Here is a 56,046-nt window from a genome sequence, read left to right on the forward strand (position 1 = left end):
CCGGGCGAAGCCCGGGAGGCCGCCTGCGGCCGAGCGGTGCGAGCCCGGCGTCCAGGAGGAGCCATGACGGGCGTCGTGTCGAGTGCCGTACTTCGTTGTACGGACCGTATGAGGGGTCTCCCGGAGGGAGGGTGACGGGGTTACACCACCAGGGAGCGGTCCGTCGGCTTGACCGGGTACGGGAGGGTGCTCGTGCCCGTCAGGTAGCGGTCCACGCCGCGGGCGGCCGAGCGGCCCTCCGCGATGGCCCACACGATCAGGGACTGGCCGCGGCCGGCGTCGCCGGCGACGAAGACGCCGTCGGCGTTCGTCGCGTACGAGGCGTCGCGGGCGATGTTGCCCCGCTCGTCCAGGTCCACGCCGAACTGCTCGACCAGCCCGTTGGCCTGGTCGGTGCCGGTGAAGCCCATCGCCAGGGTGACCAGCTGGGCCGGGATGACCCGCTCGGTGCCGGGCTTCTGGGTGAGCTTGCCGTCGACGAACTCGACCTCGACCAGGTGCAGGGACTGGACGTTGCCGTCCTCGTCGCCCTCGAAGTGGGTGGTGGAGACGGAGTAGATCCGCTCGCCGCCCTCCTCGTGGGCCGAGGTGACCTTGTACAGCATCGGGAACGTCGGCCACGGCATGGCCGCCGGGCGGTCCTCCGACGGGCGGGGCATGATCTCCAGCTGGGTGACCGAGAGGGCGCCCTGGCGGTGGGCGGTGCCGACGCAGTCGGCGCCGGTGTCGCCGCCGCCGATGACGACCACGTGCTTGCCCTCGGCCGTGATGGGGGGCGCCATGAAGTCGCCCTCCTGGACCTTGTTCGCGAGGGGGAGGTACTCCATCGCGAAGTGGATGCCCTTGAGGTCGCGGCCCGGGACCGGGAGGTCGCGGGAGACGGTGGCGCCGGCGGCGACGACCACCGCGTCGAAGCGCTTGCGCAGGTCCGTCGCCGTGATGTCGCGGCCGACCTCGATGCCGGTGCGGAACTTGGTGCCCTCCGCGCGCATCTGCTCGATGCGGCGGTTGATGTGCACCTTCTCCATCTTGAACTCGGGGATGCCGTAGCGCAGCAGGCCGCCGATGCGGTCGGCGCGCTCGTACACGACCACCGTGTGGCCGGCCCGGGTCAGCTGCTGGGCGGCGGCCAGGCCGGCCGGGCCGGAGCCGATGACGGCCACGGTCTTGCCGGAGAGGCGGTCCGGGGCCTGCGGGGTGACGTCGCCGTTGTCCCAGGCCTGGTCGATGATCGAGACTTCGACGTTCTTGATCGTGACGGCCGGCTGGTTGATGCCGAGCACGCACGCCGACTCACAGGGAGCGGGGCACAGGCGGCCGGTGAACTCCGGGAAGTTGTTCGTCGCGTGGAGCCGCTCCGACGCCGCCGCCCAGTCCTCGCGGTAGGCGTAGTCGTTCCACTCGGGGATCAGGTTCCCGAGCGGGCAGCCGTTGTGACAGAACGGGATGCCGCAGTCCATGCAGCGGCCGGCCTGCTTGCTGATGATCGGCAGCAGGGAGCCCGGGACGTAGACCTCGTTCCAGTCCTTGACGCGCTCGGCGACGGGACGGGTGCAGGCGGTTTCGCGCGGGGTGGTGAGGAAGCCCTTCGGGTCAGCCATGGGTCGCCGCCTCCATCATCTTCTCGGTGGTCTCGGACTCGGAGAGTCCGGCCAGCTCAGCGGCGTCCTTGGCGGCGAGCACTGCCTTGTACGTGGTCGGGATGATCTTGCTGAAGCGGGCCGCGGCGGCGTCCCAGTCAGCCAGGAGCTTCGCGGCCACGGTCGAGCCGGTCTCCTCCTCGTGGCGGCGCACCACATCGTGCAGCCACAGCTTGTCCGCATCCGACGGGGCCTCGACGGCCTCCGCGTTGCCGGAGTTGACCTGACGCGGGTCGAGGTCGATGACGTACGCGACGCCGCCGGACATGCCCGCCGCGAAGTTGCGGCCGGTCTCGCCGAGGACGACGGCCGTGCCGCCGGTCATGTACTCGCAGCCGTGGTCGCCCACGCCCTCCGAGACGACCAGCGCGCCGGAGTTGCGGACGCAGAAGCGTTCGCCGGTGCGGCCGCGCAGGAACATCTCGCCACCGGTGGCCCCGTAGCCGATGGTGTTGCCGGCGATGGTGGAGTACTCGGCGAGGTGGTCGGCGCCGCGGTCCGGGCGGACCACGATCCGGCCGCCGGAGAGGCCCTTGCCGACGTAGTCGTTGGCGTCGCCTTCCAGGCGCAGGGTGACGCCCTTGGGGAGGAAGGCGCCGAAGGACTGACCGGCCGAACCCGTGAAGGTCAGGTCGATGGTGTTCTCGGGCAGGCCCGCGCCGCCGAACTTCTTGGTGACGTGGTGGCCGAGCATGGTGCCGACGGTCCGGTTGATGTTGCGGATCGCGACCCGGGCGCGGACCGGCTGGGCCGCCTCGGCGGTCTCGGCGTTCAGCGCGTCGGCGGCGAGCTCGATCAGCTCGTTGTCGAGGGCCTTCTCCAGACCGTGGTCCTGCTCGATCAGGGCGTGGCGGACGGCGCCCTCGGGCAGGGCCGGCACGTGGAAGAGGGGTTCGAGGTCGAGGCCCTGGGCCTTCCAGTGGGTGACGGCCTTGCTGGTGTCGAGGAGCTCGGCGTGGCCGACGGCCTCCTCGATGGTGCGGAAGCCCAGCTCGGCGAGGATCTCGCGGACCTCCTCGGCGATGAACTCGAAGAAGTTCACGACGAACTCGGGCTTGCCCGAGAAGCGGTCGCGGAGCACCGGGTTCTGGGTGGCGATGCCGACCGGGCAGGTGTCCAGGTGGCAGACGCGCATCATGACGCAGCCGGAGACGACGAGCGGCGCGGTCGCGAAACCGAACTCCTCGGCGCCGAGCAGCGCGGCGATGACCACGTCGCGGCCGGTCTTGAGCTGGCCGTCGGTCTGGACGACGATGCGGTCGCGCAGGCCGTTGAGCAGCAGGGTCTGCTGGGTCTCGGCGAGGCCGAGCTCCCAGGGGCCGCCCGCGTGCTTCAGGGACGTCAGGGGGGACGCGCCCGTTCCGCCGTCGTGGCCGGAGATCAGGACGACGTCGGCGTGGGCCTTGGAGACGCCGGCCGCGACCGTTCCGACGCCGACCTCGGACACGAGCTTCACGTGGATGCGCGCGGCCGGGTTGGCGTTCTTGAGGTCGTGGATCAGCTGGGCCAGGTCCTCGATGGAGTAGATGTCGTGGTGCGGCGGCGGGGAGATCAGGCCGACGCCGGGCGTCGAGTGACGGGTCTTGGCGACCCACGGGTAGACCTTGTGGCCGGGCAGCTGGCCGCCCTCGCCGGGCTTGGCGCCCTGGGCCATCTTGATCTGGATGTCGTCCGCGTTGACCAGGTACTCGGAGGTGACGCCGAAGCGGCCGGAGGCGACCTGCTTGATCGACGAACGCCGCGCCGGGTCGTACAGGCGGTCCGGGTCCTCGCCGCCCTCACCGGTGTTGGACTTGGCGCCCAGCTGGTTCATGGCGATGGCGAGGGTCTCGTGCGCCTCCTTGGAGATGGAGCCGTACGACATGGCGCCGGTGGAGAAGCGCTTGACGATCTCGGAGACCGGCTCGACCTCGTCGATGGAGATCGAGGGGCGCTCGGACTTGAAGCCGAACAGGCCGCGGAGCGTCATGAGGCGCTCGGACTGCTCGTTCACCCGGTCCGTGTACTTGCGGAAGATGTCGTACCGGCGGTTGCGGGTGGCGTGCTGGAGGCGGAAGACCGTCTCCGGGTCGAACAGGTGCGGCTCGCCCTCGCGGCGCCACTGGTACTCGCCGCCGATCTCCAGCGCGCGGTGCGTGGCCGCGATGCCGGAGACGGGGTACGCCTTGGCGTGGCGGGCGGCCACCTCCTTGGCGATGACGTCCAGGCCGGCGCCGCCGATCTTGGTGGCGGTGCCGCTGAAGTACGTGCCGACGAACTCCTCGTTCAGGCCGACGGCCTCGAAGACCTGGGCGCCGCGGTAGGAGGCGACGGTGGAGATGCCCATCTTGGACATGACCTTCAGGACGCCCTTGCCGAGGGCGTAGATCAGGTTCTTGATGGCCTTCTCGGGCTCGATGCCCTCGATGAACGTGCCGGCGCGCAGGAGGTCCTCGACGGACTCCATGGCCAGGTACGGGTTGACGGCCGCGGCGCCGTAGCCGATGAGCAGGGCGACGTGGTGGACCTCGCGGACGTCGCCGGCCTCGACCAGCAGGCCCACCTGGGTGCGCTGCTTGGTGGCGATGAGGTGGTGGTGCACGGCGGAGGTGAGCAGCAGCGACGGGATCGGCGCGTGCTCGGCGTCCGAGTGGCGGTCCGACAGGACGATCAGGCGGGCGCCGGCCGCGATGGCGGCGTCGGCCTCGGCGCGGATCTCCTCGATCCGGGCGGCGAGGGCCTCGCCGCCGCCGGAGACCCGGTAGAGGCCGGAGAGCGTGGCGGCCTTCATGCCGGGCATGTCGCCGTCGGCGTTGATGTGGATGAGCTTGGCCAGCTCGTCGTTGTCGATCACCGGGAAGGGCAGGGTGACGCTGCGGCAGGACGCGGCGGTCGGCTCCAGCAGGTTGGACTGCGGGCCGATCGAGGAGAGCAGCGAGGTGACGAGCTCCTCGCGGATGGCGTCCAGCGGCGGGTTGGTGACCTGCGCGAACAGCTGGGTGAAGTAGTCGAAGAGCAGCCGGGGCCGCTCGGAGAGGGCCGCGATCGGGGAGTCGGTGCCCATGGAGCCGAGCGGCTCGCCGCCGGTGCGGGCCATGGGCGCGAGGATGACGCGCAGCTCTTCCTCGGTGTAGCCGAAGGTCTGCTGGCGGCGGGTGACCGAGGCGTGGGTGTGGACGATGTGCTCGCGCTCGGGCAGGTCCGTCAGCTCGATCTCGCCGGTCTCCAGCCATTCCGCGTACGGGGCGGCGGAGGCGAGCCCGTCCTTGATCTCTTCGTCCTCGATGATCCGCTTCTGGGCGGTGTCGACGAGGAACATCTTCCCGGGCTGGAGGCGGCCCTTGCGGACGACCTTGGACGGGTCGATGTCGAGGACGCCGACCTCGGAGCCGAGGACGACGAGGCCGTCGTCGGTGACCCAGTAGCGGCCGGGGCGCAGGCCGTTGCGGTCGAGGACCGCGCCGACCTGGGTGCCGTCGGTGAAGGTGACGCAGGCGGGGCCGTCCCAGGGCTCCATCAGCGTGGAGTGGTACTGGTAGAACGCGCGGCGGGCCGGGTCCATGGAGGTGTGGTTCTCCCACGCCTCCGGGATCATCATCAGCACGCTGTGCGGCAGCGAGCGGCCGCCGAGGTGGAGCAGCTCCAGGACCTCGTCGAAGGAGGCGGAGTCGGAGGCGTCCGGGGTGCAGATCGGGAAGATGCGGTCCAGGGCGGCCTCGCCGAAGGCGGAGGTGGCCAGCTGGGACTCGCGGGCCTTCATCCAGTTCCGGTTGCCCTTGACCGTGTTGATCTCGCCGTTGTGCGCGACGAAGCGGTACGGGTGGGCGAGCGGCCAGGACGGGAAGGTGTTCGTCGAGAACCGGGAGTGGACCAGGGCGAGCGCCGAGGCGAAGCGGCGGTCGGAGAGGTCCGGGAAGAAGGGCTCCAGCTGGCCGGTGGTCAGCATGCCCTTGTAGACGATGGTGCGGGCGGAGAGCGACGGGAAGTAGACCCCGGCCTCGCGCTCGGCGCGCTTGCGCAGGACGAACGCCTTGCGGTCCAGCTCGATGCCGGTGCTGCCGTTGCTCACGAACAGCTGGGAGAAGGCGGGCATGGTGGTGCGGGCGCCGTTGCCGAGCAGGTCGGGGGTGACCGGCACCTCGCGCCAGCCGAGGACCGTCAGGTTCTCCTCGGCGGCGATGGCCTCGATGCGCTCCACGGCGACGGCCTGTGCGGAGCCGTCGGCGGGGAGGAAGGCGATGCCGACGGCGTAGGCGCCGGCCTCGGGGAGCTCGAATCCCGCGACCTCGCGCAGGAAGGCGTCCGGCACCTGGGACAGGATGCCGGCGCCGTCGCCGGAGTCCGGTTCGGAGCCGGTGGCGCCGCGGTGCTCGAGGTTCCGCAGGACGGTCAGGGCCTGCTCGACGAGGGTGTGGGTGGCCTCGCCGGTGAGGTTCGCCACGAATCCGACGCCACAGGCGTCCTTCTCGTTGCGCGGGTCGTACATGCCCTGCTGGGCGGGGCGACCGTCCATGGGCGACCAGGCGGTGGTGCTGGGGCCGGTCGCGGAGTGCGTGGATGCGGAACGCATCGGCTCTCCCGTCGTCGTCGTGGCAAATGTGCTGGCCGAGGGACGACGTTGGCCCTCTGCGAAATTTCGTGCAGGTTACATGATGACGGTTATCCCGAGAACCGGATATCCGCGTCCCAGCATGCGGACACGCACGAGGGCGGGGGAGGGGGAACCTTCGGGGTGATCCCGGGTGATCTGCGGTGATCGGCGAGGCTCCGTGTGACACAGGCGTATACGAGCATCGTTGCCCGGCGCCCTGGTCTTGATGCCCGGCGGCCGCGGAAGCGAAACCACCGATTTGGTTATGCCATCTCCTGCATAGTCTCTCACTCCCGGCCCGCTCAGCCTATGGCGCCGCCGATCCAGGTTCCCAGGACGTACGTCACACCGGCGGCGGCGCCACCCAGGACAAGCTGGCGCATACCGCTGTACCACCACGACCGGGCCGTCACCCGCGCCACCACCGCGCCGCAGGCGAAGAGCCCGACGAGCGCCAGCAGCACGGCCGGCCACAGGGCGGTCGCACCGAGCAGGTAGGGCAGTACGGGCAGCAGCGCGCCCAGCGCGAAGGAGCCGAAGGAGGACACCGCGGCGACCAGCGGCGAGGGCAGGTCGTCGGGGTCGATGCCGAGCTCCTCGCGGGCGTGGATCTCCAGCGCCTGCTCCGGGTCGCGGGACAGCTGCATGGCGACCTCGCGGGCGAGGGCGGGCTCGACCCCGCGCGAGACGTAGAGCTCGGCGAGCTCCTCCATCTCGTCGACCGGGTGCTTGCGCAGCTGCTGGCGCTCCACGTCGAGCTCGGCGAGGACCAGCTCGCGCTGCGAGGCCACGGAGGTGTACTCGCCGGCCGCCATCGAGAAGGCGCCGGCGGCGAGCCCCGCGAGACCGGTGATGACGATGGTCTGCGGGGCCACCGCACCGCCCGCCACACCGGTCATCAGGGCGAGGTTGGAGACGAGCCCGTCCATGGCACCGAAGACGGCCGGGCGCAGCCATCCGCCGTTGACGTCGCGGTGGGTGTGGTTGTCGCGGTGGGCGGTGTGCAGCGGCGCTTCGGTGTCGATGATGGACATGCGGCGTATCTCCCCTTTTCGCATGAGACGGGTACGCGAAAGCGACGCGCAGACGTGCCCTCCCCGGGCACTCCCCTGAACACCTCGAAACTACGCACGATTTCCGGCTCCCGCCAGCAAGGAAGGCCGTACTTACCTGGGCTTTCGCGGATCGGCGACCGGGTGACGGGCGTGTTCGGGGGGTGTTTCGCGGCGACCGACAAACCACATGGCGTGGCACAAATCCCCCAGGGGCTCATGATGGGTCCCATCACGTGGGAGAGGCGCGCCATGGAGCTGGTCGCATGCAATCCGCAGGTCCTCCTCGAACGGGCCAGGGGCGCGCTGCTCGGCCTCGCGGTGGGTGACGCGCTGGGCGCTCCGGCGGAGAACATGAAGCCGTCGGAGATCCGGGCGCGGTGGGGCCGGATCGAGGGGTTCGTGTCGGAGGACCCGGCGGGGACGGACGACACGGAGTACGCCATCTTCTCCGGCCTGCTGCTCGCCCGCCACGGTTCGGCGCTGACCGTCGCCCACGTCGAGCGGGCCTGGCACCACTGGATCGCGGACCTCGACGAGGGCCCCTTCCGCGGGGCCGGCTTCTCGGAGCGGGGCACCCTGGAGAACCTGCGGCGGGGCCTGGCCGCGCCCATCTCGGCGCAGCACCGGCACGCGTGGTCGGACGGGCTGGCGATGCGGGCGGCCCCGTTCGGGGTGTTCGCGGCGGGCCGCCCAGCGGAGGCGGCCCGGCTGGTGGCGATCGACGGCACGGTCAGCCACGACGGGGAGGGCATCTACGGGGGCCAGGCCGTCGCCGCCGGGGTCGCGGCCGCGATGGCCGGGGGCTCCCCCGCCTCCGTCGTCTCGGCGGCCCTCTCCGTCATCCCGTCCGACTCCTGGACGGCCCGCTCGCTGCGCCGCGCGGTCACCGCCGCCCCGCGCGGGGAGCGGGCGGTGCGGTCGGCGGTGGTCATCGGCGGCTACCCCTGGACGGACCTGGCGCCGGAGGCGGTGGGCCTGGCGTTCGGGGCGTTCGCCGCCTGCGGGGGCGACTTCCCGTCCTCGGTCCTCACGGCGGTGAACATGGGCCGCGACGCCGACACCACGGCGGCGGTGGCGGGCGCCCTCTCCGGTGCCCTGTCGGGTGCCGCCGCCATCCCCACCGCCTGGTCCTCGGCGATCGGGCCGGTCCGCGGCAGCTGCCTGCCGTCGATGCGCGGCTACCACGTCCTGGACATCGCGGACCTCCTCACTCCGGAGCCCGCCGCATGACCCCACCGCCCTCGCCACCCTCGCCACCTCCGCCCCCGCCGTCCTCCTCGCCGCCTCCGGCCCGGCCGGCCGACCCGCCCGGCCCGCCGACGCCACAGTCCGAGCCCGCCGGCCCGTCAACCCCGCCGGCCGCTCCGGTGCGGGTCGACGGAGCGGGGGGACGCCCGGCGCCTGTCCTGGCGCCGGGACAGGCGCCGGGAGCGGGGCCGACCCGGCGTGGGCCGGCGGCGGGGTACTGGGCGTCGGCCCCCACCCCGTACGGCGGCGGCCTGCTCCCGGAGTCGTGGCAGGCCGGGCTGGGGGAAGGTTTCGCCCAGCCCGGAGCGGCCGCCGGAACACGCCTCGCCCCGGGAGGGCTACCGGGACCGACCCGCACGGAACCCACCCACCCGGAACCCCCGGAGCCGGCCCGAACCGAAACCCCCGAGGCGCCCCCCACAGCCCGGGGCCGGGTCGTGGGACCCGAGGCGGTCGCGCCCGGCGGTCGGGGCCGGGGCGCGGAGGCGGCCGGGGCGCCCCGCCGGATCGAGGGCCTGCTGCTCGGGCTCGCCGCGGGCGACGCCGCCGGGTGGCCCGCCGCGCGGCACCGGGCCAGCCGGATGCCGCAGTGGACCCGCCGCCTGACCCGCGAGCTCGACACCTTCGCCGAGCAGAACGCCACCACCACCCTCCCCGTCCCCATCGCCCTCAACCAGCCCCCGGAACCGCTGCGCCTCGGCCCCTCCGACGACGCCGAATGGGCCGCCTTCGCCGCCGAGTCCGTCCTCACCGCCGCCGGCGCCCTGCTCAGCGACCTCTCCCGGTCCCGCCGCATGCGGGCCGCCATCGACCTCGCCTGGAACGCCCTGGCCAGCGAGGTCGCCGCGGCGGCGGAACGGGCCCCCGAGGTCGAGTCCGCCGTGCTGCCGATGCGCGCCCGGATCTCCGTACGGGCCGGCCTCGGCAACCTCGCCGCCGGCCTGCGACCGCCCGCCACCGGCCATGACAACCCGCACTACTTCGACGACGCCGCCTGCGTCCGCGCCTGCGTGCTCGCCGTCGTCCACCCCGGCGACCCCCGCGCGGCCGCCGACCTCGCCGAGTTCGACGCCCGCTACACCCAGGACGGCGACGGCGTGCACGGCGCCCGCGCCATGGCCGCCGCCGTCGCCGCCGCCCTGGCCGGGGCCGGCACGGACGCCGCCGTCGAGGCCGCGCTCGGACAGCTGCCCGCCGCCACCGAGATCGGCCGCAACGCCCGGCACGCGGTCGAGCTCGCCCGCGCCGACGGGGACGGCGCCTTCGCCCTCGTCCCGCTCCTGGAGCACCAGATCGTGGACCACGTCTACAGCTACGGCATCGCCGCCGCCGAGACCGTCCCCGTCGCCCTCGCTCTGGCCACCGCCGCCTGCGGCAGGGTCGCCGAGGCCGTCCCGGCCGCCGCCTGCCTCTCCCGCGTCGCCGACTCCGCGCCCGCCCTCGCGGGCGCCCTGACCGGCGCCCTCGGCGGCGGCGACTCCCTGCCCGCCCCCTGGCGCGAGGCCTGCCGCGTCCTGTCCGGCTGCGCGCTGCCCCGCCTGGCCGGAACCGACCTGGTCGAGCTCGCCGCGCTCCTCACCCGTACGGAACTCACCGCACCCAAGGGATGATTCGGACATGACGTTCACACTGGAGGACCGGATCACCGGCTCCCTCGTCGGCGCCGCCGTCGGCGACGCCCTCGGCGGCCCGGTGGAGGGCTGGTCCCCCGACCAGATCGCCGAACGGCACGGCGGCCGGGTGCACGGGATCGTCGGCCCCTGGCACGAGGACTGGCGCACCGCCCGCCCCATCGCGCCGTACCACAAGGGCGACGGGCACGTCACCGACGACACCCTCATGACGCACGCGCTGGTACGGGTCTACGCGACCGTACGGGACCACCTGGACGCGTACGCGGTCGCCGAGCACCTCGTCCCCGACCTGATGTCCGTGCCCCGCTGGATCCCCGAGCTGGAGGCCGAAGCGCTGCCGCTCCAGCGGGTGTTCCTCGCCGAGAAGTGGATCGTGGCCCGGCTGCACTACGCGCACGCCGACCCGCGCGAGGCCGGCAGCGGCAACATCGTCAACTGCGGTGCGGCGATGTACATGGCGCCGGTCGGCCTGGTCAACGCGGGCAATCCGCACGGGGCCTACGCCGAGGCGCTGGACATCGCCGGGGCGCACCAGTCCTCGTACGGGCGGGAGGCGGCCGGGGTCTTCGCGGCGGCCGTCGCGGCGGCGTGCCTGCCGGGGGCCACGGCGGCGTCGGTGGTGGACACCGCGCTGGAGCTGGCCAAGGACGGCACCCGGGAGGCCATCGCGGCGGTACGGGAAGCGGCCCTGCGCCACCGGGACGTCGAGTCCGCGCTCGGGCCGCTGCGGGAGGCGGTGGCCCCGTACGACTCGGTCGGACCGGACTACCGGGCGCCCTCGCTCGGCGCGCGGCGGCCGTCCCGGCTGCACTCCATCGAGGAGCTGCCGGTCGCGCTCGGGATGCTGCTGGTCGCGGACGGCGGGTACGAGACGGCGGTGCTCGGAGCGGTCAACTACGGGCGGGACTGCGACTCGACGGCCGGCATGGCCGGGGCGATCGCGGGGGCGCTGGGCGGGGCGGCGGCGGTGCCGGCCGGCTGGGCCAAGCGGGTGGCCGAGGCCAGCCGGCTGGACCTGCACGCCCCGGCGGCGGAGCTGGCCGCCGTCGCCCGGGAGGTCTTCGCCCACGACCGCACCCGCCGCCGCGCCCACGAAACGGCGTTCACGGCCCTGGCGTCCCCCCGATGACGGGACGCCCCGCCCCGGGGGCGGAACTCGTACGGCTGACCTGGGCACAGCCCGAGGACCTGGTCGGGCACGAGCTGCGGCAGGCCGCCGAGGACGGGCGGGACGCCGGGCCGCTGCTGCGGGCCTGGCTGGCGGCGGGCGGCCGGCCGGCGCCCACCCGGGCCGGCGCCTCGCCCGCCCCCGCCGGGCCCGAGCTGCGGGCCCTCGCCCTCCGCCTCCTGGACGAACTCGCCGCCCTCCCGGTCCCCTCGGCCCCCGACGAGCCCACGGCATGGCCGGCCCTCCGCGCGACCTGGCCCGCCGCCGCCCTCCCCGGCCCCGCGCAGGCCGTCCCGGCGGAGCCGGGCGAGGTCGCGGCCGGCCTCCCGCCCCCCGCGCGGGCCGCGGTGGCGGAGCCGGCCCGCCGGCCCGGCCCCGCCGGGGGCGGGGACGCTGGGCTGTGTGCGCGGCTGGAGGCCGCCTGGGTGGGGCGGGCGGTGGGGTGCGTGCTCGGGAAGCCCGTGGAGAAGCTGCCGCTGCACGGGATCCGGGCCCTGGCCCGGGCCGCCGGGAACTGGCCGCTCGACGACTGGTTCACCGCCCGCGGCGTCCCGCCGGAGGTGCTCGCCGCGCACCCCTGGAACCGCCGCTCCGCCGCCACCTCCCTCGCCGAGAACATCGATGGCGCCCCGGAGGACGACGACCTGAACCACCCCCTCCTCGGCCTGCTCCTCCTCCAGCGGCACGGCAAGGGCTTCGCCACCGCCGACCTCGCCCGGCTCTGGCTCGACGAGCTCCCGGCCGGCCGGGTCTTCACCGCCGAGCGGATCGCGTACCGCAACCTGCTGCTCGGCCTGGAGCCCCCGCTCACCGCCACCCACCACAACCCCTTCCGCGAGTGGATCGGCGCCCTCATCCGCGCCGACGTCCACGGCTGGACCCACCCCGGCGACCCGGCCGCCGCAGCCGAGCAGGCCTGGCGGGACGCCTCCCTCAGCCATACCGCAGGCGGCGTCCACGCCGCCCTGTTCGCCGCCGCCACCGTCGCCGAGGCCGCCTCCGGCCGGGCCGACGTGCACGGCGCGCTCCGGGCCGGGCTGGCCGTCGTACCGCCCCGCTCACGCCTCGCCGAAGCCGTCCGCTTCGGGATCCGCACCGCCCGCGCGGAACCCGGCTTCGAGCGGGTCGTGGACCGGCTGCACGCCCGTTACGGCGGCTACCACTGGGTACACGCCGTACCGAACACCGCCCTGATCGCGGCCGCCCTCACCCACGCCGACGGGGACTTCACCCGTTCCGTGTGCGGCGCGGTGTCCGGCGGCTGGGACACCGATTCCAACGGGGCCACCGCCGGCTCGGTCGCCGGGCTGCTGGCCGGCTCCGCCGACCGGATCCCGGAACGCTGGACCGCACCGCTCAAGAACCGCCTCTCCACCACCGTCGCCGGTTTCGACGGCGCCGGCTTCGACACCCTCGCCCGTCTCACCGCCCAGGAGGCAGCCCGACCATGACGGCCATCGCCGTGCTCGGCAGTACCAACATGGACCTCGTCGCCTACGTCCCCAAGGCCCCGCACCCCGGGGAGACCGTCACCGGCCGGGAGTTCCGCACCGTCCCCGGCGGCAAGGGCGCCAACCAGGCGGTGGCCGCCGCCCGGCTGGGCGGGGAGGTGGTGATGATCGGCGCGGTCGGCGCGGACGAGTTCGGCGTACGGCTGCGGGCGGCGCTCGCCGCCTCGGGGGTGGAGACCGCCGCCCTGCGCACGGTCGAGGGGGCCAGCGGCACCGCCCACATCACCGTCGACGACGAGGGCGCGAACAGCATCATCGTCATCCCCGGCGCCAACGGCCGCGTCACCGGCCTGGAGCCGGGCGACGACTCCCGCATCGGCGCCGCCGACTGCCTGCTCCTGCAGCTCGAACTGCCGCTGGAGGCCGTTCTCGCGGGCGCCCGCGCCGCCCGCGCCCACGGGGTGCGCACGGTCCTCACCCCGGCCCCGGCCCAGCCGCTGCCGCCCGAACTCCTCGCCGCCACCGACCTGCTGGTCCCCAACGAGCACGAGGCCGCCGCCCTCACCGGGCTCACCGACCCGCACCGGGCCGCGGAGGCGCTGCTGCGGGAGGTGCCGGAGGTGGTGATCACCCTGGGCGCGGCGGGCTCCCTGTACGCGGCCCGGGGGCGGGCCCCCCTGACCGTGCCCGCGCCCCGGGTGCGGGCCGTGGACACCACCGCCGCCGGGGACACCTTCGTGGGGGCGCTCGCGGTGGCCCTCGGGGAGGGCCGGCCGGTGGCGGAGGCGCTGCGCTGGGCGTCGGTGGCGGCGGCGCTGTCGGTGCAGCGGGCGGGGGCGCAGTCCTCGATGCCGACGCGGGCCGAGACGGACGCCGCGGCCCTGGCCGGCGACGGGGCCACCCCGTGAGTCCCGCCCGGCCCTCCCCCGGTCCGGCCCCCGCCCCCGGCCCCCTCGCCGGGCTGCGGGTGCTGGACCTGGCCACGCTGTTCGCCGGGCCGCTCGCCGCCACCCTGCTCGGGGACTTCGGGGCCGAGGTGGTCAAGGTCGAGCACCCGCGGCGGCCCGACCCCTCGCGCGGGCACGGGCCCGCCAAGGACGGGGTCGGGCTGTGGTGGAAGCTGCTCGGACGGAACAAGCGGACGATCACCCTCGACCTGTCCGCCCCCGGCGGCCGGGACACGCTGCTGCGGCTGGCCGCCACCGCCGACGTGGTCGTCGAGAACTTCCGCCCCGGCACCCTGGAACGGTGGGGCCTGGGCTGGCCCGAGCTGTCGGCGGCCAACCCCCGCCTCGTCCTGGCCCGCGTCACCGCCTTCGGCCAGCAGGGCCCGTACGCCCGCCGCCCCGGCTTCGGCACCCTGGCCGAGGCCATGAGCGGCTTCGCGGCGATCACCGGCGAGCCGGACGGCCCGCCGACCCTGCCGCCCTTCGGCCTCGCCGACTCCATCGCCGCGCTGACCTGCGCGTACGCCGTGATGACCGCGCTCGCCGGACGGGAGCGGACCGGGCACGGCCAGGTGGTCGACCTGGCGATCATCGAGCCGATCCTCACCGTGCTGGGCCCGCACCCGCTCTGGTACGACCAGCTTGGCTACGTCCAGCCCCGCACCGGCAACCGTTCCGCGAACAACGCCCCCCGCAACACCTACCGCAGCGCGGACGGCCGCTGGCTGGCGGTGTCCGCGTCGGCCCAGTCCATCGCCGAGCGGGTGGTGCGCCTGGTCGGGCGGCCGGAGCTGGCCGACGAGCCCTGGTTCACGACCGGGACGGGCCGGGCCGCCCACACCCACGTCCTCGACGAGGCGGTCGGCGGCTGGATCGCCCGCCACAAGGCGGCGGACGTGGTCACGGCCTTCGAGGAGGCCGAAGCGGCCGTCGCCCTGGTCTACGACGTACGGGACGTGCTGGCCGACCCCCAGTTCGCGGCCCTCGGCACCGTCACCGAGGTCGACGACCCCGAACTGGGCCCGCTGCGGATGCAGAACGTCCTCTTCCGGCTGTCGCAGACCCCCGGCGGGATCCGCTGGGCGGGCCGCCCGCACGGCGCGGACACCGAAGCCGTACTGACCGAACTCGGCCTGACCGGGGCCGAGATCACCGCTCTGCGCACGGAGGGCGCCTTGTGATCCTGACCTGGCTCTACGCACCCGGGGACCGTCCGGCGGTGGTGGAGAAGGCCCTGCGCTGCGGGGCGGACGCCGTCATCGTGGACCTGGAGGACTCGGTGTCGGCCTCCCGCAAGGAGTACGCCCGCGCCGCCACCGCCGAGCTGCTCGGCGAACGGCCGCCGGTGCCGGTGCACGTACGGGTGAACGCGCTGGGCTCCCCCTGGGCGGGGGCCGACCTCACGGCCCTGGCCCGCCTGCACGGGCTGGCCGGGCTGCGGCTGCCGAAGGTCGACGCCCCGGAGCAGGTCGTCCGGGTCGCGGACCGGATGGGCGGGGTGGCGCTGTACGCGCTGCTGGAGTCCGCGCTGGGCGTGGAACGGGCGTACGAGATCGCCCGCGCGCACCCTTCCCTGCAGGGGCTGACCCTGGGCGAGGCGGACCTCTGCGCGGACCTCGGGGTGTGCGCGGAGGGCGGGCTGGACTGGCCGCGCTCCAGGGTGGTGGTGGCCGCCCGGGCCGCCGGGCTGGCACCGCCGGCGCAATCGGTGTTCCCGGACATCCGGGACCTGGAGGCGCTGGCCGCGTCCTGCGCGCGGGGGCGGTCGCTGGGGTTCCTGGGGCGGGCGGCGATCCACCCGCGCCAGCTGCCGGTGATCGAGCGGGCGTTCCTCCCGGGGCCGGAGGAGGTCGTCGCCGCGCAGGAGATCGTCGCGGCGGCCCGGGCGGCCCCCGGGGCCCTCGCCCTCCCGGACGGCCGCTTCGTCGACCCCGCGGTCGTGGCCGCCGCCCACCGCACGCTCTCGCTCGCGCAGCGGGCCCGCTAAACCATCCCGGCCCGGGGGGCTGCAAAGTCAGCCCCGCCGGCGTTTGAGGCGGCGGGCGCGCAGCGTCCGTACGGGGTCAGGGGCGGAGCCCCTGGGAACGGTGGAAGGGCGGGGAGGGGACTCCGCCCCACGCGGCGGAGCGCCAGGACGCCGGAGGGGGCGCCGCGACGTGCGCGGCGCCCCCTCCGGGCGGTCCTTCAGCTCTTGTCGGCCTCGGGCCCCTTGATCAACCCGACCGGCTTGGCCTCGGCCTTGTCGGCCTCCGGCTCGGCGTCGGACCCGGACCCGGACCCGGACCCGGACCCGGCGGCAGCCTCCGGCTTCGCGTCCTCGGCGCCGGCGGCGGCCTCGGCGTCGGCCGTCCCCGGCTTCGCCTCGTCCCCGGCACCCCCGGCGCCCCCGGCGCCCCCGGCCGGCTCCGGTTCGACGACCTCCTCACGTCCCGGCCGCAGCTTCGCCGAGAGGACGAAGTAGACGACCGCGAGGACGAAGACCACGATGGCCGTCCACACGTTCAGGCGGAGGCCCATGATGTGGTGCGCCTCGTCGATCCGCAGGTACTCGGTCCAGACCCGCCCGGAGCAGTACGCGGCCACGTACAGGGCGAAGGCCCGCCCGTGTCCGAGCTTGAAGCGGCGGTCGGCCCAGATCACCAGGCCGGCGACTCCCAGGTCCCACAGGCACTCGTACAGGAAGGTCGGGTGGTAGAGGCCGGCCACCCGGTTGGGGCCCTCGCTGATCTTCAGCGCCCACGGCAGGTCCGTGGGACGGCCGTACAGCTCCTGGTTGAACCAGTTGCCCCAGCGGCCGAAGGCCTGGGCGATGGCGATGCCGGGGGCCAGGGCGTCGGCCCAGGCGGGCAGCGGGATGCCGCGCAGCCGGCAGCCGATCCAGGCGCCCACCGCGCCCAGCGCGATCGCACCCCAGATGCCGAGGCCGCCCTCCCAGATCTTGAAGGCGTCGACCCAGTCGCGGCCCTCGCCGAAGTAGAGCTGGTAGTCGGTGATCACGTGGTAGAGGCGACCGCCGACCAGGCCGAACGGCACCGCCCACACGGCGATGTCCGCGACCGTGCCCGGCTTTCCGCCGCGCGCGATCCACCGCTTGTTGCCGAGCCAGACGGCGACGAAGACGCCGATGATGATGCAGAACGCGTAGCCGCGGAGCGGGATCGGCCCGAGATGGAGCACGCCGGTCGACGGACTGGGGATGTAAGCAAGGGTCATGGCAAGGCTGACGCTACCCTGCCGGGCGGTGGCCACCGCAACCCGCCCGGCAAGCTGAAACCAAAACCACACACGGCGGTCGCCCCGGCTCAGTCTTCCGTAGTCCCCTTGGACACCGTCTTCGAGCCGGACGGCGCCGAGGAACCGGACGAGCCCGACGAGCCCGCCTTCGGCGCGGAACCGGACTTTCCGGAAGCCCCGGCCGAAGGGGAAGCGGAAGCCGGGGCCGAAGCGGAAGCCGACGGCTTCGGGGCCGCGCCCGCGTTGGCCTCGACCTTCTCCTTCAGCTTCTGCGGGGTCAGCGGGTTGGCCTGGTCTCCGAAGATGTCCTTGCCGTCGAGCAGGACGGTCGGGGTGCCCTTGAACTTTCCGGTCCGGAACGCCTCGTGCGACTTGGTGACCCAGCTGGTGTGGGTGCCGTCCTGCACGCAGGAGCGGAACGCGGGGGTGTCGAGTCCGGCGACCTTCCCCGACAGCTCCAGCAGCTTCGCGTTGTCGCCGTAGGCGTCGTCCGTCTCCTGCGGCTGGTTCACGAAGAGGACGTCGTGGTACGCGGAGAACCTGCCGGCGTCCTGCGCGCAGGCCGCCGCGTTCGCCGCTTTCAGGGAGCCGCTGCCGCGCATGTTGCCGTCGATCAGGGTCACCAGGTGGTACTCGATCTTGAGCAGACCCCTGTTCTCCAGGTCGTGGAGGGTGTCCCGGTAGTTGTCCTCGAAGGCCTTGCAGGCGGGGCAGCGGAAGTCCTCCCAGACCGTGAGGGTGGACTTGGCGCCGTCCTTGCCGGTCTGGAGGGCGAGGGCGTCCTTGCCGGTGGCGCCCGAGGGGGCCGCGACGGGGCCCTTGGCGGACTTGCCGCCGCCGGTGTTGGCCGCGATCACGCCGACGACGGCGGCCAGGCCGAGTACGCCGACCACCGCCCCGCCGACCACGAGGGCGCGCCTGCGCTTGTCCTTCTTCCTCTGCTGCTCGCGCTCCGCCTGGAGTCGCTCCCGGGCCGATCGTTTCGTCACATCGCGGTTCGCACCGTCGTTCTTCTCGCTCACGTTCCGCCAAACGAAGCGGGGAGGCACTCGCGTGCCTCCCCGCTCCCGAATCCACCCGATCGGGCTACAGAACCCCGATCCGGGCCCGTCCCGCGTCAGGACCTGCGTACGCCTTCCGCAAGGTCGCCCGCCAGGGCCCGCACGGCCTCCAGGCCGGCCGCCAGGTCCGGGGCGTCCAGCAGCAGCTTCACGAAGGCCGAGCCGACGATCACACCGTCGGCGAAGCCGGCGACCTGCTTGGCCTGGACGGCGTTGGAGACGCCGAGGCCCACGCAGACCGGCAGCTCGGTGGTGGCACGGGTGCGGCGGACCAGTTCCTGGGCCTCGTTGCCGACCGACTCACGGGTGCCGGTGACGCCCATGAGGGAGGCGGCGTAGACAAAACCGGAACCGGCCTCGGTGATGGTGGCGAGACGCTCGTCCTTGCTGCTGGGGGCCACGACGAAGACGGTCGCCAGACCGTGCTTGGCCGCGTTCTCGCGCCACAGCGCGGACTCCTGGACCGGCAGGTCGGGCAGGATGCAGCCCGCGCCGCCGGCGGCGGCCAGCTCGGCGGTGAACCGCTCGACGCCGTAGCGGTCGATGGGGTTCCAGTACGTCATGACCAGGATCGGGACGCCGGTGGCCTCGAAGGCCTCGCGGACCGTGCGCATCACGTCCGCGATCTTGACGCCGCCGCGCAGGGCGATGTCGTCGGCGGTCTGGATGACGGCGCCGTCCAGGACCGGGTCGCTGTGCGGCAGGCCGATCTCGACGATGTCGGCGCCGCCGGCGATGACGGCCTTGACGGCCTCGATGCCGCCGTCCACGGTCGGGAACCCGGCCGGGAGGTAGGCGACGAGGGCGGCGCGGTCCTCGGACCGGGCCTTGGCGAGGGTGTCGCTCAGCAGCTGGATGTTTCCCTGGCTCACTTGTTCTCCCCCTCGGGCTCCGTGCCGTCGTACAGCCCGAAGTAGCGGGCCGCCGTGTCCATGTCCTTGTCGCCGCGGCCGGACAGGTTGACCACGATCAGGCCGTCCGGGCCCAGCTCCTTGCCCAGGTCGAGGGCTCCCGCCAGGGCGTGCGCGGACTCGATCGCCGGGATGATGCCCTCCGTGCGCGACAGCAGGCGCAGGGCCTGCATGGCGGCGTCGTCGGTGACGGCGCGGTACTCGCCGCGGCCGCTGTCCTTGAGGTAGGAGTGCTCGGGGCCGATGCCCGGGTAGTCCAGACCCGCGGAGATGGAGTAGGGCTCGGTGATCTGGCCCTCCTCGTCCTGGAGGACGTAGGAGCGGGAGCCGTGCAGGATGCCGGGCTCGCCCGCGGTCAGGGTGGCCGCGTGCTCGCCGGTCTCCACGCCGTGCCCGGCGGGCTCGAAGCCGACCAGGCGGACGTCGGCGTCCGGGATGAAGGCGTGGAAGAGGCCGATGGCGTTGGAACCGCCGCCGACGCAGGCCGCGACGGCGTCGGGGAGCCGGCCGGCGCGCTCGATGATCTGGCGGCGGGCCTCGACGCCGATGACGCGGTGGAAGTCGCGGACCATGGCCGGGAAGGGGTGCGGGCCGGCGACGGTGCCGAAGAGGTAGTGGGTGCGGTCCACGTTGGCGACCCAGTCGCGGAAGGCCTCGTTGATGGCGTCCTTGAGGGTCCGGGAGCCGGACTTCACGGCGATGACCTCGGCGCCGAGCATGCGCATGCGGGCCACGTTGAGGGCCTGGCGCTGGGTGTCGACCTCGCCCATGTAGATGGTGCAGTCGAGGCCGAAGAGGGCGCAGGCGGTGGCGGTGGCGACGCCGTGCTGGCCGGCGCCGGTCTCGGCGATGACGCGGGTCTTGCCCATGCGCTTGGTGAGCAGCGCCTGGCCCAGCACGTTGTTGATCTTGTGCGAGCCGGTGTGGTTGAGGTCCTCGCGCTTGAGGAAGATCCGGGCGCCGCCGGCGTGCTCGGCGAAGCGGGGCACCTCGGTCAGGGCGCTGGGGCGGCCCGTGTAGTTGACCATGAGGTCGTTGAGCTCGGCGGCGAAGGCCGGGTCGCTCTTGGCCTTCTCGTACTCGACGGCGACCTCGTCCACGGCGGCGACGAGGGCCTCCGGGATGAACTTGCCGCCGAAGTCGCCGAAGTAGCCCTCGGCGTTGGGGACGCTGCCCTCGGGGTCCGGGAGGAAGAACGAGCTGGTGGGCATGCCACTACTCCTACGTGGTGCGGTATGCGATCCGACGGGTGGCTGGTGTGCACCGTATTGCGCCGTCGGTCCGTCGCCCGCGCACCCCGCTGGGGGTGGGGGTACGGACGGAGCGGCCCTCGCCGGGAACCGGTGGCGGTTCGGGGCGGGGGGCCGTACGCGGTCGGCCGCGCCCGGTGCCTGGGGTACCGGGCGGGCGGAGCCGTCGTTACGACGCGGCTCCGCCGCGCCATCGCATGCCGTTGACCTGACCGGGCTCGGAGCCGATCACGTAGCGCACCCGCCGGCCGTGGACGCGCCGGGCCGGGGCGCGGCAGCCGCGGGGGCGGCAGCCGCGCGCCAGGGGCGCGTGCGCCGTCTGCACGCCGGCCGGGCCGGGGCCCGGTCGGGTGTGGACGGAGGGGCGGGAGGGGGCCATGGGAGTGGTCAGCTCCGCCCGTGGCGCAGGGCGGGGTGGGCGCCGGCGGCGACCAGGTCGGCCACGGCCGCCTTCGGGTCGCGGCCGGTGACCAGGGACTCGCCGACGAGGACGGCGTCGGCGCCCTCGTTGGCGTAGGCGATCAGGTCGTGGGGTCCGCGGATACCGGACTCGGCGACCTTCACGATGTGGGGCGGGATCTCTCCGACGACGCGCTCGAAGGTGGAGCGGTCGACCTTGAGGTCCTTCAGGTTGCGCGCGTTGACGCCGATGATCTTGGCACCGGCGGCGACGGCCCGCTCGATCTCCTCCTCGTCGTGGACCTCGACGAGCGGGGTGAGCCCGATGGACTCGGCCCGCTCGATGAGGGAGACGAGGGCTTCCTGGTCCAGCGCCGCCACGATCAGCAGCACGAGGTCGGCGCCGTAGGCGCGGGCCTCCCACAGCTGGTACGCCGTGACGATGAAGTCCTTGCGCAGGATCGGGATGTCGACGCGGGCGCGGACGGCCTCCAGGTCGGCCAGGGAGCCGCCGAAACGACGCTGCTCGGTGAGGACGGAGATGACCGCCGCACCGCCCGCCTCGTAGTCGGCGGCGAGCCCGGCCGGGTCGGCGATCGCGGCCAGCGCGCCCTTGGAGGGGCTGGAGCGCTTGACCTCACAGATCACCTTGACGCCGTCGCCGCGCAGGGCCGCGACGCCGTCCTTGGCCTGGGGCGCCTTGGCGGCACGCTCCTTGAGCTCGTCGAGGCTCACGCGGGCCTGCCGTTCGGCAAGGTCTTCGCGGACCCCTTCGATGATCTCGTCGAGCACACTCACGCGAGCGGCCCCCTTCCGGGTCGATGACGTTCGGCCGCCTTGCGGACACGTACTACTGCAAGGTCAGCACTCAAATGGTATCCGCAGGTCTGCGCGGTCTCCGCACGGACTCCGAGGTTTCCCAGGGTATGGACATATGGAATAAGAGGTTCCTATGGCCCATTCCCCCAAACCGCCCAAGTTCACGGGGCCAAAGCGGCTCCGATCGGCAGGTTCCGGACAATCGAAAATCCCAGCACCGAAACACCGATCAGCCACCACCAGGCCGGTTTCAGGGCGATCCGCGGCACCGGACCGCCGCGGAAGGCCCGCAGGAGCCACAGCGCCGTGAAGGCCGCGAAGACGAGGTAGCCGACGACCGCGGCGGCGTTGTCCCCGAGGGCCGTGACCAGGTCCCCGCGTGCGAAGGCGTGCGCACTGCGCAGCCCCCCGCAGCCGGGGCACAGGACGCCGGCCAGCCGGAACAGCGGGCAGACCGGATAGTGGCCGGGCTCGTTGGGGTCCACCGCGCCCACGTACGCGAAGGCGGCCACGGCCCCGGCCAGGGTGAGCGCCGGCGCGGCCAGCCGGCGCGCCCGGGAGGCCCGTACGGGGGCCCGGGCGGGCACCGGGGCCTGCCAGGGGGGTGCGGCCGGGCCGGGGGGAGTACTGGAGGCTTCCACCCGCTGATTCTCTCCGCTCATGACAAAAGGCGCAGCCCGTCCGGGCTGCGCCTTCCGTGCGCCGGGGGCCTGGCTCAGGCCTTCGCGGCGAGCTGCCTGGCGGCGATGACCTCGGCGAGGTCCTCGTGGGCCGGCTTCGGCATGCCCATGCCCGCGGCCTTCATCGCGAGGCCGACGACACCGCCGAGCGCGACGACGACCAGACCCGCCCAGAAGCCGACCGGGTTCGCCAGCACCATGAAGGCGCCGGAGACGCAGAAACCGATGAAGGAAATGACGACACCGGTCCAGGCGGCCGGGGTGTGTCCGTGGCTCGTGCCCGCCATGAGTTGCTCCTCGTTGATCTGTCGGGCGTGACGTCTCGCACGCTCGATGTCATTGTCCCGCACGCGGCGTGCGGATTCCCCGCCGGGTGGCCCCGTCCCGGGGCGGGGGGTGCGCCGGCCGGGGCGCCCGGCGCGGAAGGCGGCCTCAGCCGGTGGGGTCCTCGCCCCGGTCCAGGGCCTTCCACAGGTCCTCGGGCCGGTCGGGGTCCACCGCCGCGGGCGTACGCCGGCGGGGGCTGCCGTCCCGTTCGTAGCGGCCCCCCATCGCGGGCCAGCTCCGGCCGAAGCGCAGTGCCAGCAGCCCGGCGAGCAGGATCAGGGCCGCACCCGCGGCCGTGATGTACGGCCAGGCCGTGTGGCTGAGCGACACCACCCGCGCGGCGGTGTCGGCGGTCGCCACGGCGGCCCGCTCGTCCAGTGCCCGGCGGTCGTCGGCGGCGGCCACCGCCGACAGCGCGGCGCCCAGACCGCTCAGCGCGAGCAGCGCGGAGACCAGCAGCCGCCCTCGGCCCCGTACCGCGAACACCGCGACGAGGGCCGCGAGGCCGACGATGGCCAGGGCGGCGGGCAGACCGGTGACGGCCCGCCCGTCGGCGGTCAGCGGGAGCGAACCGCCCCCGACGGCGGCACTGCCCCGGGCCCAGACGCGGCCGGAGGCGAGCAGGACGACGGTGGCGCCGAGCGCGCCGAGCAGAAGGGCGACGGCCACCGTGCGGCGGCCGGCCCCGCTCTCGGGGGCGTCGGCGTTCGGGGACAGGGGTACGGCACTCACGTACCCCACTATCCCCTACGCCCTCAGCCGCGGTGGAGGCGGTTCGCCGCTCCGACCGCGCGGAGCACCGCGGCGGCCTTGTTGCGGCACTCCAGGTCCTCCAGCTCGGGCACCGAATCGGCGACCACGCCGGCCCCGGCCTGGACGTACGCCGTCCCGTCGCGCAGCAGGGCCGTACGGATGGCGATGGCCGTGTCGGAGTCCCCGGCGAAGTCCAGGTAGCCGACGCAGCCGCCGTACAGGCCGCGGCGGGAGGGCTCCAGCTCCTCGATGATCTGCATGGCGCGCGGCTTGGGCGCGCCGGAGAGGGTGCCGGCGGGGAAGCAGGCGGTGAGCACGTCGAAGGCGGTCCGCCCCTCGGCGACCCGTCCGGTGACGGTGGAGACGATGTGCATGACGTGCGAGTACCGCTCGATCGACATGAAGTCGACGACCTCCACCGAGCCGGGCTCGCAGACCCGGCCGAGGTCGTTGCGGCCGAGGTCGACGAGCATCAGGTGCTCGGCGCGCTCCTTGGGGTCGGCCAGCAGCTCTTCGGCGAGGTCGTTGTCCTCCTGCGGGGTGGCGCCGCGGTGACGGGTGCCGGCGATGGGGTGGACCATGGCCCGGCCGTCCTCGACCTTCACCAGCGCCTCGGGGCTGGAGCCGACCACGTCGAAGCCGTTCTCGAAGCGGAAGAGGTACATGTACGGGGACGGGTTGGTGGCCCGCAGGACCCGGTAGACGTCCAGCGCGGAGGCCTGGCACGGGGTCTCGAACCGCTGCGAGGGCACCACCTGGAAGGCCTCGCCGGCCCGGATGCGCTCCTTGACGTCCTCGACGGCGGCCTGGTACTTCTCGCCGCCCCACAGGGCGGAGAACTCCGGCAGCTCGGAGGCGGGCAGCGGCGTGGGCACGTAGGGCGCGGGCCGCGCGAGGTCGGCCTCCATGGCGTCGAGCCGGGCGACGGCGTCCGCGTAGGCCTCGTCGACGCCGGTGTCGAGGTCGTTGTGGTTGATCGCGTTGGCGATGAGCTGGACGGTGCCGTCCCAGTGGTCGAGGACCGCCAGGTCGGAGGTGAGCAGCATGGTGAGCTCGGGGAGCGACAGGTCGTCCTCGGTGTGGTCGCCGATGCGCTCCAGGCGGCGGACGATGTCGTAGCCCAGGTAGCCGACCATGCCGCCGGTGAACGGGGGCATGCCGCCCGCCAGGTCACGGGGAGTGTGCAGGGCCTCGACCGTGGCGCGCAGGGCCTCCAGGGGGTCGCCGGCCGTGGGGACGCCGACGGGCGGGGTGCCGATCCAGTGGGCCTCGCCGTCCTTGACGGTGAGGGTGGAGTCGCTGCGCACGCCGACGAAGGAGTAGCGGGACCAGGAGCGGCCGTTCTCGGCGGATTCCAGCAGGAAGGTGCCGGGGCGCTCGGCGGCCAGCTTCCGGTAGAGCCCGACCGGGGTGTCCCCGTCGGCGAGCAGCCTGCGGCTGACGGGGATGACACGGCGGTCGGCCGCGAGCTTGCGGAAGGTCTCGAGATCCATGGGGTGGGACCCTAACTGGCTAGTCGGCGTCGCTGAGCAGGACATCGGCGTCGAAACAGGTGCGCGCGCCGGTGTGGCAGGCGGCCCCGACCTGGTCGACCTTGACGAGCACGGTGTCGGCGTCGCAGTCGAGGGCGACGGACTTCACGTGCTGGTAGTGGCCGGAGGTGTCACCCTTGACCCAGTACTCCTGGCGGCTGCGGGACCAGTAGGTGCAGCGGCCGGTGGTGAGGGTGCGGTGCAGGGCCTCGTCGTCCATCCAGCCGAGCATGAGCACCTCTCCGGTGTCGTACTGCTGGGCGATGGCCGGGACCAGGCCGTCCGCGGAGCGCTTGAGGCGGGCGGCGACGGCGGGGTCGAGGGGGGACGTACTCATGGGGCCATTGTGCCGCGCCTCGGCGGCCCCCCTTGATCTCCGTCCGCCTGATGGGCAGCGGCGGAGCGGGTTCCGGTCGTAGGCTGGCCGGTATGTCTACCCATGCGAAGCGCGAACGTCTGCTCCTGGCCGATCTGTTGGAGGCCGCCGGGCCGCAGGCCCCGACGCTGTGCGAAGGCTGGACCTGCCGGGACCTGGCCGCGCACGTGGTGGTCCGCGAGCGCCGGCCGGACGCCGCCGGCGGCCTGCTGCTGAAGGTCCTCAAGGAGCGCCTGGACCGGGCGATGGCCGAGTACACGGCGAAGCCGTACGAGGAGCTGGTCCAGCTGATCCGCACCGGCCCGCCGAGGCTGTCGGTGTACGCGCTCAAGCAGGTGGACGAGGCGGCGAACGCGGTGGAGTTCTACGTGCACGCGGAGGACGTGCGGCGGGCGCAGCCGGACTGGTCGCCGCGGGCGCTGGACCCGGTGTTCTCGGACGCGCTCTGGTCCCGGCTGGAGAAGCTGGCGCGGCTGACGGGCCGCCGGTCGCCGGTGGGCCTGGTGCTGCGCCGCCCGGACGGGCGTACGGCGGTGGCGCACAAGGGGCTGCCGGTGGTGACGGTGACGGGCGAACCGGGCGAGCTGACCCTGTTCTGCTTCGGCCGCCAGGCCGCCGCCACGGTGGACCTGGAGGGCGAGAAGGAGGCCGTCTCCCGCCTGACGGTGGCCCAGCTGGGGATCTGAGACCCCGCCCCGCGCGGCCGGAGCCCGGTACCGCCGGGCCGGTGAAATCGGGCATGGCGGGGCCGGGCAAAAGGTTTCAGCAGCCCGCCCCGTCCCTACGCTCCGTCACGGATGCCGACCGGTTCGGTGTCGTCACCGTGAAAAGGAACGGAACCCCCATGCGTCTTCGCACCACCGCCGCCGCCCTCGCCGGAGCCCTCGCGCTGGTCCTCCCCGCCGGAGCCCAGGCGTTCGCCGACGACGGCAAGGCCCTGAACTACGTGTACGTGGACCAGAACAACACCGAGAAGAACGGCCAGCTCAAGGACATGGGCGCGGACAAATGCCATGCCCTGCCCTCCGCCGCCTCGGAGGTCGTCGAAGCGGTGAACGAGACCGACTCGGTGGCCCTGATCTTCGCGGAGGCGGACTGCGGCGGCGAGCCCGTCGCCACCCTCCAGCCGGGCGAGAAGGCCGGCGACTTCCACGCCACCTCGGTGGTCTTCCAGCAGGCCCGCCAGCAGGAGCAGCAGCAGGCGGACCGGCCGCAGGCGGACAAGCAGCAGAAGCCGGAGCAGCAGGACGACTTCGACCCCTCCACCGACGACTTCCGCTAGGCCGCCGAACGGACGGGGGCACCCGGGGCGGTCCCCCGGGTGCCCCCGTCCGTCACGTGCGCGCCGGCGGTCAGCGGACCGGGTGGCCCGCCTCGCGCAGCGTCGCCTTGACCTCGGAGATCCGCAGGTCGCCGAAGTGGAACACCGACGCCGCGAGCACCGCGTCGGCGCCCGCCGCGATGGCGGGCGGGAAGTGCTCCAGCCTCCCGGCGCCGCCGGAGGCGATCACCGGGACGGTGACGTGCTTGCGGACGGCGGCGATCATCTCGGTGTCGTAGCCGTCCTTGGTGCCGTCGGCGTCCATCGAGTTGAGCAGGATCTCCCCGGCGCCCAGCTCGGCCGCGCGGTGCGCCCACTCGACGGCGTCGATGCCGGTCCCCCGGCGGCCGCCGTGGGTGGTGACCTCGAAGGAGCCGGTCTCGGTGCGCCGGGCGTCGACCGACAGCACCAGCACCTGGCGGCCGAAGCGCTCGGCGATCTCCCGGATCAGCTCGGGGCGGGCGATGGCGGCCGTGTTCACGCCCACCTTGTCCGCGCCGGCCCGCAGCAGCTTGTCCACGTCCTCGGCGGTGCGCACGCCGCCGCCGACCGTGAGCGGGATGAAGACCTGCTCGGCGGTCCGCCGCACCACGTCGTAGGTGGTCTCGCGGTTGCCGGAGGAGGCGGTGATGTCCAGGAAGGTCAGCTCGTCGGCGCCCTCGGCGTCGTAGAGCTTGGCCATCTCCACCGGGTCGCCGGCGTCGCGCAGGTTCTGGAAGTTGACGCCCTTGACGACGCGGCCGTTGTCCACGTCCAGGCAGGGGATCACCCGTACGGCGAGGGTCATCGCGTGACCTCCTTGAAGGCCTCGACCTCCACCTCGACGACCATGCCCGGGTCGACGAAGCCATTGACGATGATCATGGAGGCGGCGGGGCGGACGGCGTCGAAGAGGGTCTTGTGGGCGCGGCCCACCTCGTCGACGTCACGGGCGTGGGTGAGGTACATCCGGGTGCGGACCACGTCCTCGGGGCCCATCCCGGCCTCGGCGAGTGCCTTGAAGGCGACCTCGAAGGCCTTGACCGTCTGGTCGTACGGGCCGCCCGCGTCGGCGGCCGTGCAGCCGGAGACCAGGACGAGACCGTTGGGGAGGGCGACGGCGCGGGAGTAGCCGATCACGTCCTCGTAGGGGCCGCCGGAGGAGATGCGGCGGACACCGGAGTCGGGGGAGCTCATGCGCGGACCGCCTCCAGGGCCTCTTCCAGGGTGAAGGCCTTGGCGTACAGGGCCTTGCCGACGATGGCGCCCTCGACGCCCAGCGGCACCAGCGCGGACAGGGCCCGCAGGTCGTCCAGGGAGGAGACGCCGCCGGAGGCGACGACGGGCCGGTCGGTGGCAGCGCAGACGTTCTTCAGCAGCTCCAGGTTGGGGCCGGTGAGGGTGCCGTCCTTGCCGATGTCGGTGACGACGTAGCGGGCGCAGCCCTCGGCGTCCAGGCGGGCCAGGGTCTCGTAGAGGTCCCCGCCCTCGCTGGTCCAGCCGCGGCCCTTGAGGGTGGTGCCGCGCACGTCCAGGCCGATGGCGATCCGGTCGCCGTGCTCGGCGATGGCCTTGGCGGCCCACTCGGGGGTCTCCAGGGCGGCGGTGCCGAGGTTGACGCGGGTGCAGCCGGTGGCGAGGGCCGCGGCGAGCGTGGCGTCATCGCGGATGCCGCCGGACAGCTCCACCTTGATGTCCATGGCGCGGGTGATCTCGGCGACCAGGGAGCGGTTGTCGCCGGTGCCGAAGGCGGCGTCCAGATCGACGAGGTGCAGCCACTCGGCGCCGGACGCCTGCCAGGCGAGGGCCGCCTCCAGCGGGGAGCCGTAGGAGGTCTCGCTGCCGGAGACGCCGTGCACGAGGCGTACGGCCTGGCCGTCGCGGACGTCGACCGCGGGGAGCAGTTCGAGCGTGGGTGCGGTCATCACAGGGTCTCGATCCAGTTGGTGAGGAGCTGGGCGCCGGCGTCGCCGGACTTCTCGGGGTGGAACTGGGTGGCCCACAGGGCCCCGTTCTCCACCGCCGCGACGAAGCGCTCGCCGTGCCTGGCCCAGGTGACCTTGGGGCCCCTGATCCTGGGGTTGGTGACCTCCAGGGTCCAGTCGTGGGCCGCGTAGGAGTGCACGAAGTAGAAGCGGGCGTCGGCGTCCAGGCCGGCGAAGGCCTGGCTGTCGGCGGGCGCCTCGACGGTGTTCCAGCCCATGTGGGGGACGACGGGGGCCTTCAGCGGGCCGACGGTGCCGGGCCACTCGTCCAGGCCCTCGGTCTCGACGCCGTGCTCGATACCGCGCTCGAAGAGGATCTGCATGCCGACGCAGATGCCCATGACGGGGCGGCCGCCGGAGAGCCGGCGGCCGATGATCCAGTCGCCGCGGGCGTCCTTGAGCCCCTGCATGCAGGCGGAGTACGCGCCCACGCCGGGCACGAGGAGGCCGTCGGCGTCCATGGCCTTGTCGTAGTCGCGGGTGATCTCGACGTCCGCGCCGACGCGCCCGAGGGCGCGCTCGGCGGAGCGGACGTTGCCGAAGCCGTAGTCGAAGACCACGACGTTCTTCGTTGCGGTCATGCCCAGAGTCCTTGGATTCGCAGGATCCCCGCGGCCAGGCACATGACGGAGCCGAGGGCGAGCAGAACGATCACCGACAGGGGCATCTTCTGCTTCTTGAAGGAGTAGACGCCCCCGGCCAGGAACAGGCCGAGGACGATGAGGACGGTGTTGAGGCCGTTCACGTCTAGAGGGCGCCCTTCGTGGAGGGGAGGATGCCTGCGGCGCGCGGGTCGAACTCGGCGGCGTAGCGCAGGGCGCGGGCCAGCGCCTTGAACTGGCACTCCACGATGTGGTGGGCGTTGCGGCCGTACGGGACGTGGACGTGCAGGGCGATCTGGGCCTGCGCGACGAAGGACTCCAGGATGTGCCGGGTCATCGTCGTGTCGTACTCGCCGATCATCGGCGCCATGTTCTCGGGCTCGGTGTGCACGAGGTAGGGACGGCCGGAGAGGTCGACGGTGACCTGGGCGAGGGACTCGTCCAGCGGCACGGTGCAGTTGCCGAAGCGGTAGATGCCGACCTTGTCGCCGAGGGCCTGCTTGAAGGCGGCGCCCAGCGCGAGGGCGGTGTCCTCGATGGTGTGGTGGCTGTCGATGTGCAGGTCGCCGTCCGTCTTGACCGTGAGGTCGAAGAGGCCGTGGCGGCCGAGCTGGTCGAGCATGTGGTCGTAGAAGCCGACGCCCGTCGAGACGTCGACCTGCCCGGTGCCGTCGAGGTTTATCTCGACCAGGACCGAGGTCTCCTTCGTGGTGCGCTCGACCCGTCCGATGCGGCTCATGCCTGCTGCTCCTTCTTCAGTGCGCGAACCGCTTCCAGGAACGCGTCGTTCTCGGCCGGGGTGCCCGCGGTGACCCGCAGCCGGCCCGGTACGCCGTTGTCCCGGACCAGGACGCCCTGGTCGAGGATCTTCTGCCAGGCGGTGTGGGAGTCCTCGAACTTCCCGAACTGGATGAAGTTCGCGTCGGACTCGGTGACCTCGAAGCCGAGGGCCCGCAGCTCGGTGACGAGGCGGTCCCGCTCGGCCTTGAGCTGCTCGACGTAGCCGAGCAGGAGGTCGGTGTGCTCCAGGGCGGCCAGCGCGGTCGCCTGGGTGACGGCGGACAGGTGGTACGGCAGGCGTACCAGCTGGACGGCGTCGACCACGGCGGGGTGCGCGGCGAGGTAGCCCAGGCGCAGGCCGGCGGCGCCGAAGGCCTTGGACATGGTCCGGGAGACCACCAGGTGCGGGCGGCCCTCGATCAGCGGGAGGAGGGAGTCGCGGTGGGAGAACTCCACGTACGCCTCGTCCACGACGACCAGGGAGGGCTTGGCCGCCTGGGCGGCCTCGTAGAGGGCCAGGACCGTCTCCGCCTCGACCGCGGTCCCCGTGGGGTTGTTGGGCGAGGTGATGAAGACGACGTCGGGGGCGTGCTCGGCGATCGCCCGCTCGGCGGCCTCCACGTCGATGGTGAAGTCCTCCCGGCGGGGGCCGGAGATCCAGCCGGTGCCGGTGCCGCGGGCGATCAGGGCGTGCATCGAGTACGAGGGCTCGAAGCCGATCGCCGTGCGGCCGGGGCCGCCGAAGGTCTGGAGCAGCTGCTGGAGGACCTCGTTGGAGCCGTTGGCGGCCCAGACGTTCTCCACCGCGACCGGGTGCCTGCCGGTGCGGGTGAGGTACCTCGCGAGCTCCGTGCGCAGCTCGACCGCGTCCCGGTCGGGGTAGCGGTTGAGGGTGCGGGCGGCCTCGGCGACGCGCTCGGCGATGCGCCGGACCAGCGGCTCGGGGAGCTCGTAGGGGTTCTCGTTGGTGTTCAGCTGGACGGGGACGTCCAGCTGGGGGGCGCCGTAGGGGGTCTTGCCGCGGAGCTCGTCGCGGATGGGGAGGTCGTCGATGCCGGTCACTGGTTCGGCACCTTCCATCCGAAGCGGGCCTTCAGGGCGGCGCCGTGCGCGGGCAGGTCCTCGGCCTCGGCGAGGGTGACCACGTGGTGGGTGACCTCGGCGAGGGCGTCGCGGGTGTAGTCGACGATGTGGATGCCGCGCAGGAAGGACTGCACGGACAGGCCCGAGGAGTGGCAGGCGCAGCCACCGGTGGGCAGGACGTGGTTGGAGCCGGCGCAGTAGTCGCCGAGGGAGACCGGCGCCCAGGGGCCGACGAAGATCGCGCCGGCGTTGCGGACGCGGGCGGCCCAGGCGGAGGCGTCGGCGGTCTGGATCTCCAGGTGCTCGGCGCCGTACGCGTCGACGACCTTGAGGCCGTCCTCCAGGCTGTCGACGAGCACGATCGCGGACTGCTTCCCGGCGAGGGCGGGCTTGATCCGGTCCTCGACGTGCTTGGTGGCCGCGACCTGCGGCTCCAGCTCCTTCTCGACGGCGGCCGCGAGCTCCTCGGAGTCCGTGACGAGCACGGCGGCGGCCAGCGGGTCGTGCTCCGCCTGGCTGATCAGGTCGGCGGCGACGTGCACCGGGTCGGCCGTGGAGTCGGCGAGGACGGCGATCTCGGTCGGGCCGGCCTCGGTGTCGATGCCGATCTTCCCGGTGAAGTAGCGCTTGGCGGCGGCCACCCAGATGTTGCCGGGGCCGGTGACCATGTTCACCGGCAGGCACTCCTCGGTGCCGTACGCGAACATCGCGACGGCCACGGCGCCGCCGGCGGCGTACACCTCGTCCACGCCGAGCAGCGCGCACGCGGCCAGGATGGTCGGGTGCGGCAGGCCCCCGAACTCCCTCTGCGGCGGAGAGGCGAGCGCGATGGACTCGACGCCGGCCTCCTGGGCCGGGACGACGTTCATCACGACGGACGACGGGTACACGGAGCGGCCGCCGGGCGCGTACAGGCCGACGCGCTCGACCGGAACCCACTTCTCGGTCACGGTGCCGCCGGGGACCACCTGGGTGGTGTGCTCGGCGCGGCGCTGGTTGCGGTGGACGATCCGGGCGCGCCGGATGGACTCCTCCAGGGCGGCGCGGACGGCCGGGTCCAGCTGCTCCAGGGCGGCCGTCAGGGCCGCCGCGGGTACCCGGACCTGCGTGAGCTCGACCCCGTCGAACTTCCGCGCGTACTCGATCAACGCCGCCGTGCCACGATGATGGACGTCCTCGCAGATGGGCCGCACCTTCTCCAGGGCGGCTTCCACGTCGAACTCGGCACGGGGCAGCAGATCGCGCAGGGCGCCACCCTCGGGGAGGGCGTCACCGCGCAGGTCGATACGAGAGATCACCCCCCAATTCTCTCAGACCGGCTCCCGCCACCGTCCGCCCGTATCACTGGCTGATACACGCCCCGGACGTCACGGCCTGCCTCTAGCGTTCCGGTACACGGAGATGACGGCGGGGGGCTGCCATGGCAGAAGCGCACGCGCGGGCACACGCGGACGGGCGTCCGGACGACCTGACCGGGCCCGAGGGGCTCATGTGGGAGGCCTTCCGCGCGGGCACCGTCTGCGACCTGGGCACCCGTTCCGCCGAACGGGACGATCCGCACGCCGACCGGCCGTGGGGGCCCGAGCGGCGGGTGCGGGCGGAGGTGGTGGCCCTCCTGCTGCTCGCCGGGCCGCCTCCGGTGCCCGGCCGGGTCGGCTGCCTGAAGCTGCGGGGCGCGCAGATCACCGGCCGCCTGGACCTCGCCGGGGGCACGGTCGCCCCGTACGTGGAGATCCGCTCCTGCCGCTTCGACGGCGAGATCCAGCTCTCGGAGGCCCGCTGCGGCACCCTGCGGCTCGACAACTGCGCGGTCCCCCGGCTGGAGGCGGCGCGCCTGCACACCGAGGGCGACCTGCACCTGGCGCGCTGCCGGGTGGCGCGCGGGATCCGGCTGACCGACGCGCAGATCGGCACCGACCTGCTGATCAGCAGCTCCGTCGTGCAGCGCGACGGGCGCGGGCGGGCCATCGCCGCGGACGGGCTGGTGGTGGCCCAGGACTTCCAGGCCGAGCTGCTGGAGACGACCGGGGAGGTCAGCCTGCGCGGGGCCCGGGTCGGCGCCTCGATGAGCCTGCGCGGGGCCCGGCTGCGCAACCCGTACGGCCGGCGGGCCCTGAACGCGCCGACCCTCAGCGTCGAGCGCACCCTCTACCTGACCTCCGCCGCCGTGGGGCCGGCGGCCGGGGAGCCTGAGCGCCCGTACGACTGGAGCCGGACCCCGACGCGGGGCGTGCCGACGCGGCCGTTCGAGTGCCGGGGCGGGCTGCGGCTGGACGACGGCCGCTTCGGGGACTCCGTCGACTTCTACTCCGCCCGCTTCGATCTCCAGCCGGACCAGGAGGTCTCGCTGCGGCGGATCCAGACGCCCGAGCTGCGCTTCGTCGGGGACGCGCCGGAGCAGGGCCGGGTGGTGCTGTCCGGGGCGAAGGTGGTGCGGCTGGTGGACCGCTCGACGAGCTGGCCGGGCCCGGGCCGGCTGTCCATGGACGGCTTCGCCTACGAGACCCTCGCGCCCCGGGGGCACTTCCCGCTGGAGCGCCGGCTGGAGTGGGTGAGGGCGGCCGGCCCCGACTACTCCCCGGAGCCGTACGAGCGGCTCGCCGCGGTCCTGCGGGCCCGCGGGGAGGACGCGGACGCCCGTGAGGTGCTGCTGGCCCGGGAGCGGCGCCGGCGGGCCACGCTGTCCCCGGCCGGGCGGGCCTGGGGGTACCTCCAGGACTGGACGGTGCTCTACGGGTACCGGCCGGGGCGGGCCGCGCTGTGGATGGCGGTGCTGTGGGCGGCGGGCACCCTGCTGTTCCTGCGGCACCGCCCGGAGCCGCTCAAGGCGGACGAGCACCCCGCCTGGAACGCCGCCCTCTACGCGCTCGACCTCCTCCTGCCGGTGATCGACCTCGGCCAGGAGGGCCAGTGGAAGACGGAGGGCGTCTGGCAGTGGGGGTCGGCGGCGCTGGTCCTGCTGGGGTGGATCCTGGCCACGACGGTGGCCGCCGGCGCGTCCCGCCTGCTGCGGCGGGGGTGACCGCCCGGCCGCCGCGGCCACTACCCTGTGGGTCGTGACCACCGTTCGCCTGCCCCTCTTCCCACTGAACTCGGTGCTGTTCCCGGGCCTCGTGCTGCCGCTGAACGTCTTCGAGGAGCGGTATCGCGCCATGATGCGCGAGCTGCTGAAGCTCGGTGAGGACGAGCCGCGCCGGTTCGCCGTCGTGGCGATCCGCGACGGCCGGGAGGTGGCGCCCACCGCGCCCGGGCTGCCCGACCCGACCTCCCTGCCCGAGAAGGGCCCGGCGGCGGGCTTCGGCGCGGACCCGATCCAGGCGTTCCACCGCGTGGGCTGCATCGCGGACGCCGCGACGATCCGCGAGCGGGAGGACGGCAGCTTCGAGGTCCTCGCCACCGGCACGACCCGGGTCCGGCTGCTGTCGGTGGACGCCTCCGGCCCCTTCCTCGTCGCCGAGCTGGAGGAACTCCCCGAGGACGCCGGGGACGGGGCGGGCGCCCTGTCCGAGGGGGTCCTGCGGGCCTTCCGCAGCTACCAGAAGCGGCTGGCGGGGGCGCGGGAGCGGTCCCTGGCGTCGGCGCCGGACCTGCCGGACGAGCCGTCGGTGGTCTCGTACCTGGTGGCGGCCGCGGCCGTGCTGGACATCCCCGCGAAGCAGCGGCTGCTCCAGGCGCCGGACACCGCGACGCGGCTGGCGGAGGAGCTGAAGCTGCTGCGCACCGAGACCGCGGTGATCCGCCACCTGCCGTCCCTCCCGGCGGTGGAACTGACCCGCGCCCCGACGAGCCCGAACTGAGGCCGGCCATGGCCAAGAAGAAGCAGCAGACGGCGGGCACGCCCGCCATCACGTCGCTGACCGCGTCCGGTGTCGCGTTCACCACCCACGCCTACGAGCACGACCCCGCGCACCCCTCGTACGGGGAGGAGGCGGCCGAGGCCCTCGGGGTCTCCCCGGAGCAGGTGTTCAAGACCCTGGTCGCGGAGGTGGACGGGGCCCTCACGGTGGCGGTGGTCCCGGTCTCGGGCTCCCTGGACCTGAAGGCCCTCGCCGCGGCGGTGGGCGGCAAGCGGGCCGCGATGGCCGACCCGGCGCTGGCGGAGCGGACGACGGGGTACGTGCGGGGCGGGATCTCGCCGCTGGGGCAGCGCCGCCGGCTGCCGACGGTGCTGGACGCCTCTGCGTCCGGCCATGCCACGATCTGCGTCTCGGCGGGCCGCCGGGGCCTGGAGGTCGAACTGGCCCCCGCCTCCCTGGCGACCCTGACGGGTGCGGTCCTGGCCCCCATCGCCCGGGCGTAGCCTGCCGCCGCGCGGGGCTTTCTGGGGCTCCGCCCCAGACCCCGCGCCTCAAACGCCGGCGAGGCTGGACACGGCAGGGCTCCCCGCCCCCGCGGCCGAACACCCGCGCCGTACGACCGCGCCGTACGCCCGCGCGGCTGGTTTCGCGTAGCGAAATTCCAGCCCGCGCGGCGTTTGAGCGCACGGGCGCGGAGCGCACGTACGGGTCCGGGGCTCGCCCCGGGAAACGGAGAAAGGGCGGGGCGGGGAGACGGCCCCGCGCAGCGGCACCCGTGGCACGGGCGGGGAGACGGCCCCGCGCGGCGGCACCGTGGCCGGCGTCAGCCCTGCGGCGGCTTCGCGTCCGCGTGGACGTGGGGCGGGGGGTACGACCCCGCCCAGGGGACCGGGTCGGGGTCGCGGGGCCCGAAGGCGGCGGTGAGCGCCAGGTGGGTCAGGGCGGCGGCCATCGGCCACCCCAACAGCACCCCGTAGGCCAGCAGCTGCAGCGGCGCGTCGAACGGCACCCCCTGCCCCGCCTTGGCCGCCGCGGCGGCGATGTCGGAGCCGGGTCCGAGCCACAGCCCCATCCGCCAGCCCAGCAGCGCGGCGAAGCACGCGCCGACCGTGAGGCCGACGACCAGCGCGACGCCCCCGCGCCGCCGCCACAGGAACACCGCGAGCGCGCTCAGCGCCCCCAGCCCCAGCGACAGCAGGAAGAAGGTTCCGTCGGCGCCGATCCGCGCCTCGCCCTCGGTGTTCTTCAGGAAGACGGCCTGGCCGTTGGCCACGTACTGGACGCGCGGCGCCAGCCATACCCACAGCAGAGCGAGGAGCGCCCCGCAGACGCCCACCACGAGGGCGACGGCGGCCCCGTCGCGGACGTCCGCGGCGGTGACGGCGGGCTCCTGGTCGGGAAGGCCGTCGGAGGGCGGAGGCGGCAGCAGCGGCGGGGTCACGGCGTCGGTCACCCCCACATCGTGCCAGGTGGTGCCGGCGGCCGCGTCAGCGGACCGCCGCCCGCCGGTACGCCCACGTCGCGACGGCCAGGGAGAGCACCCCGACGGCCGCGCACACGCCGAGGTCGGCGGCGACGGCCGCCCAGTCCGGGTGCGGGGCGAAGGTCCGCGCGAAGGCCTCGACCCCGTACGTGGAGGGCAGCAGGTCCCGCGCCCACACGATCGGCTCCGGCATCCGCTCCGCCGGCAGCACGCCCAGCAGCAGCGCCGCCGACATGCCCAGCTGCCCGGCCAGCGTGGCGAGCTCCTGCCGGGGCGCCAGCAGGCCCAGCGCCGCCCCGAGTCCGGCCAGCGCGGCCCCGGCCAGCGGCACCACGGCGGCCAGGATCCACAGCCCGCCCATCGGCAGCCCGAACAGCACGCACCCGAAGACGGCCGTCACCAGCGTGCCCGGCAGGGTGAACGAGGCGTACGCGGCGGCCGCGCCCAGCACCACCGAGGCGGGCGGCACCGGCAGGGTGGCGTAGTGGTCGAGCCCGCCGCTCGCTCGGAGCTGGCCGAAGTACTGGGCCAGGAGGTTGAGCGCGACGAAGGCGACGACGAGGACCGAGGAGCCGGCGACGACCGCGCGCGCCTCGGAGCCGCCGTCCACCACGCCCCGCATCAGGATCATGATCCCGACGGACTGGAAGGTGGCCACGAACAGCAGCGGTATGCGGGCCACCCGGGCCCGGGACAGCTGGGCCCGGTAGACGGCCGCGAGGGCGGGGAAGAGCCGCGCCCGGGGGGCCAGGACGGCGGCGGGGGCGGCAGCGGTGGTCACGACTTGACCAGACCCTTCATCCGGCCGCCCAGCGCGAGGTAGACGTCCTCCAGGCTCGGCGTAGCCAACGTGAAATCGTCGAGGGCGGCGAAGGCCGGCCCTGCGGTGACGGCGGCGACGGCGGCACGGGCCTCGTCCTGGCCCAGCCGCAGCACCCAGCGGCGCCCGGATGCGGCGGCCAGCGGCGCCAGCGCGGCGACCTCGGGCACTTCCAGCGGTGCGGCGGTGCGCCAGACCAGCTCCAGGCGGACCTCGTCGGAGACCCGGGCCTTGAGGCCGGCCGGGGTGTCGCAGGCGATGACCCGGCCCTGGTCGATGACGGCGACCCGGTCGAGGACGGTCTCGGCCTCGATGACGTTGTGGGTGACGAGCAGCACCGTGGCGCCGTGCCGGTCGCGGCGCCGGTCCACGGCCGCCCAGACGGCACGGCGGGCGACGGGGTCCATGCCGGTGGTGGGCTCGTCGAGGACGAGCACGGGCCGCTCCCCAACCAGCGCGGCGGCGAAGCAGGCGAGCCGCCGCTGCCCGCCGGAGAGCTTCTTCAGGGGGCGCCCGGCGATCGGGGTCAGGCCGAGTTCCTCCAGCACCTCGTCGCGGGCGGCCCGGGCGGCGCGGGCGTCGAGTCCGCGCAGCCGGCCGGTGGTCTCGGCGGCGAGGGCGACGGTGAGCTCGTCGAGGGCGGTGGACTCCTGCCCCAGGTAGGCCAGCAGGCGGGCGGCCCGTTCGGGGTGGCGCACGAGGTCGTGGCCGAGCAGGGTCACGGAGCCGGAGTCGGGGCGCAGCAGGCCGGTCAGCTGGCGGACCAGGGTGGACTTGCCGGCGCCGTTGGGGCCGAGCAGGCCGAAGATCTCGCCGCGCCGGACGTCGAGGGTGATGCCGTCGGTGGCCCGGGTCTCGGGCAGGGCGGGCGCGCCGCGCCGGCCGCGGACCGCGGGGTAGGTCTTGACGAGGTCACGCACCGCGCAGACCACCCCGGAAGCCGCCCCTGCGGCCTCGGCCGTGGTGTGCCCTGCCTGTGCTGTGCCCGTACTCACGAGGGAGCAGCCTACGCGGCATCCGCCCCTACTCGGCCGCCGGGGTCAACGGCGCCGCGGATGCGGAGGCCGTCGCTCCGCCGACGTGCTCGGCCGCGGCGCGCACGTCGATCTCCCTCCAGAACCCGGCGCGGATGGCGTAGCGGTCGTGCTCGTCGATCTGGTCGTCCTTGTGCGCCAGGAGCCCGAAGCGGGCGGCGTAGCGCAGCAGCTCGCCGTCGATCCGGTGCGGGACGCGCGGGTACATGGTGGCGAGCTTCTGCAGGTGGGCGCTGTCGGGGAGGCGTTCCATCCAGCGGCGGGCGAAGACCTGGCCGACCTCGAACGGGTCGCCGCCGACGGTGGTGATGTCCTCCTCGCGGTCGGCCCAGCGCTGCTCGGCGCTGGTGAGCTGGGCGAGGGTGGGCAGGGAGGCGGTCTCGGCGGGTTCGCCGAGGGGGCCGGGGCGGTCGATCCAGCCCTTGTCGGAGGACCAGCGCAGGGCGCTGCCGGCCGGGCTGGAGGTGGGGTGGCCGGGGGCCGCGGCGGCGGCGCCGGGGGCGCGCAGGGCCGCGAGGTCCTTGGGGGTGGGGACGGCGGGCTTGGCGCCTTCGGTGGCGGGGGCGGGTACGGCCGCTCCGTTGGAGGAGGGTTCGGGGGCGGCCGGGGTGCCGTTGCGGGCGGCCTCGGCGAGCGCGGCCTCGGGCAGCGGGGCGGAGAGGATGGCGGCGATCTCGGGGCGCGGTGCGGGGGGCGGGGGGCAGAGTCCGGCGAGGTCGCGGGCGCGGACGGCGCGGGTGATCCAGGTCCGGTCGAGGACGCGGCGTTCGTCGGCTTCGGCGACGAGGTCCTCGGACTGGTTGTAGTCCCCGTCGGCGGCCTGGACGGCCCACAGGTGGACGGCGACCCCGTGTTCCTTGGCGGACATCAGCCCGGGCAGCAGGTCGCCGTCGCCGGTGACGAGGACCACGTCGGAGCAGGCCCGGTTGCGGGCGAGTTCGGTGAGCTCGGCGTGCATGGCGGCGTCGACGCCCTTCTGGGCCCAGCGGCCGTCGCTGCGGGTCAGGGCGCCCAGGCGGACGGTGACGCGGGGCATGACGCGCAGCCGGCGGTGTTCGGGCTGGGGCACCCGGTCGGGGGCGCCGTCGAACCAGTAGATCCGCAGCAGCGGCTGCTGGGTGTCGGCCTCGGCGCGCTCGCGCAGGCCCTGGATGAGGGCGGAGTGGTCGACGGTGATGCGCGAGCGCGAGGGTTCTCCCGCGAGGAGGCTCGCGGCCGCGCCCAGCAGGTATCCGGCATCCACCAGGACGACGCAGCGGTCCACGCGTTCCACCCTCTTCCGTGGGGGTCCTCGACAGGTTTTCCCCGAGTCTGCCCGACCGCAAGGGCGTTGACGGCCGGAACTGGATCACCGGCGTGGCGTATCTCACGGGAGACCCGGCGGTGGGCACCGCTACGCACGGCAATGATCCAAAATGCGCGGTTTGTTGTGGTGTGTGAGGGTGAAGGCGGCCCTGGCCCCTACACCCCCCACGGAGGCATTCCATGGCCAAGAACAAGAACCAGAAGCAGCCGGCGAAGCAGCAGGCACGCCCGGGCGGGCAGGACATGCCGAAGGGCTCGACGGAGACCTCCGGCGACCGCCCCTCGCAGTCGCCCAGTCCGCTGGACATGGCCCACAAGAGCAAGTCGAAGCGCTTCGGCCACAACTGACGCCTCCGCGCGAGCGGTGAGGGCGAAGGGGGCCCGCCCCGGCAGTGCCGGGGCGGGCCCCCTTCCCGTGCGTACGGCGGGCGCCGGCCCGTCCGGGCTAGCCGGCCAGGCAGGAGGGGCCGAGGAGCACCTTGAGGTCGCCGAAGAGCGCCGGGTCGGGCTGCACCCGGTGCCGGTCGAGGCGCAGCACGGTCGTGGTGCGCGGGCCCTGGAGCTTGATCCGCACCTCGGTGTTGCCCTTGTGGTGGCGCAGGATCTCGCCCAGTCGGGTGACCATCGGCGGGGTGACCTTGACGGTGGGGATGGTGAGGACGACGGGGGCGTTGGTGCCGGCGGAGGAGAGGTCGGGGACCATCATCTCCATCGCGACGAGGCGCGGGATGTCCTCGCGCTTGTCGAGGCGGCCCTTGACGAAGACGACGGTGTCCTCGACCAGCTGGGTGGAGACGAGCTGGTAGGTGGCGGGGAAGAACATGCACTCGATGGAGCCGGCGAGGTCCTCGACGGTGGCGATGGCCCAGGCGTTGCCCTGCTTGGTCATCTTGCGCTGGAGGCCGGAGATGATGCCGCCGATGGTGACGACGGCGCCGTCGGAGTGCTCTCCGCCCGTCAGCTGGGAGATGCCGGCGTCCGTCTTGTCGGAGAGGACGTGCTCCAGCCCGAAGAGCGGGTGGTCGGAGACGTAGAGGCCGAGCATCTCGCGCTCCTGGGCGAGCAGGTAGGACTTCTCCCACTCGACGTCGGAGAACTCCACGTCCAGGCCGAAGCCGGGCTCGCTGCTCTCCTCGTCACCCATTCCGCCGAAGAGGTCGAACTGTCCCTCGGCCTCCTTGCGCTTGACCGCGACCACGTTGTCGATCATCGATTCGTGGTGGGCGACCAGGCCCTTGCGGGTGTGGCCCATCTCGTCGAAGGCGCCTGCCTTGATCAGCGACTCGACGGTGCGCTTGTTGCAGACGACGGCCTCGACCTTGTCGAGGAAGTCGGGGAAGGAGGAGTACTTGCCCTTGGACTTCCTGGTCTTGATGATCGAGTCGACGACGTTCTGGCCGACGTTGCGGACGGCGGTGAGGCCGAAGAGGATCACGTCGTCGCCCTGGGCGGCGAAGTTGGACTCGGACTCGTTGACGTTCGGCGGGAGCACCTTGATGCCCATGCGCCGGCACTCGTTCAGGTAGATCGCGGACTTGTCCTTGTCGTCCTTGACCGAGGTGAGCAGGCCCGCCATGTACTCGGCGGGGAAGTTCGCCTTGAGGTAGGCGGTCCAGTAGGAGACGAGGCCGTACGCGGCCGAGTGGGCCTTGTTGAAGGCGTAGCCGGCGAAGGGGACCAGGACGTCCCAGAGGGCCTGGATGGCCTGGTCGGAGTAGCCGTTCTTACGGGCGCCCTCCTGGAAGATCGTGAAGTTCTTCGCCAGCTCCTCGGGCTTCTTCTTGCCCATGACGCGGCGCAGGATGTCGGCCTCGCCGAGCGAGTAGCCGGCGATGATCTGGGCGGCCTTCTGCACCTGCTCCTGGTAGACGATCAGGCCGTAGGTGACCGCGAGCACCTCTTCGAGCGGCTTCTCCAGCTCGGGGTGGATCGGGGTGATCTCCTGCTGCTTGTTCTTGCGCAGGGCGTAGTTCGTGTGCGAGTTCATGCCCATCGGGCCCGGGCGGTACAGCGCGGACACGGCGGAGATGTCTTCGAAGTTGTCGGGCTTCATCAGGCGCAGCAGGGAGCGCATGGGGCCGCCGTCGAACTGGAAGACGCCGAGGGTGTCTCCGCGGCTGAGCAGTTCGAAGGTCTTGGGGTCGTCCAGGGGCAGGCCCAGGAGGTCGATGTCGATCCCCTTGTTGGCCTTCACCATCTTGACGGCGTCGTCCATGATCGTGAGGTTGCGCAGGCCGAGGAAGTCCATCTTCAGCAGGCCGAGCGACTCGCAGCTCGGGTAGTCCCACTGGGTGATGGTGACGCCGTCGGTGTGCCGCACCCAGACGGGTACGTGGTCGGTGATCGTCTCACTGGACATGATCACGCCGGCGGCGTGCACGCCCATCTGGCGGACCAGGCCCTCGACGCCGCGGGCGGTGTCGATGACCTTCTTCACGTCGGGCTCGTTCTCGTACATCCCGCGGATCTCGCCGGCCTCGCTGTAGCGGGGGTGCGAGGGGTCGAGGATGCCGGAGAGCGGGATGCCCTTGCCGAGGACGTCGGCGGGCATGGCCTTGGTGAGCCGGTCGCCCATGGCGTACGGGTAGCCGAGGACGCGGGCGGAGTCCTTGATCGCGTTCTTGGCCTTGATGGTGCCGTAGGTGCCGATCATGGCGACCTTGTCGGCGCCGTACTTCTCGGTCACGTACCTGATCACCTCGACGCGCCTGCGCTCGTCGAAGTCGATGTCGACGTCGGGCATGGAGACGCGCTCGGGGTTGAGGAAGCGCTCGAAGATCAGACCGTGGGTGAGGGGGTCGAGGTCGGTGATGCCCATGGCGTAGGCGACGATCGAGCCGGCCGCGGAGCCTCGGCCGGGGCCGACCGCGATGCCCTGGTTCTTGGCCCACATGATGAAGTCGGCGACCACGAGGAAGTAGCCCGGGAAGCCCATCGAGATGATCGTGTCCATCTCGTACTCGGCCTGCTTCAGCCGGTCGTCCGGGATGCCTCCGGGGTAGCGGCGGTGCATGCCGCGCATGGTTTCCTCGCGGAACCAGCTGACCTCGGTGTGGCCCTCCGGGATGTCGAACTTCGGCATGAGGTTGCGGAACGTGAACATGCCCTCGGTGTCGACCTGCTCCGCCACCTTCCAGGTGTTGGCGCAGCCCTCCTGCCAGGCGTCCGAGGAGTCGATGGCGTACATCTCCTCCGTGGACTTCAGGTAGTAGCCGGTGCCGTCGAACTTGAAGCGGTCCGGGTCGGAGAGGTTCTTGCCGGTCTGGATGCAGAGCAGGGCGTCGTGGGCGCCGGCCTCGTGGGCGTACGTGTAGTGGGAGTCGTTCGTGACCAGCGGCGGGATGCCGAGCTTCTTGCCGATCTCCAGCAGGCCGTCGCGGACCCGGCGCTCGATCTCGATGCCGTGGTCCATCAGCTCCAGGAAGTAGCGGCCCTCGCCGAAGATGTCCTTGTAGTCCGAGGCCGCCTTGATCGCCTCGTCGAACTGGCCGAGGCGCAGTCGCGTCTGCACCTCGCCGGAGGGACAGCCGGTGGAGGCGATCAGGCCCTCCGACCACTGGCTGATGGTCTCCTTGTCCATGCGGGGCCACTTGGTCAGCCAGCCCTCCGCGTAGGCGTCGGAGGACAGCCGGAAGAGGTTGTGCAGGCCGGTGCTGTTCGCCGCCCAGATCGTCTTGTGCGTGTAACCGCCGGAACCGGAGACGTCGTCCCGCTTCTGGTGCGGCTGGCCCCACTGGATGCGCCGCTTGTTGCGCCGGGACTCGGGGGCGACATACGCCTCGATACCGATGATCGGGGTGATCCCGGCCTTCTGGGCGGAGTGGAAGAAATCGTACGCGCCGTGCAGGTTGCCGTGGTCGGACATGGCGATGTGCGTCATGCCCATCTCGTTGCAGGCCGCGAACATGTCCTTCAGCCGAGCCGCACCGTCCAGCAGCGAGTACTGGGTGTGGACGTGCAGGTGCGTGAAGGGCGTCTTCGACACGGTGGGGGCCTCCGGGGGCGAGAGGGGCGGCAGCTATGAATCCTACGTCCCACGAGTGACAGATCCGGGGCACGGAGAGATACGGTCGGGCGTTGCAGAACCAGGAACACCTGTCCGACGTCCAGTCGGTCAGAACCCGTACCACCCCGTGCACCAGGAGGCATCCGCCATGGCGGTTCCCGAGACGACCGACGAGCAGCGCGCCGAGCAGATACTCGATGTGTTCGACACCGCTTTCGGTGAGCTGCTCGCCGCCGACCCCGCCGCCTTCGAGGTCAAGTTCCGGAAGATGGCCGCCTCGGCCTTCGCCTTCTACCGGGGCACGGCCTGCCTCTTCTACGCCGACCTGGAGCGCGACCGGCACGGCGGGCCCTTCCTGGACGAGCGCACCGGCCGGGTCTGGATCCACGGCGATCTCCACGCCGAGAACTTCGGCACGTACATGGACTCCAACGGCCGGCTCGTCTTCAACGTCAACGACTTCGACGAGGCCTACGTGGGCCCCTTCACCTGGGACCTCAAGCGCTTCGCCGCCTCCGTCGCCCTGATCGGCTACACCAAGGCGCTCAGCGACGAGCAGATCGGCGACCTGGTGCGGACGTACGCGGCCGCCTACCGCGAGCGCATCCACCTCCTGGCCACCGGGGCGAAGAACGAGGAGGTGCCCTCCTTCACCCTGGACACCGCCGAGGGGCCCCTCCTGGGCGCCCTGCGCGACGCCCGCTCGCGCACCCGGTTCTCGCTGCTGGACTCGATGACCGAGATCCGCGACCACGAGCGCCGCTTCTCCGAGGGCGGCGGGGCCATCGAGCTGGACGCCGCGACCCGCTACAAGGTGCTGGCCGCCTTCGACGGGTACCTGGAGACCCTGCCGGAGGAGTCCCTGGTCCGCCCGGACTCCTACCGGGTCAAGGACGTGGTGGGCCGCCGGGGCGTGGGCATCGGCTCGGCCGGGCTGCCCTCGTACAACATCCTGCTGGAGGGGCACAGCGACGCCCTGGAGAACGACGTCGTGATCTACCTCAAGCAGGCGCAGACCCCGGCCGTCTCCCGCCACATCACCGACCGGGCGGTCCGCGAGTACTTCCAGCACGAGGGCCACCGCACGGTGATCTCCCAGCGGGCCCTCCAGGCGCACGCCGACCCGTGGCTGGGCTGGACCGAGCTGGACGGCGCCGGGCAGCTGGTCGCGGAGGTCTCCCCGTACGCGGTGGACCTGGACTGGTCGGATCTGGACGACCCGGAGGAGATCGCGGCGGTCGTCGCGGACCTCGGCCGGGCCACGGCCACCATGCACGCCTCGGCCGACGAGGCGGAGAGCGGCCAGTCCCTGGTGCCCTTCTCCACGGAGCGCGCCATCGACGCGGCCATCGCCGCCGACGAGGAGGGCTTCCCCAAGCTGCTCGTCGACTTCGCCCACGCCTACGGGACCCGGGCCCGCGCCGACCACCAGATCTTCGTGGACCTCTTCAGGAACGGCCGGATCACCGCGTAGGCCCCGGCTCCGGGGCCCGGCGACGGGCTCCGGCGACGGGCCCCGGCCTGGCCGACAAGGCACCCCGTGATCCCTCCCTCACAGGAAGCCGTGGCAGACTCGCGGCGATGGACATATCAGGGGTCAGGATCCGGGGGCTGCGGGCCGCGCTGTTCAGCGCGCTCGTCGTGCTGCTCTCGGCCGGCTCCCACGTGCTCCTGTCCCGGGTGCCGCTGCCGCCCGCCCTGCTGAGCGGCGCCTTCGCCGGGGTCTTCGTGATCGCCTACGCCCTGGCCGGCCGCGAGCGGGGCTTCGGGCCGATCGCCGGCCTCCTGGTCCCGCTGGAGCTGGCGGCCGACACGGTCTTCACCGCCGGGCAGCGCGTCTGCTACGGCCCCGCCGGCGGCCCGGTGGCCGGGCCGCTGCACGCGCTGGGCCTGGACGGACTGTGCGGCGGGACCCCGGTGGGCGGGCCGCTGACCGAGGTGGCCGGGCCCGCCGGCGACCCGGCCGCGCTGCTGGCCGCGCCGGGGCCGTGGACGCCCTGGCTGCTGCTCGGCGCCCACGTCGGGGTCGGGCTGCTCGCCGCCGCCTGGCTGCGCCGCGGCGAGCGGGCGCTGGCGCGGCTGCTGCGGGCGGTGGCCGCCTTCGCCTTCCGGCCGCTGCTGCTGGCGGCGGCCTCGGTGGCGGCGGGCCCCGGCCGGGCCGGGCGGGCGCTGCCCGCGGCGCTGCCGGGCGCGGTGGCCCGTACCCGTTTCCCCGCGCATTCGGTGGGCCGGCGGGGACCTCCCGTACGGACGGCGACGCTCGCGAGCGTCTGACCCGTACGCAAGGACAGTCCCCCCTCCTCCACCTCCCACGGAGATCACCATGAGTTCCCGCAACAGCCAGCAGAACAAGGCCGCCGCCCGCGAGAAGCTGCGCGTCGAGCGCGAGAAGCAGGCGAAGAAGGACAAGGCCCGCCGCCAGGTGTTCGTGGCCGGCGGCGTGGTCGCCGCCCTCGCGCTGGCCGGCGGCGTCGGCTACGCGGTCGTGCGGTCCAACGAGCCCGGCTACTGGGAGAAGGCCGCCGAGGCCACCCTGGTCAAGCCGAAGAACACCGAGGGCGCGGACGGCCTGACCGTGGTCATCGGCAAGCCCGAGGCGAAGAAGACCCTGGAGCTGTACGAGGACCCGCGCTGCCCCGCGTGCGCCGCCTTCGAGCAGTCGGTCGGCGAGCAGGTCAGGAAGGACGTGGACGCGGGCAAGTTCAAGCTCCGCTACTTCGGCGCCACCTTCATCGACAACGGGGCCAAGGGCGTCGGCTCGAAGAACGCGCTGAGCGCGCTGGGCGCGGCGCTGAACGTCAGCCCGGAGGCCTTCCTCGACTACAAGGCGGCCCTGTACTCCAAGGCGCTGCACCCCGACGAGACCGTCGACAGCTTCGCCAAGGACGACTACCTGCTGAAGGTCGCGGACACCGTCCCGGCGCTCAAGGGCAACGCCGAGTTCAAGAAGGCCGTCGAGGACGGCACGTACGACCGGTGGGCGATGGACATGTCGAGCGCCTTCAACAAGTCGGGCGTGACGGGCACTCCGACCCTGAAGATGGACGGCAAGAAGATCGACACCCCGGCCACCCCGGAGGCGTTCACCGCCGCGATCGACAAGGCACTCGCCGGCTGATCCCCCCGCAATACCGCTATAACGGGCGGGCGAACTCTCAAAGTTCGCCCGCCCGTTGTCGTTCGGTGACTGTTCCCGGCCACATACCGATCAGTAATATGACCCCCCGTGACCAGTCATCTCACCCCCCTTTCCCCCGCGGCGACTTCCGCCGCGGGCGCGGCGAACCCCCGCCGCCGCACGGTCGTCCTGGCCGCCGCCGCCACGGCCGCCCTCGCGCCGATCGCCCTGGGCGCCTCCGCCGCCCGGGCCGCGGAATCCGCCCCCGCCTTCCTGCACGGCGTCGCCTCCGGCGATCCGCTGCCGGACGGCGTCCTGCTGTGGACCCGCGTCACCCCCACCGCCGAGGCCGTCCCGGGCTCGGGCCTGGGCCCGGACACCGCGGTGGGCTGGGAGGTGGCCGAGGACAAGGCCTTCTCCCGCGTCGTCGTGCGCGGCTCCGTGACCGCGAGCGCCGCCTCCGACCACACCGTCAAGGTGGACGTGCGCGGCCTGCGCCCGCACACCCCGTACTGGTACCGCTTCACCGCCGGCGCCACCGTCTCCCCCGTCGCCCGCACCCTGACCGCCCCGGCGGCCGACGCCGCCACCGCGGGCGTGCGCTTCGGCGTGGTCTCCTGCTCCAACTGGGAGTCCGGCTACTTCTCGTCGTACCGGCACCTGGCCGCCCGCACCGACCTGGACGCGGTGCTGCACCTGGGCGACTACATCTACGAGTACAAGACCGGCGAGTACCCGGCCGCGAAGTACGTCGTGCGCCAGCACGAGCCGAAGAACGAGATCCTCACGCTGGCCGACTACCGGACCCGGCACGGCCAGTACAAGACGGACCGCGACGCCCAGGCGATGCACGCGGCCCACCCGATCGTGGCCATCTGGGACGACCACGAGTTCGCCGACAACGCGTGGTCCGGCGGCGCCAACAACCACACCCCGGGGACCGAGGGCGACTGGGCGGCCCGCGCGGCCGCGGCCAAGCAGGCGTACTTCGAGTGGATGCCCGTACGCGCCTCCATCGCGGGTACCGTGTACCGCCGCCTGCGCTTCGGCAACCTGGCCGACCTGCACCTGCTGGACCTGCGCTCGTTCCGCTCGGAGCAGGTCAAGGCCGGCAGCGGCGCGGTGGACGACCCGGAGCGCACCATCACCGGGCGGGCGCAGCTGGACTGGCTCAAGGCCGGCCTGGCGGGCTCGACGGCGACCTGGAAGCTGGTCGGCACGTCGGTGATGATCTCGCCGGTGGCCTTCGGCTCGCTGCCGGCGCAGGTGCTCCAGCCGCTCACGCACCTGCTGGGCCTGCCCGAGGGCGGGCTGGCGGTCAACACGGACCAGTGGGACGGCTACACGGACGATCGCAAGGAGCTGCTGGGCCACTTGAAGGACCGGAACATCAAGAACACGGTGTTCCTGACCGGCGACATCCACATGGCCTGGGCGAACGACGTCCCGGTGAACATGGCCACGTACCCGGGGTCGGGCACGGTCGGCACCGAGTTCGTGGTCACCTCGGTGACCTCGGACAACATAGACGACACCCTGCACGTACTGCCGCACACCGTGTCGCTGGTGGCGGAATCGGCCATCAAGGCCGCGAACTGGCACGTGAAGTGGCTGGACATGGACTCGCACGGCTACGGCGTGCTGGACGTGACGGCCGAGCGCTCGCAGATGGACTACTACGTGGTGTCGGACAAGCGGCGTCAGGACGCGACCTCCTCCTGGGCCCGTTCGTACCGCACCCTGAACGGAACGCAGAAGGTGGAGCGGGTCGACCAGCCCGTCCGCTGATCTTCCTGACATACCGTCAAATCTTGCGCGGGACGGGGCTCCTGGTGCAGACCAGGAGCCCCGGATGTACCTCGGGCAACAAATCTTTAACTTCCGGGTACTTGCGAAATGAATGACATGCACACATAAACTTCCGGCCAGCGTGAGGAAATACCTCACCCCCCACCACGCTTGCCGAGGAGTCACCGTGCGCGCTGTTGCCCGCATATCCCCCCTTCTCCGGCGCCGCCTCATGGGTACGGCCGTCCTGGCCTCCACCCTGGCGTTCGCCCCGCTGACGGCCCCCACCACCGTCGCCGCCGCCCCGAAGACCGGCGCCGAGGCCTGTGCCGAGCAGGGCTCCGCCCCTGCCAACGCCCGCGTCGCCAAGCCCAAGGACACGCACGCGGCCGAGCCCAACGAGCTGTCCGAGGCCCAGACCAAGGCCATGGACGCGGACCTCAAGAAGAAGCTCGGCCAGATGCAGCTGTCGCCGCAGCAGGTCTTCGGCGCGCGCGAGGGCGTCAGCTCCCTGGCCGCCGCCACCACCATCCCGGTGTACGTCCACGTGATCACCAACGGCAGCCAGGGCAAGCTGACCGCCACGGACATCACCAACCAGATCAACGTCCTGAACGCCGCCTACAGCGGCAAGGGCACCGGCAACGTCGACTCCGGCTTCCAGTTCTCCCTGGCCGGCACCGACTACACCGACAACGCCGCCTGGTACACCGTCTCCGACGGCACCCAGGCCGAGAAGGACATGAAGAACGCCCTGCGCAAGGGCGGCAAGAACGCGCTCAACCTCTACACCGCCAACCTCGGCGGCGGCCTGCTCGGCTGGGCGACCTTCCCGAGCTCCTACGCCTCCGCCCCGAAGATGGACGGCGTGGTCATCCTCAACTCCTCGCTGCCCGGCGGCTCCGCCACCAACTACAACGAGGGCGACACCGCCACCCACGAGGTCGGCCACTGGATGGGCCTCTACCACACCTTCCAGGGCGGCTGCTCGGGCAGCGGCGACTCCGTCTCCGACACCCCGGCCGAGCAGAGCGCGGCCTTCGAGTGCCCGACCGGCCGTGACTCCTGCACGAGCAAGCCGGGCGTGGACCCGATCCACAACTTCATGGACTACACGTACGACTCCTGCATGTACCAGTTCACCGCCGGCCAGGTGTCGCGCATGAAGAGCATGTGGACCGCCTACCGCGCCTGATCGCGCGCACCGCTCCACACCGCACGCACACGGCGGGGCCCGGCGCAGCAAGCGCCGGGCCCCGTCCCGTTCGTTCCCCCTGTCCCCCTGTCCCCCTACAGGCTGTCGAGGAAGGCGAGCGCGATCCGCCAGACCTCCTCGGCGGCGTCCGCGTCGTAGTCGTCCAGGTCCGGGTCCGTGAACAGGTGCCCGGCACCCGGATAGCTGTGGATCTCCACGTCCGCCCCGGCCCGCCGCATCCGCAGGTACCAGGCGGTCAGCCAGTCGTGCGTCTCGAAGGGGTCGGGGTCCGCCATGTGCAGCTGCACCGGCAGCTCGTCGGCCGAGGTGTCGTCCTCCAGGTCCGCCGTGCCGTGCAGGAGCAGCAGTCCGCGCGCCTTGTCGTCGGCCAGCGCCAGGTGCTGGGCGACGGAGCCGCCGAAGTCGAAACCGGCGTAGACCAGGCCCTGGTCGGAGAAGGGCGCCGAGGCCAGCACCGCCCGCTTGAGCAGCTCGTCGCGGCCCACCTCCTCCAGGTGGGCCACGCCCTCCTCGAACGTCTCGAACGTACGGCCCTCGAAGAGGTCGGGCACCTGCACCCGGTGTCCGGCGGCGCGCAGCCGGTCGGCCGCCGCGTGCACCGCGGGCCGCAGCCCGTACGTCGAGTGGAAGAGCATGATGTTCATGCCTCCCATCGTGCCATTGCCCGGAAAGGGAGGAGTCCGGCGGCGCCCCGTGGATAGGTTCTCCCGCATGGAGATGGAGAACGTCCTGCGTCCCGCGATCGCCGTCTGCGCCGTCCTGCTCCTCACCCTGCTCGCCGGCCGGCTGCTCGACCTGCTGCTGCGCCGGGCCGACGCCCGGCACTCCGAGACCCCGCTGTGGGGTCTGCTGCGCCGCTGCGTCCCGCCGTTCCGGCTGGTCCTGGCCACGGCCGCGCTCCAGACCGGGTACCGGTCGGCGCACGTCCTGCCCGGCCACGCGGCCGCCGTGGGCCACGTCCTGACCCTGGTGCAGATCGCCTCCACGGCCTGGCTGCTGGTCGGCATCGCGACCGCGGTCGTGGACTCCGCGTACGCCCGCTACGCCGCCTCCGCGCCGGACGACGCCCGGGTGCGGCGGGTGCGCACGCAGGTCACGCTGATCCAGCGGGCGCTCACCGCCGTGGCCGTCGTCGTCGCGGCCGCGGCGATGCTGCTGACCTTCCCGGCGATGCGCACCGTCGGCGCCTCGGTGCTGGCGTCGGCCGGGGTGCTCGGCATCGTGGCCGGCATCGCCGCCCAGGCCTCCCTCGGGAACCTCTTCGCCGGGCTCCAGATCGCCTTCGGCGACACGGTGCGCATCGGGGACACGGTCGTCGTGGACAAGGAGTGGGGGAAGGTCGAGGAGATCACGCTGACCTTCCTGGTGGTCCGCACCTGGGACGAGCGCCGGATCACGATGCCGGTCTCGTACTTCACGAGCAAGCCGTACGAGAACTGGTCGCGCGGCGGCGCCCAGATGACCGGCACCGTCTTCTGGCACCTGGACCACGCGGCCCCGGTCGCCCTGATGCGGGACAAGCTCGCCGAGCTCCTCAAGGACATCCCCGAGTGGGACGGCCGCGCGGCCGGCCTGGCCGTCACGGACACCACCCCGAACACCATCGTGGTCCGCGCGGTGGTCACGGCGAAGGACGCCGACGACGTGTGGACCCTGCGCTGCGCGGTCCGCGAGCAACTGATGACCTGGCTGGCAACGGAGCACCCGCACGCCCTCCCCCGCGTCACGACGACAGAGGCCCCACCTCAGCCCTAGGGCCTGTCGTCAAACTCCCGTCTGCCCCGCGACGCCTGGCACGCGCTCTCGCCGCACCGGGCGAAAGCCAAGTACGTCCAGTACGCGGGCTTCCGCCCGGCACACCGAGAGCACGCACCAGACGCCGCGGGGCCGCCCTCCGGGCGACGACGGGAGTTTGACGACAGGCCCTAGACCGCACCACCGAGGAGGGTGGCTGCCGACTCCGCCGCGAGGTCCTCGGCGTGCGGGGGCAGCGGGTCGCGCGCCCGCAGCGGGCGGCGGACCACGGCGAGCGGCAGGTCGATCAGGGCCAGGGCGACCAGGTCCCGGCCCTCGGGGCCGGTCAGGCCGAGGGCGGCGGCGAGCCGGGCGAGCCGGCCGAAGACGCGTCCGTTGCCCCGGTCCGCCCGTTCCCGGTGTTCCTCGGACCATCCGGCGCGGCCGAACTCTTCGGGGCCGTACAGGAGCAGGGCCGCCTCGGCCGGAGAGGACCGGCTCCAGGCGACGACGTGGCGGGCCCCGGCGCGGGCGGACCGGAGGGGTTCGGTGTCCCCGTCGAGCGCGGCCAGGTACCCCTCCTGGAACCGCTCGACGGTGCGCAGCCACACCTCCGCGAGCAGCGCCGGGCGCCCCGGGAAGCGGTGGTAGACGGATCCGCTGGGCGCGCCGACGGCCTGGGCGACGGCCGACATGGTGACGGCGGCCGGCCCTCCGCCGGCGGCGAGGAGGACGGCGGCGTCCAGGAGTGCGCCGGTGTCGAAGCGGGGTGGTCTCGGCATGAATCAGAGAGTACTCTCCACAACAATTAGAGAACCCTCTCTAATTGAGCCGAGGAGCCGGTCATGCCTGTCCACAACGTGCACGAACGCCTGTTGCCGATGCCCGCCGCCGACGTCGGAACCCTCCTCGACAGCCTGGCCTCCGGGCCCGGGGACCGGCTCTGGCCGCACCGGACCTGGCCCGCGATGGAGTTCGACGGCCCCCTGTCGGCCGGCGCGAAGGGCGGGCACGGCCCGGTGCGGTACACCGTGGCCGCGTACGTGCCGGGGACCTGGATCCGCTTCACCTTCACCGGCCCCCGGGGCTTCCACGGGTTCCACGAGTTCGCCGTCCTGCCGGTCGACGACCGGCGCACGGTCCTGCGCCACACCCTCTCGATGCGCGTCACCGGCCCCGCCCGCCTCAGCTGGCCGCTGGCCTACCGCTGGCTGCACGACGCCTGCCTGGAGGACGGCCTGGACCGCGCCGGCCGGCCCGCGCGCCCGGCCCGCCGCTCCCGGTACGTCCGCCTGCTGAGGGCCGTGGCCGTCCGGGGGCGTTGACGGCCCACGGCGCCTACGCGCTCCGCAGGCTGCGTACGTCCAGGTGGCGCAGTACGCGGTCCACGATCTCCGGGTCCGCCCCCGGTTCGCTGCGGGCCGACAGCACCTCGTGGCGGGCGGCGGACATCATCTCGCGCTGGATCCGCTGGACCTGGCGGATCCGCTCGACCCGCTTCGCGTACGCCTCCCGCCGCTCCTCGTCGACCAGGTCGGGGCTGATCCTCGCGCCCACGTCGTACGCGCGCCGGTACAGGACCTCGACCAGGTCCTCCGGGAGGTCCTCCATCTCCTCGATCTCCCTGAGCCGCCGCTTCGCCGCCTTCGCCGCGCGCAGCGCGAGCGCGCGCTCGGTCTCCCGTTCGGCGTCCGTGTCGGGCTCCACTCCCAGCCGCCGCACCAGCCACGGCAGGGTCAGCCCCTGGAACACCAGGGTCGCCATGATCACCGCGAAGGCGATGAAGACGATCTCGTCGCGGTCCGGGAAGGGGTCCCCCGCGTCCGTCCGCAGCGGGATGGCCAGGGCCAGCGCGACGGACGCCACCCCGCGCATCCCCGCCCACCACATCACCACGCTCTCCCGCCAGCTCAGCGGGATCTCCTCGTCGTAGTCGCGCCGGCCGTGCAGCTTCTTCGCGAGCCAGCCCGCCGGCAGCAGCCACGCCAGCCGCACCCCCACCACCACGGCGACCACGGCCGCCGCCCAGCCGGCCATCTCCCACTCGCGGCCCTTGGCGACGCCGAAGACGTTGTGGAGTTCCAGTCCGATCAGGCCGAAGGCGACGCCGGTGACGAGGACGTCGACGACCTCCCAGAAGGTGTGCCCGGCGAGCCGGCCCAGCACGTCGTCGGCGTCGTTCGCGTACTCGGCGAGGAAGAGGGCGGTGGTCAGTACGGCCAGCACCCCCGACCCGCGCAGCTCCTCGGCCAGCACGTACGAGACGAACGGGACCAGCAGCGTCAGCCCGATCTGGAGGGTGGCGTCATCGAGCCGGCCCATCAGCCGGTTCGTGGCCCAGCCGAGCGCGAGCCCGACGGCGACGGCCACCACCGCGGACAGGACGAACTCCCCGAGCGCGTCGGGCCAGGAGAAGGTGCCGCTCACCGCGGCGGCGACGGCCACGTGGTACAGCACGATGGCGGTGACGTCGTTGAAGAGCCCCTCGCCCTCCAGGATCGACACCATGCGGCGCGGCAGCCCGAGCGATCCGGCGACGGCGGTGGCCGCGACGGGGTCGGGCGGGGCGACCAGCGCGCCGAGCGCGACGGCCGCCGCGACGGGCAGCCCGGGGACGACGGCGTTCGCGACGGCGGCCACGGCGGCGGTGGTCACAAAGACCAGGGCCACGGCCAGCAGCAGGATCGGCCGGACGTTCGCCGCGAACTGCCGCCACGAGGTGCGTTGCGCGGAGGCGTACAGCAGGGGCGGCAGCAGCAGGGGGAGGATGTACTCGGGCGCGATGTTCACGTTGGGCACGGCCGGCACCAACGCCAGCCCGACCCCGCCGAGGGTCATCAGCACGGGCGCGGGCAGGCCGAGCCGGTCGCCGAGCGGAACGGTGACCACGGCGCCGAGCAGCAGCAAGAAGAGCAGAGCGAGCTGATCCACTCGTCCACCCTGCCAGGGGGCGGTGCCGCTTCCGGGGATTGAGCCCCCGCCGCCCCCGCCCGTTCCTACTGGCTCTCGGCGCGGATCACGTCGAGGGCGTGCTGGAGGTCGGCGGGGTAGCCGCTCTCGAACTCCACCCACTGCCCGTCCGCCGGGTGCTCGAAGCCCAGGCGCACCGCGTGCAGCCACTGGCGGGTCAGGCCGAGCCGCTTGGCGACCGTCGGGTCGGCCCCGTAGGTCAGGTCGCCGACGCACGGGTGCCGGTGGGCCGACATGTGCACGCGGATCTGGTGCGTACGCCCCGTCTCCAGCTTGATGTCCAGCAGCGACGCCGCCCGGAACGCCTCGATCAGGTCGTAGTGCGTGACCGACGGCTTGCCGTCCTGGGTCACCGCCCACTTGTAGTCCGCGCTGGGGTGACGCCCGATCGGCGCGTCGATGGTGCCGCTCATCGGGTCCGGGTGCCCCTGCACCAGCGCGTGGTACCGCTTGTCCACGACCCGCTCGCGGAACTGGTTCTTCAGCGAGGTGTACGCCCGCTCCGACTTGGCCACGGCCATCAGGCCGGAGGTGCCGACGTCGAGGCGGTGCACGATGCCCTGGCGCTCGGAGGCGCCCGAGGTGGAGATCCGGTAGCCGGCCGCGGCGAGGCCGCCGATGACGGTGGTGCCGGTCCAGCCGGGGCTCGGGTGGGCGGCGACGCCGACCGGCTTCATGATGACCACGACGTCGTCGTCGTCGTGGATGATCTCCATGCCGGGCACCGGCTCGGCCACGAGTTCGATCGGCCGCGGCGGGGCGGGCATCTCGACCTCCAGCCAGGCGCCGCCGTGCACGCGCTCGGACTTGCCGACGACGCTGCCGTCGACCGAGACCTTCCCCTCCGCCGCCAGTTCGGCCGCCTTCGTCCGGGAAAAACCGAACATACGGGCGATGGCGGCGTCGACGCGCTCGCCTTCCAGGCCATCGGGAACGGGCAGGGTGCGGATCTCGGGAATCGTACTCACCCGTCGAGTATGCCGGACCCGGCGGAAGACCATTCCCGCGCGCGGCCCCGAGGTCAGTCCTTGTGGACGGTGCCGTCCGGGTCCAGGCCCTTGAAGGACAGCAGGACGATCAGGATCCCGCCGCACACGATCGCCGAGTCGGCGAGGTTGAAGACGGCGAAGTGGGCGGGCGCGATGAAGTCGACCACGGCCCCCCGGAACACGCCCGGCGAGCGGAAGATCCGGTCGGTCAGGTTGCCCAGCGCGCCGCCCAGCAGCAGGCCCAGGGCGATCGCCCACGGCAGGCTGTACAGCTTGCGGGCCAGCCGGACGATCACCACGATCACGGTCGCCGCGATCACCGTGAAGATGATCGTGAACGCCTCGCCGAAGCCGAAGGCCGCGCCGGGGTTGCGGATGGCGTCGAACTTCAGCAGGTCCCCGACGACCTCGATCGGGGGCTGGTGCTCCAGCCGGGCCACGACCAGCATCTTGCTGCCGAGGTCGAGCAGGTACGCCAGCACCGCCACCACGAGCAGCGCCGCGATCCGCCTGCGCCCCCGGGGCGCGCCGGGCTCCGACTGCGGCTCGGCGTCGTCCCCGACCTCCGGCGTACCGATGATGCGCTCCGCCTCTGCCACGTGAGTCCCTCGAACTAGCTCGATCCCGACGAGACACGAGAGTACGTCAGGGTGCGTACGTCCTGGCTAGTGCCTTCGCTCCTGCTTCTGCTTGCAGTCCACGCACAGCGTGGCCCGCGGGAAGGCCTGCATCCTGGCCTTCCCGATGGGTTTGCCGCAGTTCTCGCACAGCCCGTAGGTGCCCGCCTCCAGCCGTTCCAGCGCCCGCTCGGTCTGCTCCAGCATGGAGGTGGCGTTCGCGGCGAGCGCCAGCTCGGACTCCCGGGTGATGTTCTTGGTGCCCGTGTCGGCCTGGTCGTCGCCCGCGCCGTCGCCCGAGTCGCGCATCAGACCGGAGATGGCCATCTCGGAGGCCTCCAGCTCCACGCGCAGCCGCATCACC

Annotated in this window: 53 protein-coding genes (1 of these 53 cut by a window edge); 20 read left to right on the forward strand and 33 right to left on the reverse strand. The window is 73.1% G+C overall.

Annotated features, from left to right (window positions below; all coding sequences use genetic code 11):
• Positions 1-140: 140 nt before the first annotated feature.
• The 3 genes from ACZ5NJ_RS11500 to ACZ5NJ_RS11510 all read right to left on the reverse strand — a co-directional run bounded on the left by ACZ5NJ_RS11500 (position 141) and on the right by ACZ5NJ_RS11510 (position 7,244).
• On the reverse strand, positions 141-1,601 hold the full coding sequence (locus ACZ5NJ_RS11500) for a glutamate synthase subunit beta (protein WP_468764510.1): 1,461 nt from the start codon (positions 1,599-1,601) through the stop codon (positions 141-143).
• On the reverse strand, positions 1,594-6,132 hold the full coding sequence (gltB, locus tag ACZ5NJ_RS11505; protein WP_468764604.1) for a glutamate synthase large subunit: 4,539 nt from the start codon (positions 6,130-6,132) through the stop codon (positions 1,594-1,596). Before gltB ends, ACZ5NJ_RS11500 begins: the two co-directional genes overlap by 8 nt.
• Before the next feature lie 380 nt (positions 6,133-6,512).
• On the reverse strand, positions 6,513-7,244 hold the full coding sequence (locus ACZ5NJ_RS11510; RefSeq protein WP_468764512.1) for a VIT1/CCC1 transporter family protein: 732 nt from the start codon (positions 7,242-7,244) through the stop codon (positions 6,513-6,515).
• A gap of 270 nt (positions 7,245-7,514) precedes the next feature.
• On the opposite strand from ACZ5NJ_RS11510, the gene ACZ5NJ_RS11515 reads away from it, so the two are divergent.
• The 7 genes from ACZ5NJ_RS11515 (at position 7,515) to ACZ5NJ_RS11545 (ending at position 15,700) form a co-directional block, all read left to right on the forward strand.
• Entirely contained in the window at positions 7,515-8,495 is a 981-nt protein-coding gene (locus tag ACZ5NJ_RS11515; protein ID WP_468764513.1) for an ADP-ribosylglycohydrolase family protein, read from the forward strand.
• A 455-nt stretch (positions 8,496-8,950) separates the two neighbouring features.
• Positions 8,951-10,123, forward strand: coding sequence for an ADP-ribosylglycohydrolase family protein (locus tag ACZ5NJ_RS11520; protein ID WP_468764514.1), 1,173 nt, complete (start codon positions 8,951-8,953; stop codon positions 10,121-10,123).
• A 7-nt stretch (positions 10,124-10,130) separates the two neighbouring features.
• Positions 10,131-11,276: an ADP-ribosylglycohydrolase family protein gene (locus ACZ5NJ_RS11525; protein ID WP_468764515.1), complete on the forward strand. Its 1,146-nt coding sequence runs from the start codon at positions 10,131-10,133 to the stop codon at positions 11,274-11,276.
• Positions 11,273-12,766, forward strand: a complete 1,494-nt coding sequence (locus tag ACZ5NJ_RS11530; RefSeq protein ID WP_468764516.1) for an ADP-ribosylglycohydrolase family protein — start codon at positions 11,273-11,275, stop codon at positions 12,764-12,766. Before ACZ5NJ_RS11525 ends, ACZ5NJ_RS11530 begins: the two co-directional genes overlap by 4 nt.
• Positions 12,763-13,674, forward strand: coding sequence for a ribokinase (gene rbsK / locus ACZ5NJ_RS11535; protein ID WP_468764517.1), 912 nt, complete (start codon positions 12,763-12,765; stop codon positions 13,672-13,674). The genes ACZ5NJ_RS11530 and rbsK overlap by 4 nt, the downstream gene beginning before the upstream one ends.
• Positions 13,671-14,894, forward strand: coding sequence for a CaiB/BaiF CoA transferase family protein (locus tag ACZ5NJ_RS11540; protein WP_468764518.1), 1,224 nt, complete (start codon positions 13,671-13,673; stop codon positions 14,892-14,894). Before rbsK ends, ACZ5NJ_RS11540 begins: the two co-directional genes overlap by 4 nt.
• The gene (locus ACZ5NJ_RS11545) at positions 14,891-15,700 is read left to right on the forward strand and encodes an HpcH/HpaI aldolase/citrate lyase family protein (protein ID WP_468764519.1); all 810 of its coding nucleotides are present in this window, start codon (positions 14,891-14,893) and stop codon (positions 15,698-15,700) included. Before ACZ5NJ_RS11540 ends, ACZ5NJ_RS11545 begins: the two co-directional genes overlap by 4 nt.
• Positions 15,701-15,897: 197 nt before the next feature.
• On the opposite strand, the gene lgt is transcribed toward ACZ5NJ_RS11545, so the two are convergent.
• From lgt to hisI, 11 genes are all read right to left on the reverse strand, one after another.
• Positions 15,898-16,926, reverse strand: coding sequence for a prolipoprotein diacylglyceryl transferase (lgt, locus tag ACZ5NJ_RS11550; protein WP_468764520.1), 1,029 nt, complete (start codon positions 16,924-16,926; stop codon positions 15,898-15,900).
• A gap of 89 nt (positions 16,927-17,015) precedes the next feature.
• Positions 17,016-17,969, reverse strand: a complete 954-nt coding sequence (locus ACZ5NJ_RS11555) for a DsbA family protein (RefSeq protein ID WP_468764521.1) — start codon at positions 17,967-17,969, stop codon at positions 17,016-17,018.
• A gap of 95 nt (positions 17,970-18,064) precedes the next feature.
• Positions 18,065-18,880, reverse strand: coding sequence for a tryptophan synthase subunit alpha (gene trpA / locus ACZ5NJ_RS11560; protein ID WP_468764522.1), 816 nt, complete (start codon positions 18,878-18,880; stop codon positions 18,065-18,067).
• The gene (trpB, locus tag ACZ5NJ_RS11565) at positions 18,877-20,130 is read right to left on the reverse strand and encodes a tryptophan synthase subunit beta (protein ID WP_468764523.1); all 1,254 of its coding nucleotides are present in this window, start codon (positions 20,128-20,130) and stop codon (positions 18,877-18,879) included. The genes trpA and trpB overlap by 4 nt, the downstream gene beginning before the upstream one ends.
• 208 nt (positions 20,131-20,338) lie before the next feature.
• Entirely contained in the window at positions 20,339-20,548 is a 210-nt protein-coding gene (gene trpM, locus ACZ5NJ_RS11570; RefSeq protein ID WP_468764524.1) for a tryptophan biosynthesis modulator TrpM, read from the reverse strand.
• An 8-nt stretch (positions 20,549-20,556) separates the two neighbouring features.
• On the reverse strand, positions 20,557-21,366 hold the full coding sequence (trpC, locus tag ACZ5NJ_RS11575; protein ID WP_045950211.1) for an indole-3-glycerol phosphate synthase TrpC: 810 nt from the start codon (positions 21,364-21,366) through the stop codon (positions 20,557-20,559).
• 182 nt (positions 21,367-21,548) lie between these two features.
• Positions 21,549-22,049, reverse strand: a complete 501-nt coding sequence (locus ACZ5NJ_RS11580) for a DUF2752 domain-containing protein (protein ID WP_468764525.1) — start codon at positions 22,047-22,049, stop codon at positions 21,549-21,551.
• A gap of 53 nt (positions 22,050-22,102) precedes the next feature.
• On the reverse strand, positions 22,103-22,354 hold the full coding sequence (locus tag ACZ5NJ_RS11585; RefSeq protein ID WP_468764526.1) for an HGxxPAAW family protein: 252 nt from the start codon (positions 22,352-22,354) through the stop codon (positions 22,103-22,105).
• Between the two features lie 145 nt (positions 22,355-22,499).
• Positions 22,500-23,135, reverse strand: a complete 636-nt coding sequence (locus tag ACZ5NJ_RS11590) for a TIGR02234 family membrane protein (protein WP_468764527.1) — start codon at positions 23,133-23,135, stop codon at positions 22,500-22,502.
• Between the two features lie 14 nt (positions 23,136-23,149).
• The gene (locus ACZ5NJ_RS11595) at positions 23,150-24,640 is read right to left on the reverse strand and encodes an anthranilate synthase component I (protein WP_468764528.1); all 1,491 of its coding nucleotides are present in this window, start codon (positions 24,638-24,640) and stop codon (positions 23,150-23,152) included.
• A 19-nt stretch (positions 24,641-24,659) separates the two neighbouring features.
• Positions 24,660-25,016 carry a phosphoribosyl-AMP cyclohydrolase gene (gene hisI, locus ACZ5NJ_RS11600; RefSeq protein ID WP_351883298.1) on the reverse strand — a complete coding sequence of 119 codons (357 nt, stop codon included), beginning with the start codon at positions 25,014-25,016 and terminating at the stop codon, positions 24,660-24,662.
• 92 nt (positions 25,017-25,108) lie between these two features.
• Here hisI and ACZ5NJ_RS11605 point away from each other — a divergent pair, with 92 nt between their 5' ends.
• Both ACZ5NJ_RS11605 and ACZ5NJ_RS11610 read left to right on the forward strand, forming a co-directional pair.
• Positions 25,109-25,741 carry a TIGR03085 family metal-binding protein gene (locus ACZ5NJ_RS11605; RefSeq protein WP_468764529.1) on the forward strand — a complete coding sequence of 211 codons (633 nt, stop codon included), beginning with the start codon at positions 25,109-25,111 and terminating at the stop codon, positions 25,739-25,741.
• A 158-nt stretch (positions 25,742-25,899) separates the two neighbouring features.
• On the forward strand, positions 25,900-26,337 hold the full coding sequence (locus ACZ5NJ_RS11610) for a hypothetical protein (RefSeq protein WP_468764530.1): 438 nt from the start codon (positions 25,900-25,902) through the stop codon (positions 26,335-26,337).
• Between the two features lie 70 nt (positions 26,338-26,407).
• Here ACZ5NJ_RS11610 and hisF read toward each other — a convergent pair whose 3' ends face one another.
• From hisF to hisD, 8 genes are read right to left on the reverse strand one after another with little or no spacing between them, the layout of a single operon-like run.
• Positions 26,408-27,163, reverse strand: coding sequence for an imidazole glycerol phosphate synthase subunit HisF (gene hisF / locus ACZ5NJ_RS11615; RefSeq protein ID WP_468764531.1), 756 nt, complete (start codon positions 27,161-27,163; stop codon positions 26,408-26,410).
• Entirely contained in the window at positions 27,160-27,552 is a 393-nt protein-coding gene (locus ACZ5NJ_RS11620) for a RidA family protein (RefSeq protein ID WP_468764532.1), read from the reverse strand. The genes hisF and ACZ5NJ_RS11620 overlap by 4 nt, the downstream gene beginning before the upstream one ends.
• Positions 27,549-28,280, reverse strand: a complete 732-nt coding sequence (priA, locus tag ACZ5NJ_RS11625) for a bifunctional 1-(5-phosphoribosyl)-5-((5-phosphoribosylamino)methylideneamino)imidazole-4-carboxamide isomerase/phosphoribosylanthranilate isomerase PriA (RefSeq protein WP_468764533.1) — start codon at positions 28,278-28,280, stop codon at positions 27,549-27,551. Before priA ends, ACZ5NJ_RS11620 begins: the two co-directional genes overlap by 4 nt.
• A complete protein-coding gene (hisH, locus tag ACZ5NJ_RS11630; RefSeq protein WP_468764534.1) occupies positions 28,280-28,921 on the reverse strand; it encodes an imidazole glycerol phosphate synthase subunit HisH in 642 nt (213 codons plus the stop codon). The genes priA and hisH overlap by 1 nt, the downstream gene beginning before the upstream one ends.
• Positions 28,918-29,085: a hypothetical protein gene (locus tag ACZ5NJ_RS11635; protein WP_468764535.1), complete on the reverse strand. Its 168-nt coding sequence runs from the start codon at positions 29,083-29,085 to the stop codon at positions 28,918-28,920. Before ACZ5NJ_RS11635 ends, hisH begins: the two co-directional genes overlap by 4 nt.
• A 2-nt stretch (positions 29,086-29,087) precedes the next feature.
• Positions 29,088-29,681, reverse strand: a complete 594-nt coding sequence (hisB, locus tag ACZ5NJ_RS11640; RefSeq protein ID WP_403898972.1) for an imidazoleglycerol-phosphate dehydratase HisB — start codon at positions 29,679-29,681, stop codon at positions 29,088-29,090.
• Positions 29,678-30,784: a histidinol-phosphate transaminase gene (locus tag ACZ5NJ_RS11645; protein ID WP_468764536.1), complete on the reverse strand. Its 1,107-nt coding sequence runs from the start codon at positions 30,782-30,784 to the stop codon at positions 29,678-29,680. Before ACZ5NJ_RS11645 ends, hisB begins: the two co-directional genes overlap by 4 nt.
• The gene (gene hisD / locus ACZ5NJ_RS11650) at positions 30,781-32,103 is read right to left on the reverse strand and encodes a histidinol dehydrogenase (RefSeq protein WP_468764537.1); all 1,323 of its coding nucleotides are present in this window, start codon (positions 32,101-32,103) and stop codon (positions 30,781-30,783) included. Before hisD ends, ACZ5NJ_RS11645 begins: the two co-directional genes overlap by 4 nt.
• Positions 32,104-32,225: 122 nt before the next feature.
• Here hisD and ACZ5NJ_RS11655 point away from each other — a divergent pair, with 122 nt between their 5' ends.
• From ACZ5NJ_RS11655 to ybaK, 3 genes are read left to right on the forward strand one after another with little or no spacing between them, the layout of a single operon-like run.
• Positions 32,226-33,827, forward strand: a complete 1,602-nt coding sequence (locus tag ACZ5NJ_RS11655) for an oxidoreductase (protein ID WP_468764538.1) — start codon at positions 32,226-32,228, stop codon at positions 33,825-33,827.
• Between the two features lie 34 nt (positions 33,828-33,861).
• Entirely contained in the window at positions 33,862-34,602 is a 741-nt protein-coding gene (locus tag ACZ5NJ_RS11660) for an LON peptidase substrate-binding domain-containing protein (protein ID WP_468764539.1), read from the forward strand.
• A gap of 8 nt (positions 34,603-34,610) precedes the next feature.
• Positions 34,611-35,105 carry a Cys-tRNA(Pro) deacylase gene (ybaK, locus tag ACZ5NJ_RS11665; RefSeq protein WP_468764540.1) on the forward strand — a complete coding sequence of 165 codons (495 nt, stop codon included), beginning with the start codon at positions 34,611-34,613 and terminating at the stop codon, positions 35,103-35,105.
• A gap of 320 nt (positions 35,106-35,425) precedes the next feature.
• On the opposite strand, the gene ACZ5NJ_RS11670 is transcribed toward ybaK, so the two are convergent.
• From ACZ5NJ_RS11670 to ACZ5NJ_RS11685, 4 genes are read right to left on the reverse strand one after another with little or no spacing between them, the layout of a single operon-like run.
• Positions 35,426-36,055, reverse strand: a complete 630-nt coding sequence (locus ACZ5NJ_RS11670; RefSeq protein WP_468764541.1) for a hypothetical protein — start codon at positions 36,053-36,055, stop codon at positions 35,426-35,428.
• Between the two features lie 34 nt (positions 36,056-36,089).
• Positions 36,090-36,866, reverse strand: a complete 777-nt coding sequence (locus ACZ5NJ_RS11675) for an ABC transporter permease (RefSeq protein ID WP_468764542.1) — start codon at positions 36,864-36,866, stop codon at positions 36,090-36,092.
• The gene (locus ACZ5NJ_RS11680; RefSeq protein ID WP_468764543.1) at positions 36,863-37,900 is read right to left on the reverse strand and encodes an ABC transporter ATP-binding protein; all 1,038 of its coding nucleotides are present in this window, start codon (positions 37,898-37,900) and stop codon (positions 36,863-36,865) included. Before ACZ5NJ_RS11680 ends, ACZ5NJ_RS11675 begins: the two co-directional genes overlap by 4 nt.
• 28 nt (positions 37,901-37,928) lie before the next feature.
• Complete coding sequence (locus ACZ5NJ_RS11685) at positions 37,929-39,212, reverse strand: NYN domain-containing protein (protein WP_468764544.1); 1,284 nt, start codon at positions 39,210-39,212, stop codon at positions 37,929-37,931.
• A 212-nt stretch (positions 39,213-39,424) separates the two neighbouring features.
• On the opposite strand from ACZ5NJ_RS11685, the gene ACZ5NJ_RS11690 reads away from it, so the two are divergent.
• On the forward strand, positions 39,425-39,592 hold the full coding sequence (locus ACZ5NJ_RS11690) for a hypothetical protein (RefSeq protein WP_468764545.1): 168 nt from the start codon (positions 39,425-39,427) through the stop codon (positions 39,590-39,592).
• A gap of 97 nt (positions 39,593-39,689) precedes the next feature.
• On the opposite strand, the gene dnaE is transcribed toward ACZ5NJ_RS11690, so the two are convergent.
• Positions 39,690-43,229, reverse strand: a complete 3,540-nt coding sequence (gene dnaE / locus ACZ5NJ_RS11695) for a DNA polymerase III subunit alpha (RefSeq protein ID WP_468764546.1) — start codon at positions 43,227-43,229, stop codon at positions 39,690-39,692.
• Positions 43,230-43,398: 169 nt separating this feature from the next.
• Here dnaE and ACZ5NJ_RS11700 point away from each other — a divergent pair, with 169 nt between their 5' ends.
• The 5 genes from ACZ5NJ_RS11700 to ACZ5NJ_RS11720 all read left to right on the forward strand — a co-directional run bounded on the left by ACZ5NJ_RS11700 (position 43,399) and on the right by ACZ5NJ_RS11720 (position 49,351).
• Positions 43,399-44,724 carry a DUF2252 domain-containing protein gene (locus ACZ5NJ_RS11700; protein ID WP_468764547.1) on the forward strand — a complete coding sequence of 442 codons (1,326 nt, stop codon included), beginning with the start codon at positions 43,399-43,401 and terminating at the stop codon, positions 44,722-44,724.
• A gap of 107 nt (positions 44,725-44,831) precedes the next feature.
• Complete coding sequence (locus ACZ5NJ_RS11705; protein WP_468764548.1) at positions 44,832-45,524, forward strand: hypothetical protein; 693 nt, start codon at positions 44,832-44,834, stop codon at positions 45,522-45,524.
• 49 nt (positions 45,525-45,573) lie between these two features.
• Positions 45,574-46,368, forward strand: a complete 795-nt coding sequence (locus ACZ5NJ_RS11710; protein WP_468764549.1) for a DsbA family protein — start codon at positions 45,574-45,576, stop codon at positions 46,366-46,368.
• 108 nt (positions 46,369-46,476) lie between these two features.
• Positions 46,477-48,156 (forward strand): alkaline phosphatase D family protein, encoded by a 1,680-nt coding sequence (locus ACZ5NJ_RS11715; RefSeq protein WP_468764550.1) that lies wholly within the window; start codon positions 46,477-46,479, stop codon positions 48,154-48,156.
• A gap of 232 nt (positions 48,157-48,388) precedes the next feature.
• Positions 48,389-49,351 carry a zinc metalloprotease gene (locus ACZ5NJ_RS11720; RefSeq protein WP_468764605.1) on the forward strand — a complete coding sequence of 321 codons (963 nt, stop codon included), beginning with the start codon at positions 48,389-48,391 and terminating at the stop codon, positions 49,349-49,351.
• 95 nt (positions 49,352-49,446) lie between these two features.
• Here the strand turns inward: ACZ5NJ_RS11720 and ACZ5NJ_RS11725 are convergent, their stop codons facing one another.
• The gene (locus tag ACZ5NJ_RS11725) at positions 49,447-50,025 is read right to left on the reverse strand and encodes a dienelactone hydrolase family protein (RefSeq protein ID WP_468764551.1); all 579 of its coding nucleotides are present in this window, start codon (positions 50,023-50,025) and stop codon (positions 49,447-49,449) included.
• Positions 50,026-50,089: 64 nt separating this feature from the next.
• Here ACZ5NJ_RS11725 and ACZ5NJ_RS11730 point away from each other — a divergent pair, with 64 nt between their 5' ends.
• Positions 50,090-51,127 carry a mechanosensitive ion channel family protein gene (locus ACZ5NJ_RS11730; protein WP_468764606.1) on the forward strand — a complete coding sequence of 346 codons (1,038 nt, stop codon included), beginning with the start codon at positions 50,090-50,092 and terminating at the stop codon, positions 51,125-51,127.
• A gap of 170 nt (positions 51,128-51,297) precedes the next feature.
• On the opposite strand, the gene ACZ5NJ_RS11735 is transcribed toward ACZ5NJ_RS11730, so the two are convergent.
• Positions 51,298-51,888, reverse strand: a complete 591-nt coding sequence (locus ACZ5NJ_RS11735; RefSeq protein ID WP_468764552.1) for a TetR/AcrR family transcriptional regulator — start codon at positions 51,886-51,888, stop codon at positions 51,298-51,300.
• A 63-nt stretch (positions 51,889-51,951) separates the two neighbouring features.
• Here ACZ5NJ_RS11735 and ACZ5NJ_RS11740 point away from each other — a divergent pair, with 63 nt between their 5' ends.
• Complete coding sequence (locus tag ACZ5NJ_RS11740) at positions 51,952-52,431, forward strand: SRPBCC family protein (RefSeq protein WP_468764553.1); 480 nt, start codon at positions 51,952-51,954, stop codon at positions 52,429-52,431.
• Positions 52,432-52,444: 13 nt separating this feature from the next.
• Here the strand turns inward: ACZ5NJ_RS11740 and ACZ5NJ_RS11745 are convergent, their stop codons facing one another.
• The 4 genes from ACZ5NJ_RS11745 to ACZ5NJ_RS11760 all read right to left on the reverse strand — a co-directional run.
• Positions 52,445-54,037: a Na+/H+ antiporter gene (locus ACZ5NJ_RS11745; RefSeq protein ID WP_468764554.1), complete on the reverse strand. Its 1,593-nt coding sequence runs from the start codon at positions 54,035-54,037 to the stop codon at positions 52,445-52,447.
• Positions 54,038-54,102: 65 nt separating this feature from the next.
• Positions 54,103-55,044, reverse strand: coding sequence for an RluA family pseudouridine synthase (locus tag ACZ5NJ_RS11750; protein WP_468764555.1), 942 nt, complete (start codon positions 55,042-55,044; stop codon positions 54,103-54,105).
• Positions 55,045-55,097: 53 nt separating this feature from the next.
• Positions 55,098-55,664, reverse strand: a complete 567-nt coding sequence (lspA, locus tag ACZ5NJ_RS11755) for a signal peptidase II (protein ID WP_468764556.1) — start codon at positions 55,662-55,664, stop codon at positions 55,098-55,100.
• 66 nt (positions 55,665-55,730) lie between these two features.
• On the reverse strand, positions 55,731-56,046 hold the 3' end of the coding sequence (locus ACZ5NJ_RS11760) for a TraR/DksA family transcriptional regulator (protein WP_468764557.1). 557 nt of this gene lie beyond the right edge of the window; only the last 316 of its 873 coding nucleotides appear in the window; its start codon lies off the right edge, out of view; it ends in the stop codon at positions 55,731-55,733.

Source organism: Streptomyces sp. NPDC032091 (assembly GCF_055580265.1).

Bases quoted from the DNA above. Each gene is read 5' to 3' on its own strand.
- hisI (WP_351883298.1), bottom strand. From the start codon at position 25,016: ATGAGTACGTCCCCCCTCGACCCCGCCGTCGCCGCCCGCCTCAAGCGC.
- ACZ5NJ_RS11500 (WP_468764510.1), bottom strand. From the start codon at position 1,601: ATGGCTGACCCGAAGGGCTTCCTCACCACCCCGCGCGAAACCGCCTGC.
- ACZ5NJ_RS11730 (WP_468764606.1), top strand. From the start codon at position 50,090: ATGGAGAACGTCCTGCGTCCCGCGATCGCCGTCTGCGCCGTCCTGCTC.
- hisH (WP_468764534.1), bottom strand. From the start codon at position 28,921: ATGACCGCAACGAAGAACGTCGTGGTCTTCGACTACGGCTTCGGCAAC.
- ACZ5NJ_RS11610 (WP_468764530.1), top strand. From the start codon at position 25,900: ATGCGTCTTCGCACCACCGCCGCCGCCCTCGCCGGAGCCCTCGCGCTG.
- ACZ5NJ_RS11605 (WP_468764529.1), top strand. From the start codon at position 25,109: ATGTCTACCCATGCGAAGCGCGAACGTCTGCTCCTGGCCGATCTGTTG.
- ACZ5NJ_RS11740 (WP_468764553.1), top strand. From the start codon at position 51,952: ATGCCTGTCCACAACGTGCACGAACGCCTGTTGCCGATGCCCGCCGCC.
- ACZ5NJ_RS11705 (WP_468764548.1), top strand. From the start codon at position 44,832: ATGGACATATCAGGGGTCAGGATCCGGGGGCTGCGGGCCGCGCTGTTC.
- lgt (WP_468764520.1), bottom strand. From the start codon at position 16,926: ATGACCCTTGCTTACATCCCCAGTCCGTCGACCGGCGTGCTCCATCTC.
- ACZ5NJ_RS11580 (WP_468764525.1), bottom strand. From the start codon at position 22,049: ATGAGCGGAGAGAATCAGCGGGTGGAAGCCTCCAGTACTCCCCCCGGC.
- ACZ5NJ_RS11510 (WP_468764512.1), bottom strand. From the start codon at position 7,244: ATGTCCATCATCGACACCGAAGCGCCGCTGCACACCGCCCACCGCGAC.
- ACZ5NJ_RS11735 (WP_468764552.1), bottom strand. From the start codon at position 51,888: ATGCCGAGACCACCCCGCTTCGACACCGGCGCACTCCTGGACGCCGCC.
- ACZ5NJ_RS11515 (WP_468764513.1), top strand. From the start codon at position 7,515: ATGGAGCTGGTCGCATGCAATCCGCAGGTCCTCCTCGAACGGGCCAGG.
- priA (WP_468764533.1), bottom strand. From the start codon at position 28,280: ATGACCGCACCCACGCTCGAACTGCTCCCCGCGGTCGACGTCCGCGAC.
- ACZ5NJ_RS11525 (WP_468764515.1), top strand. From the start codon at position 10,131: ATGACGTTCACACTGGAGGACCGGATCACCGGCTCCCTCGTCGGCGCC.
- ACZ5NJ_RS11710 (WP_468764549.1), top strand. From the start codon at position 45,574: ATGAGTTCCCGCAACAGCCAGCAGAACAAGGCCGCCGCCCGCGAGAAG.
- ACZ5NJ_RS11530 (WP_468764516.1), top strand. From the start codon at position 11,273: ATGACGGGACGCCCCGCCCCGGGGGCGGAACTCGTACGGCTGACCTGG.
- ACZ5NJ_RS11585 (WP_468764526.1), bottom strand. From the start codon at position 22,354: ATGGCGGGCACGAGCCACGGACACACCCCGGCCGCCTGGACCGGTGTC.
- ACZ5NJ_RS11725 (WP_468764551.1), bottom strand. From the start codon at position 50,025: ATGGGAGGCATGAACATCATGCTCTTCCACTCGACGTACGGGCTGCGG.
- ACZ5NJ_RS11720 (WP_468764605.1), top strand. From the start codon at position 48,389: ATGGGTACGGCCGTCCTGGCCTCCACCCTGGCGTTCGCCCCGCTGACG.
- ACZ5NJ_RS11700 (WP_468764547.1), top strand. From the start codon at position 43,399: ATGGCGGTTCCCGAGACGACCGACGAGCAGCGCGCCGAGCAGATACTC.
- ACZ5NJ_RS11655 (WP_468764538.1), top strand. From the start codon at position 32,226: ATGGCAGAAGCGCACGCGCGGGCACACGCGGACGGGCGTCCGGACGAC.
- trpB (WP_468764523.1), bottom strand. From the start codon at position 20,130: ATGCCCACCAGCTCGTTCTTCCTCCCGGACCCCGAGGGCAGCGTCCCC.
- hisB (WP_403898972.1), bottom strand. From the start codon at position 29,681: ATGAGCCGCATCGGACGGGTCGAGCGCACCACGAAGGAGACCTCGGTC.
- ybaK (WP_468764540.1), top strand. From the start codon at position 34,611: ATGGCCAAGAAGAAGCAGCAGACGGCGGGCACGCCCGCCATCACGTCG.
- rbsK (WP_468764517.1), top strand. From the start codon at position 12,763: ATGACGGCCATCGCCGTGCTCGGCAGTACCAACATGGACCTCGTCGCC.
- trpM (WP_468764524.1), bottom strand. From the start codon at position 20,548: ATGGCCCCCTCCCGCCCCTCCGTCCACACCCGACCGGGCCCCGGCCCG.
- ACZ5NJ_RS11595 (WP_468764528.1), bottom strand. From the start codon at position 24,640: ATGGATCTCGAGACCTTCCGCAAGCTCGCGGCCGACCGCCGTGTCATC.
- hisF (WP_468764531.1), bottom strand. From the start codon at position 27,163: ATGACCCTCGCCGTACGGGTGATCCCCTGCCTGGACGTGGACAACGGC.
- gltB (WP_468764604.1), bottom strand. From the start codon at position 6,132: ATGGACGGTCGCCCCGCCCAGCAGGGCATGTACGACCCGCGCAACGAG.
- ACZ5NJ_RS11690 (WP_468764545.1), top strand. From the start codon at position 39,425: ATGGCCAAGAACAAGAACCAGAAGCAGCCGGCGAAGCAGCAGGCACGC.
- ACZ5NJ_RS11620 (WP_468764532.1), bottom strand. From the start codon at position 27,552: ATGAGCTCCCCCGACTCCGGTGTCCGCCGCATCTCCTCCGGCGGCCCC.